This is a genomic window from Streptomyces sp. NPDC005483 (genome assembly GCF_040606035.1).
Classification (GTDB): domain Bacteria; phylum Actinomycetota; class Actinomycetes; order Streptomycetales; family Streptomycetaceae; genus Streptomyces.
This window is the reverse complement of record NZ_JBEXEA010000054.1, coordinates 1-40,598: the sequence shown is the minus strand read 5'-3', so window position 1 is coordinate 40,598 and position 40,598 is coordinate 1. Positions and strand designations below refer to the sequence as shown.

Here is a 40,598-nt window from a genome sequence, read left to right as displayed (position 1 = left end):
TAGCCGTCCCACGCGAACCAGCCCAGGCCCTCCACATGCCGGAACTGGTCACGGTACAGCCGCACGAAGAGCCGGGCATTGCCCCGATCGGACAGCGAGGGCGGCAGCGGAGCGGCGGATTCCGCCAGGCCAAAGGTACTACCGGCAAGAACAGGACCGGCAGCATGAGGATCTGGGCCAGTTGCGGCGGACACCAGAGGCGTGGCCAGACCAGTCAGACACGCTTGAGCGGGCAGCCGGAACGGCTCCTGGACTGACTCTTCGACAAAGTGCAGATCGAGCATCTGCTGAGCGGCAACCCGCGGATCAAAGCGCGGCGAATCTTGGGCGCTGCTGCTCATGGACGTCCTTTGAGGTGCAGAAGGCGGACGGACCCTACGGCAAGGGCGTCATCAACGGTCTTTTCATTGCGCACTGGTTGCCAGGGGCGAGCGTGGTTGGCGACTCGAACGACCCGGTCACGAATCGCGGCGTAGTCGAGATGTCGTCCCGCAGCGGCCGGTCCACCAGCCGCGGACGCGGCACGGTCGAGCTTCTCCGAGAAAGCGGTCCCTACCGATGCCGAAGCACACTCCGCGACGAGTGCGATCGACGGGTTGGTGAGGCGATCAGCGTCGGCCTCCCGCCTACGTCCCTGTCGTGACGACGTACTCCCCCTGCGGGGAAACGACCCGACGGGAACTTGGATGACAGGGCGGCCTTCCGGACCAGCGGGGGGCGCCGGCGGGGCACTTGTCTCCGGGCACTTGGCTGCCTCGACCCGGTGCCCTGTGCGACGGAGCTCATCCGGCCGCCACGAGGGCGTTTCAGCTGGGTGTCGAGCGCTTCCCGCCGCCCGATGGACGTCGACCTGCAAGGCGAGGGCGATGGGACGGGCAGACCCCTTTGAACACCTGTAACGCGCAGACAGGTGTGGCTTGCGGCACCAAGCACGTCGGCCACCTGGCGGGGTACGTACTCGCAACGTATCTCGGCCTTCAACGGGAGCGCACTCTCCGCGGTAGGCCGACAGCAGCCCTGACGTATCGAAGCCTGAGGTAAGTACTCCTGAGCGCGGAGTTTCAGCCCACCAGCCCTCGATGAGAGCGTACTCGGTCGTGGCAGCTCGGAAACCGTGGCAAGGGGCGCCCCGCCTGGTGGCACTGTCACGGCTCTCACCTTCGCGCGGCACGGGAATCGTCCTTGTCACTCTGTTCGCCTGCACACATCACACACCGGCACGAGCGTCGTCCACATCAGGGACCGAAGGGACTCGATGCGAAATGAGTGCAGAGCGCACCTTCGGAAAAAGAAGCCTGTCCGACCCGTGTGCCGTTTCTATCAGGTCGGTGGGTCCCTTGGGTCCCTCACACGTGATGTGTCTCAGCCTAGGGGCTGCAGAGGACCGGACAGAACAGGGCGGCGGACGGAAGGGGGGCACCCCAGGGGACCAAGGAGTTCCGGGCAGTGCCCCAGCGCCTCGCGGCGGCCGGCGAAGGAGGCACAGTCCGCGGGCAATTGGGACGGGCTGCCAGTCCACAGTGAACACGGGCCTTGACCCTGCGCGATGTCGGCGGTCTCTCGCTGGAACAGGTGTTGTGGGGCGGCGCGCAGTTCCGGACCCGGCTCGACTCCGAGGTCCTCGGCCAGCCGCCGACGTATGGTCTTGCATTGCTCAAGGTCTTCGGTCAGGGCCGGAGCCGCCGTGAGTACGGTGTCAGCCGTCCCCGCCATGAAGTTCTCTGCGGCCCGGCCGGTGAGGCCGCCGCTGAGCGCACACCGCGCTCTTGCCCCAGATCCCGGCACAGCAGCAGGTTGGAGGCTGAGGCATCGGTCAGGAGCCGGTACCCGTCGGCGGCACGCACCAGGTGCTCGGCGTGAGCCCTGCCGCGCAGCTGGGACTCAAGCGCTCCGCGGAGCGCGCCGATGTGCCGGCGCACCCCGCTGAAGGCGCTGTCCGGCGGTCCCTTGTTCCAGAGAACGTCCGCCGCCTCGCTCAGGGTTGGCGGGCCCGGAACGCGCAGGGCGAACAGGGCGAGCCGTTTCGGGGGCCGAGGTCGATCTCAGCGGCATCACGAGTCACCCGCGCGGGACCGCGGATCGAATGGGGCACCGTCGCGTCCATCCCTGGCAGACCTCAACATTCTCACTCCTGCGGTCGATCATTTGTCGCTTCGGGCCGCCAGTCCGGCCCATGGGGTCTGCCGCGAGTCCGAGCCCTGGGCGGTGCGGACCGCACGAGCGGTGCGGACATGCCGCGGCCTCCGCCATCACGCTCGTTGCAGGAGCTCTCGACTCACGTGCGCCGATGGCCGAGTTCCCGGCCCGGGGTGCCAGACGATGAGGCCTGGAAACGTACGGGGAACCACATAACCGGACCAAAAGGTCCGTTTCTGGGTAACCGTACTACGTGCCCGCCGGACAGCCACCAGCAGGCTGCGGTGACCCCTGCCTGCGGTGACCGCAATCGCCACGGGAGCCCCATTCGTCCAGCGTCTTCGTCGCGCCAGGTACGGCCGACACACGTCACCCTTCGAGTGAACCTTTCGCCACTCACACTCGTTTCCTGAGTACGAGGTTCCGCCGTTCAGACACGCGCACGGCGGACCTGGACAGCTGGCAGGAGCTCAGTCCCCTCGTATAACTGTCAGCCGTCCCATGAGTCGGCGGCCCCGTTCTGCCTTCGGGGTCGCCGACTTGCACCCTCTGTGAACCCGGGGAGGGCTCTGGCCCGTTCTCGAAGTGACCGGGTCCTCGCAGACGGATCGTTCGAGGCCGGCCGTCGGACCGTGTCATCCCCCGAGGACCTGCTCCGGCACGGCCCGCTTCCTTACTCTGCGAAAAAGGAAGCGGGCCGTATCCGTGTCGATCACTCGTTTTGACAACCAGGTATGACGTTCACTTGCTGTGTGTTTCCCGCTTGCTGATGAGGCTCCTCGGGGTGGGAACCCGAGCATCACCCTCTCGGTCTTGCCGTGTGACACGACACCGCTGGAAACGGGAGCGAATGAGAACGGCTGGGGAACAGGGGCCGGCCTTCGAGGAGCTCGTGGCGGCACGACGACCCCGGCTTCTCCGGATGGCATGGCTGCTCACTGGTGACTCCCACCTCGCCGAGGACCTCCTCCAGACGGTCCTCACGAAAGTGTGGCCCCAGTGGCAACGGATAGCCCGGCAGAATCCGGAGGCATACGTGCGCAAAGCCCTGGTCAACACCCACGCGTCCTGGTGGCAAAGACGTTGGCGTGGTGAGATCCCGCACGAGCACGAATGGCTCCCCGAAGTAACCGATACCCGAGACCCTTTCGCCTCGGTGGACCTGGAGCGGTCCCTGTCGGTCGTGGTCCGTCGGCTACCGCCCCGCCAGCGCGCGGTGCTGGTCCTGCGCTATTTTGAAGAGCTGAGCGTGCAGGAGACCGCGCGCATCATGGGCTGTCGACCAGGGACCGTGAAGAGCCAGGCCGCCAAGGCTCTGACGGCATTACGCGGGGAGCTCGCGACGGTGCCTGGCGACTGGGATGTCTGACAACCAAGTGGTGTAGGGACCAGCCAGGAACGCGTGCAAACCGGCCACGGCCGAAGCGTACTCGGGGTGGTTCACCTGGAAGGCGAGGGTCGTCCAACGGCGGAAGTCCTGGTGGTGGGCCTCGGGAATGCCGAGCAGTTCGGCGATCACCCTGACCGGCAGCGGCGCGGTGAACGCCTCCACCAGGTCGAGCTCACCGGACGGCGGCAGGGCTTGGAGGAGTTCCTCCGCGATCTCGGTGATGCGCGGCTCCAGTTCGGCGGACCGTTCGGGGAGAAGGCGCCGGAGACCAGCCTCCGCAACCGGGTGTGTTCGGGCGGGTCCGCCTCCAGCATCTGGCCGCCGAACCCGGTGCCGCGCTTTGTGCCCCAGAAAGCCCGCCGCCTCCAGCATCCCCGCGGCCGGCCGGGGGTCCTTGAGCAGCGCCGGGTGGGTCAGTGCCTCGCGGGCGAGATCGTGGTCGACGACGATCCGTGATACCGGGGAAGAACTGGGCCTGGTGCAGAGGGCCCTTGGCGCGCAGGGGTGCATACCGCCGGTGTGCGTCTGCCTTGAACTCCGCGTCCATGACGATCAGTTCATCCCGGTCGCCGGCCACCCCGGGCTGCTGGTTCGTGTCCATCCGCGTCCGTGTTCTCTCGATCCGTACGATGCCGCCGTTCCGACGGCGGTCACCGTGCAGACGAGGCGGGCCCGCCGACGGTTTCATTCGCCCATCGGCTCCGGGCGGGACCTCCACCTGGGGTAAACATGTGTGTCGCGGGGCGGTCGCTCCGCCACACACCTGACGGGTAGTAGGGTGCCCGCCGATCTTCCTCGCACGTGTTTCCACACTCGGGCCTGGCGGTCCCACGAACCGGCAGTACCACGCGGCAGCAGACCGACGTGCCCACCTTGCTGTGATACCACGAGCACGGACGGCCGCCGGGCCCCGCCGGAACGGCAACGAGTCACACCCTCAGGGCTTTGCCCGACGGGTCGCCGGCCGCTCCTCCACCACACCTCTGCCGCGATTCCGACTCCGCTGAAAGGAACCCATGAAGCCTCCACACACGCCCCGTTCGCCGGGAGACCTCCCCAGGCGGGTCCCGGGCAGCGCGCGGCCCGTCGGTTCCGGGACCGCCCGGGCCGGCGATGGGGAGCAGGCTCCGCCCGAGGAACCCGGCCGTGCGTCAGGAGCGGGCGGGGCAGGCGCCGCCCTGCCCCGGCTCGCCCAGATCTCCTCCCTCGGTTCACGGGGCAACACCGGCCGCGATGTCGAAGCACCGACGAGCGGCGCCGCTCCGGACACACCTGCCCGCGTCTTCGTACGCACCGGTGGCAGGCCACGCTCCGAGGGATTCCGGGGCGCGCTCGGCGTCGTCAGCATCGTCGGTCTGCTCGCGGTGGGCGGCGTCCTGGTGACTCTGGGGCTGATCGGCGGTCACGACGAAGGACGCGAGAGGACGACGGCGACCATGGACTCCGGTGGCTACGGCGCCGACGTGGCCGCCGGTTTCGGGGGTGTGCCGGTGCCCTCGGCGAGCGCGTCGGGTACGGCGGTTGGCAAGCGGCCCGACGGTTCGGCGGGGCCGACGTCCGCCTCGCCCACAAGCAGTGCGTCGCCCGGGGACTCCCCCGCGGGGCGGCGGACCACGGCCCCGGCGAAAGGGGGCGCGGGGGTCGGACAGACCGCCCCGGCCGCAGTGCCGGGTGTGAGCGTGTTCAGCCACGCCTCGCAGTGCTGCATCGACGTCGTGGGCGGCAAGGCCGTGGCGGGCGCGGGGCTGATGATCTGGGACTGCTCGGGGTCCGCCTCGCAGCACTGGACGTTCACGGGCGGGGCCATACGGGCGCTCGGCATGTGCGTGCAACTGGTGGATGGCTCGACGGCTGACGGCACCGATCTGGAACTGGCCGCCTGCGACGGCGGTGCGGCGCAGCGGTCCCTGCTCAACTCCAGCCACGACCTGGTCCACACTCCGACCGGCAAGTGCACGGACGTACGCGACAACCAGACGGCGAACGGCAGTCGACTCCAACTGTGGTCCTGCTCCGGCGGGGACAACCAGAAGTGGTCGACGTCCTGAGCGGAGGCGGGAGTTGGGGCGAGGTGACGGCCGTCTTGACGCCGTCCGGCTGTGACCCGGCCTGCCCCTTCACGTCCCCGAAGGGAAACGTCAGCCGTCCGCGTTCCCGTCCTCGTCCTCCGCGTCAGCCAGCCGGTCGAGCCACTCCCTGAGCAGGGTGCGCTCGCCGGGGCTGAGCGCCGCGGTGTCGCCGCGGTCGAGGGCGGCTCGCAGGGCGATGGCGCGGCCGGCGACGGGAGCGCCGCGGTCGGCGTCGTCGCCCTCCTGCGGCGGGAGGGTGATGGTGCTGATCACCATCTCGCGGGCGGTGTGCGAGGTCCGCAGATCCCGGACATCCTCCGGCAGGCTCATCAGCGTGATGACCGTGCCCACCCCGGCGCCGTGCATGACCTCGGTCGCGCGCTCGACGTTCATCCGCAGCCGCCCGGCAGCCGCGACCTGGGTGATCATGTGCCGCAGGCCGTCGATGGCCCGCAACCCGGCCTGCGACAGGTGGCCGGAGCGGACCCGGCCGTAGACGAGCCCGTAGTACGCGGGGTGTTCGAGGCCGAAGCGGATGTGCTCGTCCCACGCGTCGCGCAGCACCTGGACCGGGTCGTCTCCGGTGAGCAGCTCGGCCTTGGCCTCCAGGTAGCGCTTGAAGCCGTACTCCGCGACCTCTTCGAGGAGGCCGTCCTTGTCGCCGAAGAGCCGGAAGATCGACGGCGTGGGCACCCCGGCGGCAGCGGCGACGGCGCGGGTCGACACCGCTTCCAGGCCCTTCTCCTCCAGCAGTCCCGCGGCGGCCAGGACGATCCTCCGCCGCAGCGTCGGGGCCGGCTGTTCCGTGTGCGTCTCCGTGGCCATGAATCGAAGATATCAGTCTTACGAATCATTGATACGGACACCGATATCATCCGGAGCGAATCACTGGTTCACCGCTGAGGAGTGCTCCGTCATGTCCCGTCCGCAGTACGCGAGTTCGACGTCGTCCACCAGCCCGGAGCCGACCGACGGCCAGGTCTACGACGTGATCGTCGTCGGCGGTGGTTCGGCGGGCTGTGTCCTCGCCGCGCGCCTCACGGAGGACCCCGACCTCCGCGTCCTGCTCCTGGAGGCCGGCCCCGGCACGGCCGGGATGCCGGAGTTCACGGCGCATCCGCCGGCCTGGCCCGCCCTGGGCGAGACAGCGGCCAACTGGGGCGACACGACGGTCCCCCAGCACTCCCGGTCCACCGACACGGCGTTCGGCCCCCGCATAGCGCTGCCGCGCGGAAAGGGCCTGGGCGGCTCATCGGCCATCAACGCCATGGTGTTCGCCCGCGGCCACCACACCGGTTACGACGACTGGAGCGACCACGGCGCCAAGGGCTGGAGCTTCGACGACCTCCTCCCCTGGTTCCAGCGCACCGAGACCACCCGTGCCGGTGCCCCCGGCCGCGGCACCTCGGGCCCGCTGACCGTCGCGCCCGCGACCGAGCCCAACGAGGTGCTGCTTGCCTGTCTGGACGCGGCGATCGAGACCGGGCAGCGCCGGGCCCACGACATCAGCGGCGGCCTGGAGGAGGGCTTCGCCCCCGTCGACCTCAACATCGTCGACGGGCACCGCCAGAGCGCCGCCGACGCCTACCTCACCCCGGCCCTGAACCGCCCCAACCTCACCGTGATCACCGGGGCGACGGCCCATCGGCTGCTCTTCGACGGCTACCGCTGCACCGGGGTCGAGTACGGCGTCGACGGCCGGGTGTCCACCCTGCGGGCCGCGCGCGAGGTCGTGCTGACGGCCGGCACCGTCGGCTCGGCGCAGCTCCTGCTGCGCTCCGGAGTGGGCCCCGCGTGGGAGCTGCGCAAGGCCGGGGTGGAGGTCTTCCACGCGCTGCCCGGCGTGGGCCGCAACCTGCACGACCACCCACTGGTGAACCTCGTCCACCGCGCCGCACGCAGGGTGCCCACGGCCCGCGCCAACCACGGCGAGATCATCGGGCTGCTGCGCAGCGCGCCCGGACTCTACGGCCCCGACCTGCAGATCATCTTCGTCGACGTCCCGTTCCCGAACCCGGTCGCCCCAGTGGAGAACGGCTTCACCATCGGCGTCTCCCCCATGCGGCCCTTCAGCCGCGGCACCCTGCGGATCACCTCGTCCGACCCCTACGCGCCGCCGGTGCTCGACCCGGGCTACTTCACCGACGAGCGTGATGTGCGTGCCGTCCTGTCCGGCATCGAGCAGGCCCGCGCGATCGCCCGCGCCTCGGCGCTGGCCCCCTGGGCAGCCGAGGAGGTGGCCCCGGGACCGGACGTCACGGACGCGGAGTCGCTCGCCGCGTACGCCCGTACCGCCTTCCAGTCGTACTGCCACCCCGTGGGCACCTGCGCCATGGGCGAGGACGAGGTGTCCGTGGTGGACTCCTCGCTGCGGGTGCACGGGCTGGAGGGGCTGCGGGTGGCCGACGGCTCCGTCATCCCGGCCATCCCGTCGAACAACACCAACGCGACCGTCTACGCCCTCGCGGAGCGCGCCGCCGAGCTGGTGCGCGAGTCGCTCTGACACCTGTTTCGAGCACGGGGTACCCCGGGCGGGCGATAGCGACGAGCGGGCGTCAGCGAAGAGCGAGCAGTCCGGTCGCGGCGACGTGCACCATGCGTCCGAGCCGGGCGGCGAAGTCGACCTTCGTGGCGGCGAGTTCGGGGTCCCGCTGGGCCTCGCTCACGGCGGGCGAGGGATGGGCGAACGGCCAGAGTCCGGCCGTGCACACGACGGTCAGGGAGACCAGCTCGCGGGCCGCGGCGGGGGTCAGCGCTGTGATGCGGCCGCGCAGCAGCTCGGCCAGCTCGGCAAGGAGCCGGACGTTGACGAGCTTGAACTCGCGGACCGACTCCGCGGAGATGTTCCGTTCCAGCTCGGTTCCCAGGGCGCTCAGCAGGTCGCACAGCAGCGACCTGCGGGCCAGGGACCGGGCCAGGGCGAGGGCCACGGCTTCGGTCTCGACCCCGGGCTCGGTCTCCGGCGGGTCGGTTCCCTCCGGCCGGGCGGGCGGGAGTTCGGCGGGCAGCTCCTCGATCCACTGTGCCAGGGACCGGTTGAGGAGTTCGAAGAAGACCGCTTCCCGGGTCTCGAAGTACCGCACGACGTTGGTCTTGGACAGTCCCACCCGGCGGCTCAGCTCCCGCAGGCTGATCTCGGCGACCGGCAGCTCGGTCAGCAACTGTGTCGCCGCGTCGAGGATGGCCTGCCTGCGGATCTCGCGCTGTTCGGCGCTGCGCGCACGCTGGAACTGCGTGGGCCGTTCGTCAGTCATCGTCGCTTCCCCGGAAGTCCTTCTCGCGGCCCGCACCCGGCGCCGCCTGCGGCAACCCTAAGCCCCGGACCCGTGTGCCGGGTCCGGGGCCGCGGGGCGCGTGTCAAGCGGCCTCGCTCACCGTGCGCCACCGGGCGTCCTCGGCGGCGAGCCGGTCGGCCATGTCCTGTGCCACGGCGACGGCGTCCTTGCCGAGCAGCAGCCGCAGCGGCGGTTCCTCGGCCTCCACCACGTCCAGCAGGATGCGGGAGATGCGGTCCGGGTGGCCGGGCTGCTTGCCGTCCGCGTCGCGGATGGCCGCGATGGCGCCGCCCACGACCTCCTCGTACGGAGCGCTGACCGGCGGGGTGGCCATGGAGGATCCGGCCCAGTCCGTGCGCATGCCGCCCGGCTCGGCGACGGTGACCTTGATGCCGAGGGGGGCCACTTCCTTGGCCAGGACCTCGGAGAAGCCGCCGACCGCCCACTTCGCCGCCTGGTAGGCACCGAGGCCCGGGACGCCGACCCGGCCGCCGACGGAAGAGATCTGGATGATGTGCCCGGCGCCCTGCTCGCGCAGCACGGGCAGGGCCGCCCGGGACACGTTCACCACGCCGAAGAGGTTGGCCTCGATCTGGTCGCGGAAAGCCTGCTCGGACATGTCCTCGATGGCGGCCATGTCGGCGCAGCCGGCGTTGTTCACGATGACGTCGAGCCGTCCGAACGCCTCGACGGCGGCCTGTACGGCGCTCCGGGCGGCGGCGGGGTCGGTGACGTCCAGGGGCACCAGGCGGACCCGATCGCCGTACTTGTCGGTGAGGTCCTGCAGGGTCTCGGTGCGCCGGGCGGTGGCCACCAGGCTGTGTCCGGCCTCCAGGACGGCCTCGGCGAGGGCGCGGCCCAGTCCGCGGGAGCTTCCGGTGATCAGCCAGGTCTTGTTCATGGGGTTGCCTCTGTCTCTCTTCGCGGTGGCGAGCGCATGTGCACACGTGGGGTCCGACCAGGGCATCCACTTTTAAGAGCCCACTGGAATCTTATGACTCGACCATAAGAGTCCACTGGCCTCTTGTCGACTCCGGAGGGCTTGCCGTGAGGAGGGTCACGTCACGACGGGGCTCCGGTCACCTCCCGGCGACGGGCGCGCAGGGCCGCCGACTTGACGCGGTTCCCACAGCTCCGCATCGCGCACCACTCCCGTCGGCGGCCGCGGGAGCGATCGAGGTAGATGTGTGTGCAGTCGGGGCGACCGCACTCACGCAGCAGGTCCGCCTCGGCGCCGGCGACGATCTCGACCGCCCCCCGGGCGAGTTCGGCGAGGGCTTGGGCAGTACTGCCGGAACGTCTGCTGCCCGACGAGCCCAGGCGCAGCACCACCGGCACGCCGGCGGCACGCCGGTTCACCGCGGTGACCGCCGCGACGGGCAGCGGGCGGGCGGTGAGCCGGGCCCTGACCAGTACGTAGATCGCCTCGCGCAGCTCCCGCGCCGCACACAGGTCCGCCCGGTCGGATCCGGGTCGCTCGTCGAGCAGTCCGGCCTCGACGAACCACGAGTCGAGCAGGCCCGGTGTGCCGATCCGCTCGATCGGCACCGCCGTCCGCCGCTCCTGCAGTGTGCCCACGAAGTCGAGCGCGGGCGTCCCGCACGGAAACACATGCCTCACGTGAACCTCCTGCCGGATGAATGGACACCCCTCCAGAGTAACCACCTTGACAGGTGACGTCACCGCATGGGAATCTCTCGTCACCAGTCAGAACGGTTACTTCTTCTCGGTGAGGACATCCCATGGCAGTCGTACGCTTCCACCTCGTCTCCCAGCTCGGCCCCAAGGACGTGCTGGGGGTACTCACCGACTTCGGACCCTCCCGTGCCCAGGTCTGGCCCACGATCGACGCCGAGCACTTCGAGGTCCACGACGTCGGTGACACGTGGGCCGAGGTCACCGAGGGCACCGCGGCCGCCTGGGAGCGGACGCGCTACGACTGGGAGCCCGCCGGTGACACGGTCACCATCACCACGCTGGACTCCAAGCTCTTCGGCGCGGGCGGCGGCTGGGTGTTCAGGATGACCCCCGAGGGCGACGGCACCAGGGTCGACGTCGAGCTGACGCGGGAGCCGAGCACGGTCAAGGGCAAGATGCTCGCCTCGCTCCTGCCGCTGGCCTCCGGGTCGCTGCGCAAGTCCCTCGCGGGGCCGCTCCAGGCGAAGTGAGCCGTCCACACATGCGGGAGGGGCCGACAGCACACGCTGTCGGCCCCTCCCGCATATGTTCCCGTCCGTGCCCTCAGCGGGTCACTTGTCGAGGTGGGCGGTGAAGTAGTCGGTGAGCTTGTCGACGGCCTGGTCGATGTACTCGCGCTTGTCGTAGAGGTCGACGTGGCTGGCGCCGGGGATGCGGTGGAGTTCCTTGGGGCCGGTGGCGGCCTGGTGGGCCTCGGTCGCCATCCAGGCGGTCACGGCGCGTTCGCCGATGATCTGCAGGATGGGGCGGGGGCCGATGAGGGGCACGGAGCGGAAGACGTCGCTGGAAGCCATCTTGTCGATGCTGTCCCAGGTGAGGAACTTCGCGGAGCGCTCGTGGTAGCCGCGGGCGCCGCAGTAGTACTCCCAGCCCTCGATGCCGTGCTCGCCGCCCAGCGCGCCGGCCTCCTCGGCCGTGTCGGGGAACATCGTCAGCACGCCCGGGTCCTCGCCACGGGCCGCGCGGGTGCGGGCCTGGGCGGCAGCGTCCAGGAGGGCCTGGAAGACGGCCGGATCCTGGGAGCCGTCGGCGCCGAAGCGGAACTGACGGGCGGGCTCGGCGGTGCTCACGGTCGCGACGGCCTTGACGCGGTGGTCGCCGCCCGTGGCGGCCAGCGAGTAGCCGCCGGAGGCGCAGATGCCCAGCAGACCGATGCGCTCGGGATCCACCTCCTCGCGGGTCGTGAGGTAGGAGACGGCGGCCTTGAAGTCCTCGACGCGCTGGGCGGGATCCTCCAGGCCCCGGGGCAGGCCCCCCGACTCGCCCTGGTGGGCGGCGTCGAAGGCGAGGGTGACGAAGCCGCGCTCGGCCATCAGCGCCGCGTAGGTACCGGAGGTCTGTTCCTTCACCCCGGTCCCGGGGTGGCCGACCACCAGCGCGGGACGGGGGCCGGTGGCCGGGGAGTCGGGGAGGTAGAGATGGGCGGCGATGTCGATGCCGGCGCTGTCGAAGCTGACGCGGGTGAAGGACATGAGAACACTCCTGAAAGACGTGAGGGACGAAGTCCGGAAGCACCCGGTCTCCGCCGGGCACACATCCACCATCCGCCGTCCGTCCCGTCCGCGGGAGAGGCAGGTTTCTGCCTGGGAAGGATCCTGCCCCCTCACACCTGTGTCGCACCGGGTACGGCCGCATGACACTGGAGAGCATGAAACCCACACCCGAATCCCACCTCGGTGCCTTTCTGCGGGCCCGCCGGGCACAACTGGACCCCGAGGAGTGCGGCCTGCCCGCAACGGGCTCCGCCCGCCGGGTCACCGGCCTGCGCCGCGAAGAAGTCGCCGCACTCGCCGCCATCAGCGTCGACTACTACACCCGCCTCGAACAGGGCCGCGTCCGCGCCTCCACCCCCGTCCTGACCACCCTCGCCCAAGCCCTCCACCTCGACGACGACCAACAGCACTACCTCTACCAACTCGCCGGACGCACCGACGACCGACCCCGCCGCCGCAGACAACCCCAACGCCTACGACCCGCCATGCGCCGCCTCCTCGACCAACTCACCCACACCCCCGCCCTCGTCCTCGGCAAACGCCTCGACATCCTCGCCTGGAACCCCACCGCCACCGCCCTCTACACCGACTTCGCCGCCGTACCGGCCCACCAGCGCAACTACCTGCGCCTCCTGTTCACCGACCCCGCGATCCGAGGGCTGCACAAGGAGTGGGCCCACGATGCCCGGGACGCGGTGGCCGCCCTGCGGATGGAGGCCGGTGCCGATTCCGACGACCCGGAGCTCGCCCGCCTGGTCGGCGACCTGACCATCCAGGACGCCGACTTCCGCACCTGGTGGGCCCAGCAGCGCGTCAACAGCGCGACGTACGGCACCAAGCACTACCGCCACCCCCTGGTCGGCGACCTCACCCTCGACTGCGACACCTGGTCCGGAGGCGACGGCTCAGGGCAACGCCTGATGGTCCTCACCGCCGAACCCGGCAGCCCCTCCCACGACGCCCTGCGCATCCTCACCTCCTGGACCGCGAGGCAGACGGAACCGAGGACCTGAACCGATGACCACCTGGACCCCGGAGGACCGGACCCTCCTCTCCGAGACCTACTCCCTCGTCCTGGCAGCCGGGGACACGGGTCACCCGGGCGTGGAGATCGGCATGGTCGTCGTCGACGGCGCACTGTACGTCCGCGCCTACCGGGGAGTGGACTCCCGCTGGTACCGGGCGGCCCGGGAGCACGGCTACGGGACGATCCGAGTGGGCGCCGTCCGCCGTGACGTCCTGCTCACGACCGGCGGTATCGAACCGTCCGAGGGGCTCGACGCCGCCTTTCGCGCCAAGTACGGCCCGGTCGCCGAGGCCCTCGTCGCGAGCCCGGAGGCCAGGGCCGCAACCATCCGCATCGACCCGGCGTCCGTTCCGGCCTCCTGAGCCGCCCGCCGCGCGCCGGAGCCTCAGGCGCCTTCGGTGCGCAGCACTGGTTCGTCGTCGTACACCTTGGTCAACTCGACGTCTCGGACGGTGGCGATGCGTCCGAACGACCGGTAGTAGCCAGGCCACTTGCAGCACCTCGACCAGTTCGCGGTCGCTGAGGACGTGGCACGCCTCGGCGAACACTTCGTTGGAGAGGTTCCTGGCGAACTCGACGAACGGCTTCACGGTGCCTGCCGACAGGCACATCATCTTGACCCTCGGGTCGGGCGGCAGCAGGCCGAGGAACGCGGCGACGTCGTCCGAGAAGGAGGGGCCCGGGTCGTGCATGCGGGGCACTGGGATTCTCCGTTCGTGGGTGGGGTGGGGGTGCGCCCGTGTCGGGGGGCGGCTCACGCGCTCGGAAGGGCCGCCCTCCGTCGCTGCGGCGGGTGCAGTCCGGGGCGCAGGAAGCCGTCGAGGACCTGGTCCAGCTCCAACGTGGGGTCGGGTTCGAAGACCAGGGCACGCAGGGCGTCGGAGATACGGAGGTGACTCATCGGGGGTGTTCTCGGAGCGGAGGAACGGAACACGTAACGGACTCACGGATCCGTTTGCTGTACGACCTCATGGGCCGTGGATCCGGACGGTGTGCCACCTCTGACGCACACCCCCGTCCGCAGCCGCTCGCCCCGACCGCAGGCGCCGGTTCTCGTTGCCGGGAGCGATGACTTACGTCACCGCGGCCCCCTGAGCGGTCCTCCGCAGCAGTTCAGTGGCCGCCGCGGTCCCACCGCGTCCTCACCGGCGAGAAACGCCGACCGTCAACTGACCGATGTGCGGGTGCCGTTCCCGGCGAAGAGTGGGACACACAGACTTCGTCCCACGGAGGGAACTCCCGTCATGCACCGCGATCAGTCATCCCTGAAGACGCCTTCGGCGGCCCGGCAGCCCGTGCCCCCGCTGTTCCTGGACCTCAATCAGATGCTCGACGAGTTCACCCCGCTGCCGATACGTGCGGAGTTCCACTTCGACGCGGACATGCCCGCGGTGATCACGGTGGAGTTCCTGGCGGAGCGCGGGCCGAGCCTCGTCTGGCATCTCGGCCGCGAGCTCCTGCACCGCGGTCTGACGGCGATGAGCGGCCGCGGCGACGTACGGATGTGGCCCGCGCTGCCCCGGGAGCGGCCCTCTTCCTGGCTGCTCCTCGAATCGCAGGAGGTGGAGGCGCTGTTCGAGATCCCCGCGGTGCCGCTGACGCAGTGGCTGGACGCGACGTACCGGATCGTTCCAGCCGAGACGGAGATGGCCGATCTGAACTGGGACGGCTTTCTCAGGCAGCTTCTCGACGGGCCGGCGGCACCCACCGCCGAATGACCGAAGCCCCGCTCGATGACCGCGGCCGGACGAGCCAGGGATGACTTGCCTCCTCTCGCGTCACCTGCCAGAGTGGTGACGTATAGGGTTGCCGCCCGGTCGTCGTCGCCCCCTGCCACACGTATGCCGTCCCGGGCACCCCGATGACAACGCTTTGCCGCAGGCCGCGAGTGTGCGGCGAACGAGGAGGAATGACATGAGGACCAGCAACCCGATCTTTTCCCGCTGGGGCGCCGCCCGTGACGCGGGCCCGTCCGACGCCTACGCACGGCGCCCGGTGGGCGCGGCGGTCGGAGGCGCGCCGGCGACCGATCCCGCGACCACCAACCCTTACGCCCCCGGCGCGGGTACCGCGCAGCGGACCGCTGGTACCGCGGTAACCATGGACGACGTCGTCGTCCGCACCGCGACGACGCTCGGCACCGTGGCCCTGACGGCCGTGCTGTCCTGGCTCCTGCTCCCCGTCGACGAGGCGAACCTGGGCCGTTCGTACGGCATCGCGGTGGGCGCGGCCCTCGTCGCCTTCGTACTGTCGCTGGTCCAGTCCTTCAAAAGGACCCCGTCCCCGGCGCTGATCCTCGGGTACGCGGCGCTCGAGGGTGTCTCCCTCGGGGTGTTCTCCAGCACGATCTCCACCTACGTCGCGCCGGGTGTGGTGGTCCAGGCGGTGCTCGGCACCTTCGCGGTGTCCGCGGGGGTGCTCGTCGCCTACCGGATGCGCTGGATACGCGTGACCCAGCGGTTCACCGGGTTCGTCGCCGCCGCCGCGACCGGCTTCGTCCTGCTGCTCGTCGCCGACCTTCTCTTCTCCGCCTTCGGCGCGGGCAACGGCCTCGGCTTCCACAGCGGCGGCCTCGGCATCGTCTTCGGTCTCGTCGGCATCCTGCTCGGCGCGGCCTTCCTCACCATGGACTTCAAGCAGGTCGAGGACGCCGTCGCCTACGGCGCTCCCCGCGAGGAGGCATGGCTGGCGGCCTTCGGCCTCACCCTGACGCTGGTGTGGATCTACCTGGAGGTGCTCCGGGTGCTGACCATCTTCAACAGCGACAACTGAGTCCATCTACGACTGGGGCCCGCGTCGGGCTACGGCCCGCGCCAAGTCACCCTGAGGCCAGCCGTGTTGCCGGCCGCCGCCACGAGATGCGGCCCTTCGCCGTCCCACGCCCGCACCACCGAGTGGGCCGGCAAGGTGCGCTGTCGAGCGGCCCACCCGCACCGTCCGCGACACCTACGAGCGGCCGCCGGGCGCCCGGCGGCCCGAGAACGGGCCGCTGAGCTCGCTCGGCCTGGCGCACGAGGCGGATCGGGACAAGCCGGTCGGCCACCCGTCCGTGAGCCGGCGCCGGCACCTCGCGCCGGCCCTCCTGGTCGACCGCCCGCAGCTCCTTCTCCCAGGCGAGCCCACCAACCATCTCTCGGCCGCCCTGCGCGACGAACTGGAGGCGGCCCTGGGCCCGGCCCCGGCGCGATCGTCGTCGCCGGCCACGACCGCTGACTCCGCCGCCGCAGGCAGGGCCGTGAACTACTCCTGACTCTGGCAGCCGATCAGCGCAAGGAGTCAGGACCTGCCCTCGCCGAACACCGCACTCCCCCCTCCGACCAGGGCAATCGCATCCGATGTCGCACGATCGCGGCCGCGCCGCCGCCGTCAGGAACCGGTTGAAGAGGTGGCGGTTCTTGCATTCGACCTGAGTCACCTGTCAAAATGGTGATGTGAATCTTGACCATGTCTTCGTATGCGGACACCCGGCTCTCGACTTCGCGGCCACGCTCCGGGCCCGGCGCTCGACCCGGTTCGAGATGTTCGTGACGCCGGAGCGGCTGAACGCCTGGTACCTGGAGTCCGGGCTCGTGGACACCCTCACTCCCGCGAAGGAGGAGGATGTCCGAGAGGCCACGACCGTACGCGAGGCCGTCTACCGGCTGGTCACCGACCGCCGGCTCGGCGAGGAGTTCGACCGGGAGGCGCTCGCCGTGCTCAACACGGCCGCGCGCAAGGCTCCGGCGACCCCGCAGCTCACCCTGTCGGGCCGACACACCGACGCAACGCCCGAGCAGGCTCTCGCCGCTGTCGCCCGGCAGGCCGTCGAGCTGCTCAGCGGCCCGGACGTGCCGCTGATGAAGGAGTGCGGCAACCCCGAGTGCACCCGCGTCTACATCGACCGCTCCCGGGGCATGCGGCGCCAGTGGTGCGGCATGGAGTCCTGCGGCAACAAGATCAAGGCCGCCGCCTACCGCGCCCGCAAGAAGTCCGCACCAGCCGTGTCCGCCCACTGACCTTCCCGCAACACAGTCACTTGAGTCCAGCGCACCGGCGGTGCGCTGGACTCAAGGCTGTTCAGGGGCCGAGGCCGAGGTACGGCCAACTCGTCGGCACGCGAGACACGTGTCAGGCGATGACCCTTCACAGCCCGATCAACTTGGGGCAGCCGCTTCTCCAGCACCGCAGCGCCGCCGCGCTCGCCCGCCGCCTACCGCAGCGCCCTGGACGGGCTTCGGCTGCTGCTCGTCCAAGACGACGCCGAGGACTGCGAGCAGGCGCGCCCCTGCTTCCCGCCACACCCGGGTGTCTCGCGATCGTCACCACCGACGGCGCCTGGAGGGCCTGGCCGTCACAGACGACGCCCGAATCGTCATGCTGGGCCCCATGCCCCACGCGGAGGGCCTCGAACTCCCCGACCGGCGCCTGGGCACCCACCGGACGCAGTCCGAGCACTCCGCGGCGGACGAGATCATGGAACTGCGCGACGGACTGCCCCTGGCGCTGGCTGTCCCCGCCGCCCGGGCCCTGGCCCAGCCGCGGTTCCCGCTGACCGCGCTCGCGGCCCGGCTGCGGGACCCCGACGGCTGTCTCGACGCCCTCGCCGGCCGTGACGCCCGCACCGACCTGCGCAGTTCGTTCCACCCCTCCTACGAGGCGCTCAGCAGCGGCGGCGCCCGGCTGTTTCAGCCGCTCGGCCTGCACCCCACCCGCGACATCACCCTGCCGGCCGCCTGGTCGGCACCGATCCGCGCCGCACCCGCCAGGTCATGGCCGAGCCGACGGATCACCATCAGCTCGTCGAACTCGCCGCCGGCCGCTACACCTGCCCGAGCTGCCCCCCGTACGCTCGCGAATCGAGCGCGCTCTTGGACTCCTCGGCCGCGCGGCCGAGGCGCCCTCCCGGATGTTCGAGCCCTGTCTCCACAGCGCCACGGCCGCCACCACGCCGCTCGCCCCGCACTGCGGACCGGTGACCCTGCCGCCGCCGCGACCGGGCGTACGGCCGCTGGAGTTCGGTGACCGCGCGGACGCCGTCGGGTGGATCCTCGCCGAACGCCATCTGGTGCCGGAACTCGTGCGTGCCCTCGGCCAGGACCCCCGCGGCGAGTCGTTCCGACGGCTGTTGACCTCGGCGCCGGAGACGTGCCTCGACTCGCCCCGCTTCTAGGCTGCCACCGCCTCCGGCCGTACGACGCTCCGCAACTTGCGCAGGGCGTGGTGGTGCCGGCTCTTGACCGTGCCGACCGGGACGCCGAGGATGCCGGCGGTCTCCTGGATGCTGCGGTCGCACAGGTAGATGTGGACCAGAACGGCCCGGTGATCGGGCGACAGCCGGCCCAGAACGGGGCGGACCGCCATGGCGTCGTGCACCGCCTCGGTGGGGTCGGTGCCCCCTATGGGGTCGTTGTACGCGACCCCGACGACCTCCCTGCGGGCATGCGGCTTGCGCACCCAGTCGATGACCAGGTGCCGGGTGACGGTGAACAGCCAGCCGCGCACCGCCCCCTCCATCCCGAGCAGCCGGTCGATGTTCCGCCAGGCGCGGATGACGGTCTCCTGGACGATGTCCTCGGCGGGTCCGTGGTCCCCGAGCATCTTCTCCGCGTACGCGACGAGGCTGTCTCGGTGTTCCCGAACGATGGTGCCGAGCAGGTCCGATCGGGACGTGGCCGTGAGCGGCGTAGCCATAGCGTGCTGAACCATCCTGGTTCTCTGTCGTGCGGCGACCGGGAGCCGGATGTAACCCCCGCGCCCGCACTGTAGGCAGCCGTATGTGCCACGGACGTGCCGCATTTGTGTCGTCGCAGTGCCGTGCTCACCGACCGGACAACACATGGGCTCCCGGCGGACCTCGCCCGATCCGGGAAGGTGCCTTCGCATGGGGGAATCACCGTTCCTCGGCAGCGATTCCCCTGCGGCACGCACACCAACCCCGAGCGACACATGAGTTGGGTGTCACACGTGTCCATGGGTCACAGCCTGTGGCGCACCAGCTTTGCAAACCTGCCCGCCGAGTCCACACGTGTGAAACTGCGGACCGCGGAGCCGCCCGTACAAAACGACCACCATGCGCGGACAACCGCCTCGGCCGGGAGTCATCGCGGCCGTCACCGGCCTGTCCCTCGGCGCCGCGCCCAGCTCACCCTTCCGCCAGGCCAGAGCACGGGCCGGCACCACCACGACGGGAGCCGCCACGGGCTCGTCCAGCAGGCCACGCTCAGCCACTTAGACTCCGGCTGCGCGTCCGACGGTGTCCACGCCACCGGCAGCACCGTCACCGAGCCGTCCGGCGCGGGCCACGTGCACATCGGCCGCAACCTCAGCACGACCGACGTCGTCCTCGACGTCCCGTATGTCCTGCCGCAAGCCCACACCCGCTCCGAGGGCCCCTCTGCCAAGGGGTGACACACGGTAGCGGGGCTTGTTCGCATGTCCCCCTCTCGGCGCGACCCGGGTGAATGCCCCACATGTCGTCACAGGTCTTGACAGGGACGTGTCCGCCGCCACAGCCTATGGCAACGTTGTCAGAGCGAGGGGCGACCCCCGCCGTCGACGACCCGCACCATCCTCTCTCACCCGTTGTGATTGGACGACTACCCATGGTCGAACAGGTGTGTCCGCGACACCCCTCCCGACGCACTCTCGTCGCGACCGGCTCGACGCTGCTGGCCGGGTTCGGCCTCGGCATGGTCTTCGCACCGGCTGCCGAAGCCGCCTCCCGAACCGCCGACGCCACCGGTACCACCGCCTCCGCCGCGCCGGGTGAGCTCGCCGCCTACCGCCCGGTCCGGGTCTCCTCGCAGGCCTACGCACCCACGCCCGCCGAGTTCGCGGTGGACGCGCTCCCCGGACCCGGGGTGCGCGGCACCGGCTGGCGGGCCGAGGCGGGCGACCCGCAGTGGATCGAGGTCGATCTGCAGGCGGACTGCCGCGTCGACCGCGTACGGCTGACCTTCGAAGCCGACGCGAGCGACCCGGTGTTCACCCCGCCGACCGAGGGCAACCCCCGGTCGGGCACCACCGGCAAGGAGATCCTCTCCAGCTACGGCAGGGAGTTCGTCGTCGAGACGTCCCGCGACCACGACTCCTGGAGCAGCGTCTACCGCACCACGGCCGGTACCGGCGGCGTGGTGGACATCCCGCTGTCGGTCCCCGTCACGGCGCGTTGGGTACGGATGACGGCCCGCCGGCGTTCCAGCGACAACCCGCTCGGCCTCAACGGCTTCGCGGTGTACGGCACCTCCCCGGGCCACCGTCCCAAGGCCACCGGCTGGACCGACTGGGGCACCCACCACCACGACACGCCCCGGCTCACGGTCGCCGCCGACGGAACGGTGCCGCTCGAGTCGGGCTGGACGCTCACCCTGGACGACTGGGCGGACGGCGACGGCCCTGCCCTGTCGAAGTCCGGCGTGGACACCAGCCGCTGGCTGCCCGCGACCGTACCCGGCACCGTCCTCGGCACCCTGGTCGACCAGGGCCACCTGCCCGACCCGGTCGCCGGCCTGAACAACCTGCACATCCCCGAGGCGCTGTCCCGCCACTCCTGGTGGTACCGGCGGGACTTCGACCTGCCCCGCGGCCTGCGCACCGGCAGCGGACGGCACGTCTGGCTGGAGTTCGACGGCGTCAACCATAAGGCCGAGATCTGGCTCAACGGACACGGAGTGGGCGAGGTGACCTTCCCCTTCGCCCGCTCCGCCCACGACATCACCGGCATGCTGGCCGCCGAGGGCGGCAACGCGCTCGCGGTCCGCATCACCCCCATGCCGGTGCCCGGCAGCCCCGGCGACAAGGGCCCGGCGGGCGAGGCCTGGGTGGACGCCGGAGCCAACACGATGAACCTCAACTCGCCGACGTACCTCGCCTCGTCGGGATGGGACTGGATGCCGGCGGTGCGTGACCGGGCGGCCGGCATCTGGAACCACGTACGGCTGCGATCGACCGGGCACATCGTCATCGGTGACACGCGTGTGGACACCGTGCTGCCCGGGTTGCCGGACCTGTCGGTCGCCGAGCTCACCCTCACGGTGCCGGTGCGCAACGCCGACACGACCGACCACGAGGCCACCGTCTCCGCCGCCTTCGGCGACGTCCGCGTCTCGCGCACGGTCACCGTCCCGGCAGGGAAAGACATCGATGTCATCTTCACTCCCGACGCGTTCGGCGCGCTGCGGGTGAAGAACCCCGACCTGTGGTGGCCCAACGGTCTGGGCGAGCCCACCCTGCACGAGCTCACCCTGGTCGCCCGCAGCGGCGGCACCGAGAGCGACCGCCGCACCACCCGCTTCGGCATACGGCAGTTCGGCTACGAGTTCGACACCCCGCTGAAGTTCACCCCGTCCTCCGACGCCTACACACAGACCGTCCAGCTCGGCGACCAGCGCGCCCGGCACGTCCGCGTGCGCTGCCTGACCCGGGCCACCAACTGGGGCAGTTCGCTGTGGACCCTGTCGGTGTTCGACAGCGCGCGCCCCGGCAGCGACCTCGCGCTGCACGCCCACGCCGAGGCCTCCACCACCGACGAGGACGGCCACGGCGCCGCCAACGCCACCGACGGCGACCCGGGCACCCGCTGGTCCTCCGCCTTCGCCGACGACCAGTGGATCCGTGTCGACCTCGGCTCGGTGCAGTCCTTCGACCGGGTCGACCTGGTCTGGGAGCAGGCCTACGCGCGGACCTTCGTCGTGCAGGTCTCCACGGACGGCGACCAGTGGACGGACGCCGCGTCCGTGGACAACACGGCCGTGCCGCTGCCCTTCAACAGCGGTGACGCCAGCCTGCGGGTGACCGACTTCGAGGCCCGTACGGCCCGTTACGTCCGGCTGTCCTGCGGCGTGCGCAACACGAGCTGGGGCAACTCCCTGTGGTCCCTCGCCATCATCGACAGCGCGGAGCCGGGCACCGACCTGGCACTGCACCGGGACGCGAGGGCCTCCAGCGAGGCGGACGGCCACCTGGCGGCCCACGCCACCGACGGCGACCCCGGCACCCGCTGGTCCTCCGCCTACGAGGACAACCAGTGGCTCCAGGTCGACCTGGGCGCCGGCCGGCGTTTCGACCGGGTGGCGGTCGTCTGGGAGCAGGCGTACCCGAAGACGTACACCGTCCAGGTCTCCGACGACGGCGGCACCTGGACCGATGTCACCACCGTCACCAACACCCCCGACCCGCTGAAGATCAGCGTCAACGGTGTCCTGGTGCTGGTGCGCGGCGGCAACTGGGGCTGGGACGAGCTGCTGCGCCGGATGCCCGCCGAGCGGATGGACGCGGCGGTGCGCATGCACCGGGCCATGAACTTCACGATGATCCGCAACTGGGTCGGCAGCAGCAACCGCGAGGAGTTCTACGCCGCCTGCGACGCGCACGGCATCCTGGTGTGGAACGACTTCCCCAACGCCTGGAGCATGGACCCGCCGGACCACGAGGCGTTCGTGTCCACGGCCCGCGACACCGTGCTGCGCTACCGCATCCACCCGAGCGTGGCGGTGTGGTGCGGCGCCAACGAGGGCAACCCGCCGGCCGCGGTGGACGACGGCATGCGCGAGGCGGTCGAGAGCCAGGTGCCCGGCGTGCTCTACCAGAACAACTCCGCGGGCGGCATCGTCACCGGCGGCGGCCCCTACGGCTGGGTCGAGCCGGAGCGCTACTTCGACCCGTCGACGTACGGCAGCAAGGACTTCGGGTTCCACACCGAGATCGGCATGCCCGTCGTGTCCACCGCCGCCAGCACCCGCGCCATGGTCGGCGAGGACGGGCCCGAGTGGCCCATCGGGGGTGCCTGGTACCTCCACGACTGGAGCGAGCGCGGCAACCAGGCGCCGCAGAACTACAAGGCGGCCATCGAGAAGCGCCTCGGCACCGCCCGCGACCTGGAGGACTTCACGCGCAAGGCGCAGTTCGTCAACTACGAGAACTTCCGCGCCATGTTCGAGGCGTGGAACGCCAACCTGTGGGACAACGCCAGCGGCCTGATGCTGTGGATGTCCCACCCGGCCTGGCACAGCACGGTCTGGCAGACGTACGACTACGACTTCGACGTCAACGGCGCCTACTTCGGCTGCCGCACCGCCTGCGAGCCCCTGCATGTCCAGGCCGACCCGGTGAAGTGGCAGGTCATCGCGGTCAACCACACCCGCAAGGCACTCAAGGGGGCGACTGTCAGGGCGGAGACGTACGACCTGTCCGGCCGCCGGATCGCCGATGCGCGGACCGCACGGGTGGACGTGGAGCCCGCCGCCTCGGTCCCGGCGTTCACAGCGGCACCCGCTGCGGACCTGCCGGATCTGCACCTGCTGCGGCTGACCCTCACGGACGCGGACGGCAAGGTCCGCTCGCGCAACACATACTGGCGTTGCCGCACCCCCGAGGCCCTGCGCGCCCTCAACACGGTCCAGCAGGCCAAGCTGTCCGCGTCCCTCACGAAGGTGTCGCGTGACGGGGAGAGGAGTACGGCGACCGTGACGGTCCGCAACCGCGGGTCCATGGTCGCGGCGATGGTCCGGCTCTCCCTGCTGGACGAGGACGGCGCCCGGGTACTGCCGACGCTCTACGACGACAACTACCTGTGGCTGCTGCCCGGTGAGTCCCGGACGGTCACGCTGTCGTGGCCCGCGTCCGCTCTGCCGTCGAACCGGCCGAGGCTGCGGGCGGAGGGGTACAACACGCCCCCCGTGACGGTACGCGGCTGAGCCGTCGGGAGGGTCCTGCCCTCCCACCCCTCCACGCGGGCGCCCTTCACCGGGGCACCCGCGCTCGTTTTCCCGTCGACCGGTGGGCTGCGGTCGCCCTGTCCGGCGGCCGCCGAAAACACATGCGGTCACATGTGAACCGGATGTACGGTCCGTTCGTGTCCCTCATGTGTCGAGAGTCCGGACCGGTTCCCCTCCCGGCACACCTGGCCCCCTCCCCTCTCGAGGGCGGGCGACGAGGATGTGTGTGTCACCCACGGGTGGCCGTACCGGCGAAGGAGGACGATGGAGAGGTCACGGGCAGGCCGTCTGGAGAACGTCCTCGCCGACTTCGCCGAGCGCTACGCCACCCGGGAACAGCTCAGGGCGCTGTCGGTGACGACGACGTCGAGGGACGGCGTCGTGGAGGTCACCCTGAGCGCCCGCGGTCGGCCGACACGGGTCCGCTTCGTCGACCGGCGGTTCCGCGAGATGCCCGCCGCACAGCTCGCCGACAGCGTCCTGGAGGCGCTGGCGACGGGCCGGGCCGAGATCGCGGCCCGCGCTGCCGCCGTGACGGCGGCCGCGCACCTCCTGCCCGCGCTGCCGGCGCAACCAGGACCGAGGAGCGAGCCCGCCGGGTCAAGGCCGCAGGAGCCGCTGTGGGGCCGGGGATCCCCGCCCCGCACACTCCTGCCGCCGGAACCCCACGGGGCCGCCCCGCAGACACACCTGTCCGCCTGTTCGGAACCTGTGGACCAGGACGCCTCCTGACGGGACGCGCCGGTCTCCCCCGAACGGAGGGCGGGCGGGCGGCCCCTTGCCGGGCCCGCTCCCCGAACAGCGCAAGACGGCCCCCACACGTAGATCGGTTCCAGGGATCGCCATGGCGGCGGTTCTGCGACACACTTACCGAGCAGTACATACGAAGGGCACCGCGTGCGCGTGCGTCAGCGCCTGTCGTGAGAGGTGGGCATGCCGGACGAACCAACTGGCGGTGACACTTGTCCGCACGGGCCCCTGGAGCGTGGGTACCATGCGCAACGTCATTCATATCGAGGGAGTGAACGGTTGTGACCAGCCAATCAGCCGCCACGCTCCGATCGCGGTACGTAGCACAAGCCGCGTCGGACCTGGAGGAGAACCGTCGGCGACAGCAGGAGCTGGCGGAGAGGATCACCGTCCTGAAGCAGGAGGAGGCTCTCCTCGCGGACATTCTCAACCTCGCCGAGCGGTACGAGGGTTTCGCGGACGCGTCCCGACTGCCCGAGCAGGTGCAGGACGAGCCGGCCGTCGCAAAGGCGAACAAGGAGCGGGCCACGGCCTCCGCACGACGCTCCGCGCCGGCCAAGTCCACTACGGCCACCACCACGGCGAAGGCCGGTGCGAAGGGGAAGTCGCACCAGCCGCTGCTCGGTGACCTGTTGAGGGAGCTGCTCGGCCAGTACGACGAACCGCGTCTGGCGAAGGAGTTGCGGGACGAACTCCTGGAGAAGCACCCGGACCGCAACCCCACCCCGCAGGTGGTGCGCAACACCCTGGAGTCCTTGGTCGCCAAGGGCCGTATCCGGCGCCACAAGCAGCAGCGGTCCGTGATGTACACCCTGGTCGAGAGGGACTCCGACTGACACCGACATCGGTCGATCGGGCGACCGGGTGCCCTGGAAGTCTCACCAAAGGGTGGACTTCCAGGGCACCTGGGTACACGTGTGCGATAGGCGGCCGTGACGTCCATCGGTCACGTCCGTCGGTGCGCTCGCTGGCGGGTTGCCTACGCCCGCCATACGTTGTCGAACGCCGCGTTCTCCACGTCCCGCGCAGCCGTACGGCCTCCAACTGTGTGACCGCGTCACCGACCGCGGCCAGCACGGTGGTGACCGCGTCACCGGTGAGGTTTCCGGCGGTCGCGTCCGGCTCCTCTTCGATGCCCACGGCCGCCAGCAGCGCCGCGAGCACCGGCTCGCGGTCCGCTCTGCGTTCCTCCGCCGCGCGGCGGGCCGGTGAGTCGACCAGAACGGTGTGGGCGGACCGGAACCCGAAGTGCCCCCGCAGGTGGACGACGAGCCCGTCCCGCTCCAGGTCGCCGGCGTAGGCCGCGGCGAGTTCGGCGCCGCGCCACCACAGCCGCTCGCCGACCGTGTCGTACGGCTCCCGCCGGATGAGCGAGCTGGACGCCTCGTCCAGCAGACGGTCACCGGTCGCCGTCGCCGGGCCCGGGACCATGTGGTCGCCGTCGGTCCGGCACCGGATCACAGGAAGTCGAGGGCGGACGGGCCGTAGCCCGAGAGGGTCACGCTCCCGGCCCGGTTCCACACCTGTGTGTCCGTCGGCCGGTCCTGGTCCCCGGGTGTCGCCGCGTCTCGGGGCTGCCGTTCGCCGGTGGCACCCTCGCGATCCGAGCGGGGTCGGGCGGCGATCCGTACGTGGGGGTGCGTCGTGGCGGCCATGTCCTGCCCTCGCTCTTCGATCGTGGTGGGGTTCGGAAGGGGGGTGCGGGTCCCGTGCAGGGGACACGGGACCCGCGGTCAGGGGGTCGCTCAGGCGGCGGAGGCGTTGATGGTGACGGGGATGTTGCCGCGCGTGGCCTTGGAGTACGGGCAGATCTGGTGCGCGGCCTCGGCGAGCTCCTGCGCGGTGGCCTGGTCGGCGCCGCCGAGGACGGGGCTGAGGATCGCGGAGAGGGAGAACTCGCCGTCGGAGGAGCGGACGTGACCGCCGTTGCGGCCCTCTCCGTCGACGTCGACAACGGCGGTGTAGCTGACTGCCATGACTGATGCTCCCCATCTGGGCCGAAAGGTCGTGAACGCCTCCGACCCGCACTCTCCGTGTCACCGGTTGAGGCGGTGACGCAATCATGGCGGTCATTGCATCACCCGTCAAGGCAGTGACGGACGACGACCGCACACCGAGGCACATGTCGACTATCGACATATTCAATGAAGGCACACTTCATCGAATGTTCTATGCTCCTCACATGCGTATCCTCTTCTCCAGCACTCCGCAGCACGGACACCTGCTGCCGGAGCTGCCCCTCGCCCGCGCCTTCCGGGACCGCGGCGACGACGTCGCCGTGATCACCTCGGCGTCCTTCGGGCCCCTGTTCGCCGCCGAAGGCATCACCCTGCTCCCCGTCGGCCCGGAGATCCCCGAACTCCTCGTGGAGGCGGCGCGGTTGGCCGGTGTGGACGACCCGACGGTGCCCGACCCCGCCGTGGCCGCCGAACTGTTCGCCGGGGCGCGGATCGACCTCACCGCGGACGCGGCCATCGCAGCGGCGCGCGAGTTCGGCCCGGATCTGATCGTCGCCGAGGCCACCGACTACGTGGGCCCGCTCGTCGCGGCCGCTCTCCAAGTCCCTTACGCCAAGCTCGCGTTCGGCCCGCTGATCCCCGCCCGGTTCACCGACGTCTTCGACGCCGTGGCCGAGCGCCGCTACAAGGAACGGGGCCTGACCGCCCCTCAGCCCACCTGGTACCTGGACCCGTGCCCCGAAGCGCTCCGCGGCCCGGACTGGCAGGCGCCCGAGGGCCGTCTTCCGCTCCGGCCGGAGGCCCACCACGGCCCCGACACACCGGACACGGCCGCCACAGCGTCCGCCGGCGGCGGCATCCGGCCCAAGGTGTTGCTCTCCTTCGGCACGCACTTCGCCGCACCCGATGTCCTGCGCCCGATCGTGGACGCACTGTCCGCCAAGGCGGACCTGGTGGTGACCCTCGGTCTGACCGCCGCGGCCGCGGACTACGGCGACGGCTTCGACCAGGTCGAGTTCGTCGGCTTCACCCCGCTGGCCGAACTGCTCGGCGGCATCGACCTGGTGGTCACCCACGGCGGAGCGGGCACCACGCTGGGCACCCTCTCGCGCGGCCTGCCGATGGTGGTCGTACCGCAGGGTGCCGACCAGTTCCTCCAGGCGGGTGCCGTCGCCGGATCGCGCACCGGCGTCGCCGTCATGCCGCCCGCCGGGGCGGAGGCCGTCGTGGCAGCGGCGGACGAGGTGCTCGGCAACGCGGAGTACCGGGACAACGCCCGACGCGCGGCCGAGCAGATCGCGGCGATGCCCTCCCCGGGCGAGGTCGCCGAGCAACTGGTCAGCCTTCTCGGCTGACCTCTGTCTCTGGCTCTGGCTCCGGCTCTGCGGTCAGTCAGCCCGACACGGCGGGCGAAGAACCCGCCGTGTCGTGGTCTTGCCGCAGCCGCCCTCTCGCGGCGCGGTTCTGGCGCCTCGTTCCGGCACCTCCTGTTTCGTGACGCGGTCGCGGCACCATGCGCACCGCGGGCGGCGCCGGGACCGCTCCGGGAGGTCGCCGTCAGCGGCTGTCCGGCCCTGCCAGGAGGGCGGCGGCGGCCTGCTCCGCGAGCCAGCGCTCGGTCTCGTCCCAGGACCACTTGCGCTCCGCCACGAACAGGCGCCAGGACGGCAGCCCGAACAGGAACCACAGCATGTCGGTGGCCCGCTCGTGACTCAGTCCGGGGCGCAGCTCCCCCAGCTCCGCCAGACGCTCCGCGAGCACCCCGAGGGCCTGCCGGTAGGCGGCGGCTACCTTGTGGAGCTCCTCCTCGACTGCCCGCTCCACGGCGGCCCCGGTGATCATGACCTGGACGATGTCCAGATGACGTTCGTTGTCCAGGCGCACTCCGTGGGCCATGGCCTCGATCGCCGCCTTGGCGTCGGACGCGGAGCGGACCTCGTCCAGCGTCTGTTCGACGACCGGGTCGTCCACCCCCTGGTTCATCAGGACGGTCAGGATGGCGGCCTTGCCACCGGTGCTGGCGTACACGGTGGGCACGGCGGTGCCGGCCTTTCTCGCGATGTCGCTGATCGTGACCTTCGCGTACCCGTGCTCGACGAAGAGGGTCAGTGCCGCGTCGAGAATGGCGGCCCGTGTGCCCGCGGCGGCCTCCGCCCGTCTGTCGTTGCGGTACGGCCGCCGGCCGCTGGTCCGTGCGCTCATGCTGTCCTCTCCGGCACCGACGGACGCGTGCTTCCGGACACGTTCTCCGCTGTCCGTCCTGTCCGTCCTGTCCATCCTGCCCATGATGCCCTGCCGGACCGGACCCGGATCGCGGGTGGAGATACCCTCCCCCTGCCCGCGGCCCGCGACTCGCCGCCAGTCAGGTCCAGTTGCCGGTTCGCCGGCAAAACTGGCATGTGACCCACGCCACGTGTTCGGAGCGCATAGCAGCGGGGGGCCCAGTGCCTTTGATGGAGAGGAAGAGCACATGTGCGGCACGAGACAGGGGGGGCGGCTCCGATGGGGCGGTTGCGGACCGATGAGTTCGACCGGTTCGTGGCGGCCCGGTGGTCGGCGCTGCATCATCTGGCGCGGCTGCTCACGGGTGGCGACCGGCACCGGGCGGAGGACCTGCTCCAGGAGGCGCTGGTCAAGCTGTGGTTCGCCTGGCCGAGGGTGGCGGAGCAGGCACCCGAGGCGTATGTGCGGCGGGTGCTGGTCCGTGCCGCGGCACGTTCCGCACGGCGGCGCTGGTGGGGCGAGCAGCCGGTGGACGAGCTGCCCGACCCGCCTGGGGTGGGCGACGAGTCGGCCGTAGTGGATGAACGGACCCGCCTGGAGGCTGTGTTGGCGCTGTTGCCGACCCGGCAGCGGGCCGCGGTGGTGCTGCGGTACTACCAGGACCTGCCCGAGCAGCAGGTGGCACGGGTGCTGGGGTGCCCGTTGGGGACGGCCCGTTCGCTCACGTCCCGGGGTGTCGCACGGCTGCGGCGGCTGATGGCCGAGGCGGAGCCGGCCGAGTCGGTCGCAGCGGTCGAGTCGGTCGCAGCGGCAAGCCGGTCGCGGCGGTCGAGCCGGTCCTGTCGGTGGGCCCGGTCGACCCCGTCGAATCGGTGAACCCGGTCGAGCCGGTCGAGTGAAGGAGGAGCCATGGATCACTTCGAACAGGAACTGGCACGCATGATGCGTGACGGTCACCGGGACACCCCCTACGAGGAACGGCACCGGGCCCGGCTGCGGGCCGGAGTCCGTGCCCGGCAGCGGATACGGAAGGCCTGGATGGCCACCGCATCGCTGTTGACGCTCGCCGGCGCCGGTGTCGGACTCATGTTTCTGACGGGGGCGTTCGCGCAGGGCGTGTCCAACAGCCCGCAACCCCGCCCGGTCACCTCCGCCGAGTCGGTACCGACACCGTCGACGGTCTCGTCCGGCGCCACGGCCGAGGGGGTCCCGGTACCGACACGTATGTCCGACACGCCCTATGTGGCCACCTGGTCGGGTTCGACGCGCTGATGCCCGTGATACGTGAGGACACGTCCCCGTCCGTCGACGGGCCCGAGGTGCTCGCGAGTGCAGAGCCGGGCTCCTGGGAGCGACGGCTGCGGCGCTTCGGTCACGTCGAAGGTCCCCGCGCGTCCGTGCGCGACCGCCTGGTGGTGCCGTTCCCCGAACCCGGGCTCCGGCCGTGGCGGATCCTCGGCCTGTCCCCGGGGACGGCGGCTCGCCTGGCCCGCTGGTCGGGGTGGGGCGGACCGCTGCTGGTGGCCCTCTTCGCCGGGGTGTTGCGCTTCTGGCGGCTGGGCGACCCACGGGCCGTGGTGTTCGACGAGACGTACTACGCCAAGGACGCCTGGGCCATGCTGCGGCTCGGCTACGAGGGCACCTGGCCGGACCGGAAGATCGCCGACCCGCAGATACTGGCCCACCCCCAGGTGATCCCCCTCTCGGACGGCGGGGCCTTCGTCGCACACCCGCCGACGGGCAAGTGGGTGATCGCCGCGGGTGAGTGGATGTTCGGCCTCACACCGTTCGGCTGGCGCTTCATGACGGCGGCTCTCGGCACGCTGTCGGTGCTCATGCTGTGCCGCACCGGACGCCGGCTGTTCCGTTCCACGCTGCTGGGCTGTCTGGCCGGGATGTTGCTGGCGATGGACGGACTGCAGTTGGTGATGAGCCGGGTCGCTCTGCTCGATCTCGTCGTGTCGTTCTTCGTGCTGGCGGCGTTCGGGTGTCTGCTCATCGACCGGGACGCCGCCCGGGCCAGGCTAGCCGCGGCCCTTCCGGTGGGCGAGGACGGCCGGGTGCGCCCGCACGGGCCCACCGGCGACCAGGCGGGAACGGGACTGCGCCCCTGGCGGCTCGCGGCCGGCGTCTGCCTCGGGCTCGCGGCCTCGACCAAGTGGAACGGCCTGTACTTCCTCGCCTTCTTCGTGGTGCTGACGCTGTTGTGGGACATCGGTGCCCGGCGCGTCGCGGGGGCGTACCGGCCCTTTCACGCGGTGCTGCGCCGGGACGCCGGCTGGTCGGTGCTGTCCCTCGTCCCGGTCGCCGTCGTGACGTATGTGGCGACCTGGACGGGCTGGTTCCTGTCCGACGACGGCTACGGGCGGCACTGGGCGGAAGGCCGCGGTGGTCCGTGGGCATGGATCCCGGCGCCGCTGCGGAGCCTGTGGCACTACGAGCACGCGGTGTACGTCTTCAACGTGGGGCTGCACTCACCCCACAAGTACCAGTCCAACCCCTGGAGTTGGCTGATTCTGGGCCGCCCGGTGCTGTTCCACTACGAGTCACCCAAGCCAGGGGTGGACGGGTGCGGTACGACCGTCGACTGTTCGCAGACGATCCTCGCGCTGGGCACGCCGGCGCTGTGGTGGTCGGCGTGCGGCGCGCTCGGCTATCTGCTCTACCGGTGGGCCCTGCGCCGCGACTGGCGTGCCGGAGCCGTCCTGTGCGGAGTGGGGGCCGGATACCTGCCCTGGTTCCTCTACCAGGACCGGACGATCTTCTCCTTCTACGCCGTCGTGTTCGTGCCCTACCTGTGTCTGGCCGTGGCGATGACGCTGGGCGCCCTTTGGGGTCCGCCGGGAGCGACGGGCAGACGACGGGTCCAGGGTGCGGTGGCCGTGGGCGCGGTGGTGCTGCTGATCGCCTGGAACTTCATCTATTTCTTCCCGATCTACACCGGGCAGACGATCCCGTACGCCGACTGGCACGCCAGAATGTGGTTCGACACCTGGATATGAGGACCGCCGACCCATCGAAGGCGGTTTCATCACCGGTCGGGGCCGAATGTCAGAAACGTGTTGGTGTCCTGCCGCCGTACGATGCCCTCTTGCCGGGTTTCGCGACGGCGGCGGTGCGGGGGCCGGCGTGGTTCCTACGATCACCGCATGTGGGTCTTCCCCCGGCGGCTGCCCCGCCGGGGGCCCGGGAGTTCCCCGACGGGCCCGGCTCCCGGCGCTCCCGCGGGGGGACGCCGGTTCCCGGACGCCCGCCCGCCGTGACGGTCAGCCGGCGTGCTGCGCGGCCTCGTAGAGCGGGCGGGTGATGGCCGAGGTGAACTGCGGGCCGACGAGGTGACGGCTGCAGGTGGGGGTGTCCGCGTCGGCGCACACCTCGCCTTCGGGTGTGAGCAAGGCGCTGTGGGTGTTCGCCCCGACGACCGTGCCGAGACCGGTCGCCGGATCGAAGCCGGCCATGCGGGGCCCGCCGCTGGCGCCACCGCCCATCACACAGGCGTTGCCCCATTCGCCCCGCGGCTCGGGGAAGTCGGGGGTGCCGGGGTCCTCGCGGGTCGGGCCCACGCAGTAGGCGAGTCGGGCGCCGGTGTACTCGGGCAGGCCCTCCCGCTCAGGATCGGACGTGGAGCGCGGGTAGCCGAACTCGTAGGCGCTCCGGTCGCCCGGCCGGTCGAAGGCGATGTGCTGGGCGGCGCCGACCGCGTCCTGCACGTCACGGCCCCCGCTGTCGGTGTTGAGGACGACGAACGCCTGGTCGTAGCCGTCGAACTTGAGTGAGTCGACCGCGTCGTACCGCAGCCAGGTGGCGTCGGCCACGCCCAGCCTGCCGACGAACTCCCCGTAGGGGGCGCTGCCGTCGCGGTAGCCGGGGACGAACATGACGTTCGTCGTCCACTGGTTGTCCTCGCCGAGGAGGTCCGAGCTGTTCACGCAGTGCCCGGCCGTGACGACGGTGCTGCGGTTGGCGCTCGTGACGACGGTGGCGGTGCAACTGGCGTCCTCCCCGTGGTCGGTGAAGAACAGCCTGCCCACGGTCCGGCTCAGGGTGTCGGACCCGGTCCAGGGCGCCCCGTCCGGGCCGCTCTTCGGCGGGCGGCCGGAGGACGGCTCGGTGAGGGCCGCGATGCGTTCGGCGGTCCAGTACTTCAGCACGGCTCGCTGCTGGGCCGCGGTGACCGCCTGCGGGTGGACCGCTGTGCCGCCGCCGTGTGGCGCCGCGGCGGCGGGCACCGACAGGGCGAGTCCCGCGGCCAGCGTCGCCGCGGTGAGTGCGAGCCCGCGCCGCGTGTTCCCGCCTGTCCGGTTCCGGAAGCCGTCTGTACGGCTGGAGTTCTTCGACATGGGCGGGAGCCTAGGGAGCCGAGGTCGGAAACCTGTCAGCGATCGATGCGCAATCTGTGGTGCCCGCGCCTCCGACAACTGACAGGGCGCGAAGTCCCGATCAGACCCGCAACGGATGCCGGCGGCGTCCCGACACTCGGCACGCACCGAGGCTTTCCACCCACCCCACGATTCCCACCGCGGCCACGCACTCGGCGCGACCGTCCTTCTGCCAGGCGCCCGCCGGCTCGCCGGTTGCGGCACCCCGGGCGGCGGGCCGTTGCGGCAGGACGTGGCGTCCCAGCAGAGCAACGCCCCCACCGGAGTGATGCGTACGTGCACGGCGCCCGATGCCGAGGACGGTCACACTGTTTCCGGACACCGCGAGGACACCCCTGCCCTGGCACAGGTGTGTCCACTCCCCGTCGGTGACGGTCCGGGTCAGTACGGCAGTCACAGCCGATGAGTTGACGCGAGCCTGCCCAAGGGCCCGTATGCTCGTCGTCATGAGTGCCGCACATCCCGTTCGCCGACGCGACGGCGCCGCGACCCGTGAGGCGATCCTCGCTGCCGCGGTCGTGGAGTTCACCGAGCACGGTTACGCGCGGGCCGGCGTCCGGCAGATCGCCGAGCGAGCGGGTGTCACGGCGATGATGATCAACCGCTACTTCGGTTCGAAGGAACTTCTGTTCGCTCAGGCCGTCGACCGTGCCTTCGGTCCGCCGACCGTCGTCGGTGACGAAGCCGCCGGGCTCGCGCGCTCCATCGCGCAGACTCTTGCCGAGCGCACGGCGCCTGACGCCGAACGGCTCGACCCGTTCCTCCTGTTGCTCCGGTCGGCGGCGGACCCGGAGGCGGTGGACATCGTCCGGCGGGGCGTCGAGACACATGTGGGGGCGCGGCTCGCCGGGCAGCTCGACGGTCCCGATGCGGAGGTCCGCGCCCAACTGGGACTCGCGGTGATCGCCGGTACGTGGTTGCTGCGCAGCGTCCTCGGCACCACCGCGCTCGTCGCGGCCGACAACGAACGTCTCGCGGGCCTCCTGGCCGACATGCTCGGGTCCGTCACCCGGCCGCCCGGCCTCCCTCACCCGTCCGAGGCCGGCCCGGACCGCACCCACGGGTAGCCGCCGACGTCCATTGCCGCGGTCGGCTCAGAACGCGGAGCGGATCAGACCGCCGTCCACCCGGATCGTGGCTCCGCTGACGTACTGGGCGTAGTCGCTGCACAGATACGCCACCGCCGCGGCGATCTCGTCGGGTTCACCGAAGCGTTCCTGGTCGTTGGGGATCAGGGCGTTGACGGCGTTCGGCTGGATCTCCTCCCAGGCCTCGCCCCACCCGCGCGCGGGGCCGATCTCCGTGACGAGTTCCTTCGTGGCCTCGACGAGGATCGCTCCGGGCGACACCACGTTCGAGGTGACGCCGGTGCCCTTCAGTTCGCGGGCCAGGGACACGGCGAGGTTGTGCCGGGCGGCCAGGGTGGCGTTGTACTGCGGGTGGGTGTTCATCGGTTGGGAGGCGAGACCGCCACCGATGGTGACGATCCGGCCCCAGCCACGCTCGCGCATCGCCGGGACCAGGTGCTGGATCATCCGTACACCGGAGACGACGTTGACGTTGTAGGTGTTCTGCCATTCGTCGGGGCTCGCCTCGGTCCACGACAGGTGGCGGTAGAAACCCGCGTTGTTGACGAGGATGTCGACGGCGCCGTCGGCGTAGGCCGCCCGGGCGACCTCGGCGGCCGCGTCGTCGTCGGCGAGGTCGCCCACGACCGTGGTGGCGGTCCCGCCGGCCTCCCGGATCTCGGCCGCGACCTTGTCCGCACGCTCCTTGTCCCGGCCGTGCACCACGATCGTCGCGCCCTCCGCCGCCAGCAGCTTCGCGGTGGCCTCACCGAGCCCTGCGCTCGAACCGGTGACGAGCGCGCGTTTGCCGGTCAGATTGAGGTTCATGTCTGTTCTCCTCGGGGATTTCCGTGCCATGACGGCCGGGGCCCGTGTGTCGTGATGCCGTAAGTCTACATCGGTAGACTTAATCCGCGCCGGACCGCCTTGCGGTCGCCGTACGGCGGCCCCGATGCCGGAATCCCGGGGGCAGAGAACGCCGGATCGCCCGGTCGGCACCATGGCGAACATGGCCGACCGGGCGATCCGGGTCGTTCATTCGGTTGTGTCGGGCCGACAACCCCGCTGGATACGGCCGGCGCCTACAGCCCCAGGTCGAGGGCGAGGCAGGAGTAGTACTTCCACGAGCCTTCGGGGTCGTACGATCCGTTCGCCCCGCCGGCCGGAGCGGCTTCGACCGCTTCGGTCATGCTCTCGAAATGTATGCGCTCGGGAAGCTTGCCGAACCGCGCGTGCCGTACCGCCGCCTCGGCGTCTTCCTTGCTGAGTCCCTTGTTCATGACCGTGCTCCACTTCGTCGATCGTGGACGGCGTCCTGATTGTCGCCCGGACGGTTCTCAGCATGTCCCCTCGCGCGTCACCTGTCAAGCCGGTGACGGACGACGGGTGTGAACCTCATTACATGGCGTCCACTTCGAGCACCGCGGCAGCGAAGGCGTCGGGCCGCTCCTGCGGGAGGTTGTGGCCGGCTCCCGGGACGATGTGGTGCTTCCAGGGGCCCGTGAAGTGGGCGGCGTAGCCGCTGCCGTCGGTCGGCGGGATGACGCCGTCGTCCTGTCCGTCCAGGGTGACGGCGGGAACGGTGATCTTCGGTTGCCCCAGCAGCCGCGCCTCCAGATCCGCGTACCGGGGATCGCCGGGGGCCGCGCCGAGCCGGTGCCGATAGTTGTGGATCACGACATCGACGTAGTCCGGGTTGGTCCACAGTGGCGCCGTCTGGGCGAACTCGGCCTCGGTGAACTGCCATTGAGGCGAGTTGCGGTGCCAGACGACCCGGGCAAGGTCCTCCCGGTTGCGCTGGAGCCCCTTCCGACCGCGCTCGGTGAGGAAGTAGAAGAAGTACCAGTAACCCTCCTCCAGCTCGGCGGCCAGGGGCTCCTGGGCGACGGCGAGGTTCTGGACGAGGTAGCCGTTGACGCTGACCACGCCGGTGCAGCGCTCCGGCCACAGCGCCGCGGCGACGTCACCGGCCCGGCCGCCCCAGTCGTATCCGGCGAACAGGGCCCGGGGCAGGCGCAGCGCGTCCATGAAGGCGATCAGGTCGGCGCCCAGGGCCGCCTGTTCGCCGGAGCGGGGGGTGTCGTCCCGGAGGAAGCGGGTCTCTCCGTGGCCGCGCAGGTAGGGGATGAAGCAGCGGTGGCCGCGGCGGGCGAGCACGGGTGCCACCTCCGCGTAGGAGCCGACCGGGCTGAAGGGCCAGCCGTGCAGGAGGATCACGGGCTTGCCGTGGGCCGGCCCCACGTCGTGGTAGGCGATGTCCAGGACGTCCGTGCGGACATGGCGGACCGGTCCCAGGCCGTGCGGACTCCGGCCGGCCGGAGTCGCGTTCGTACGTGCCGACGCCTGCCGTGCTCCGGCGAGACCGGCGGCCCCGGTCGCCGCCGCCGTGGTCACGGCCTGGGTCAGTCTCCGTCTGCTGATCATGTCGGTCCCTTGTGTTCGATCCGGAGCCGGTGAGACACGTGTGCACACCTGCGCGTCCATCACCGCTCTAACAGGTAACGAGGATCTACGTGCCGGGTGCCTCTGTCAAGGACGGCGTGAGCCGTGCGCGGGGAATCCGGCGAACCGGGCGAACCAGTCCAATGACTTACATGTCACGGACCTGCCGGTGACCGAGGCGTGAGAACCGACAGCCAATCGACGGAGGACGCGCGTCGCCACCGCGGCGAGAGTGGAGACACCTCACCCCCTCTCACCCCATCGCTGATGGGCAACGGAAAGCAGGACAACGTCATGGCTCGTACGTGGTTGATCACCGGCGCGTCCCGAGGGTTCGGGCGCGCCCTCGCAGAAGCGGTGCTGGAGAGCGGCGACCGGCTCGTGGCGACCGCCCGGCGCCCGGAGCAGCTCGCGGACCTGGTCTCCCGCCACGGTGACCAGGTGCGGGCGGTGGCCCTGGACGTCACCGACACCGCCGCCGCCCGGGACGCGGTCCAGGAGGCCGTCGACGCCTTCGGCCGACTGGACGTGGTCGTGAACAACGCCGGGTACGCCAACAGCGCCCCGATCGAGGAGATGGCGGAGGACGACTTCCGCGGCCAGTTCGAGGCCAACTTCTTCGGCGTCGCCAACGTCACCCGCGCCGCCCTTCCGGTGCTGCGCGCGCAGCGCTCGGGCATGTTCGTGCAGTTCTCCTCTCTGGGTGGCCGGGTGGGCGGCACGGCCGGGATGGGGGCGTACCAGAGCGCGAAGTTCGCCGTGGAGGGCTTCTCCGAGGTGCTGGCCACCGAGGTCGCGCCCTTCGGGGTCAAGGTCGTCATCGTCGAGCCGGGCGCCTTCCGGACCGACTGGCAGGGCTCGTCGATGGAGCTGCACGCGGTGGGTGCCGACTACGAGGAGACCGTCGGCGCCATGAACACGTACCGGGCGGAGAACAACGGCACGCAGCCCGGCGACCCGGTCCGCGCGGCCCAGGTCCTCATCGACGTCGTTCGGCACGACGACCCGCCGCGCCGGCTGCTGCTCGGGGCGCAGGCCGTGGCCATGGCCCTGGAGGCGGGCGAGGCGCGGGCCGCGGAGACCCGCAAGTGGGCCGAGGCCAGCGGCGCCGCGGACTTCCCGGTCGGGGAGTAGCCCTTCCCCTCCCCCGTCACACCTGTCCCTCCTCCGTCACCCCTATCCCTTCCTCATCACCCCTATCCCTTCCTCATCACACCTATCCCTCCCCCGTCACCCCTATCCCTTCCCCGTCACACCTACCTCCTCAACCTCACTCTCATCCGCGACCGCATCTGAAGGAGATCACTCCACGTCTCGTAAGACCTGGCTCATCACCGGCGCCTCCAGTGGCCTGGGCAAGGCACTCGCCGAACACGTCCTCGCCCACGGCGACCAGGTGGTGGCGACGGCGAGTTCGACACGGGCCACCACCGAACTGGCCGCGCGCTATCCGCAGACCGCGCTGGCGGTCAAGCTCGACGTCACCGACGCCGGGGACCGGATCGCCGCCGTGCGGGCCGCCGAGGAGCGCTTCGGGAGCATCGACATCCTCGTCAACAACGCCGCCATCGACTTCGTGGGCGCCCTGGAGGAACAGGAGGAGGACGACTATCGCAGGCTGTTCGAGGTCAACTTCTTCGGCGCGGTCGCCCTCACCCGGGCGGTGCTGCCCGGTATGCGAGCGCGGCGCAACGGCATCATCGTCAACGTGTCCTCCATGGACGGACTGGCGAGTCTGCCCGCCAACGGCTACTACTCCGCCAGCAAGTTCGCGCTGGAGGGGTTCACCGAGGCCCTGTGGCAGGAGATCGAGCCCATCGGCCTGCACGCGATGATCATCCAGCCGGGCTCCTTCCGGACCGGTATCGAGAACCGGACGAAGGTCTCCGGTGAGGGCATCGACGACTACGCCGCCACCGCCGGGACCTTCCGGGCCATGATGGGCGGTCTCACGCCGGAGATGTTCCCCGGTGACCCGGAGCGAGCCGCCGAGGTGATCCGCCAGGCCGTGTACGCCGAGAAGCTGGCCCACTGGGTGGTGCTGGGCAGTGACGCCCAGCGGCGCATCGGCGTCAAGCTCGACCAACTGCGGGCCGAGTTCGAGGCGGGCCGGGAGCTGGCGTTCAGCACGGACTTCCCGGGGGCCGCGGACAACGCGGTGCTCTGAACGCGAGAAGTTACGCCGACGGCGGCGGGTGCTTCGGCCACCTGCCGCCGTCGGCGTTCGTCGTGGCCCGTGCGGTGCGCACGGGCGGGTCAGACGGTGGTGGTCGTGTACTCGGTGTAGGTGCCGAGGCCGATCGCGCCCTACTCGCGTCCTCGGCTCAGGCAACCGCACCGAGCGCCCGTATCACCCGACGTGCCGGCCGGTGATCGACGCTCCGGCCAAGTGGGAGGGCGAGCACAGCGTCTGAGCGGCGAGGAGTGCTCCCCTCAGTCGAATGACTGACCGGGCGGTGCTCCGCACACCTGTGCCGACCGGACGGATCCGACCGTCACATGACTGATGTGTCCGGTTTCGTTACGGGAGAGAGTATGGGCATCAACCCCGCTCGTCACCTGTTTGACAGGTGACGAGCGTTGTGCGAGGGTCGTCGCGCCACGGGCTCGGCGAGCACGGGCCGGTCATCTCGAACGCACCACGGAGGACTTGTCATGATCAACAGGCGTACCTTCAGCAAGGCCGTCGGCCTGGGCACCGGCGCCGCCGCGGTCTCCCTGGCCGGCCTGCAGACCCAGGCGTCCGCCGCCACCGGCTCGCAGCAGTCGAGCGGCGCCGCCGTTCCCACGGTGCCGACCATCACGCCCGGCACCCACACCGAGTTCAGCAAGCTGAAGCACGTCAAGGCCGGAGTCCTGGACATCGGTTACGCCGAGGCGGGTCCCGCGCACGGCCCGGTCGTCGTGCTCCTGCACGGGTGGCCGTACGACATCCACAGCTTCGTCGACGTCGCCCCGCTCCTGGCCGACCTCGGCTACCGGGTCCTCGTCCCGTACCTGCGCGGCCACGGCAGCACCCGCTTCCTGTCCCGCCACACGCCCCGCACCGCCGAGCAGTCCGCGATCGCGCTGGACATCATCGCGTTCATGGACGCCCTGAAGATCGAGAAGGCGGTCCTGGCCGGCTTCGACTGGGGGTCGCGGACCGCCGACATCATCGCCGCCCTGTGGCCCGAGCGCGTCAAGTCCCTGGTGTCGACCAGCGGTTACCTCATCACCGACCGCAAGGCGCAGTTGGCGCCCGCGATCCCGGCCGTGGAGCACAACTGGTGGTACCAGTGGTACTTCGCCACCGACCGCGGCAAGGCGGCCATGGAGAACGTCGACGACCGCCTCGCGCTGTGCCGCTATGTGTGGACGCTCGTCTCCCCGAACTGGAACTTCTCCGACGCCACCTTCGCGCGCACCGCGGAGGCCTTCAAGAACCCCGACTACGCCGAGATCGTCCTCTACAACTACCGCTGGCGCATCAGCCTGATCGAGGGCGACCACCGCTACGACCGCTACGAGCGCCTACTGGCCGCCCAGCCCTCCATCGCCGTCCCCACCGTCACCCTCGACGCGGCCCTGGACCCGTTCACGGCACCGGGCGACGGCACCTCGTACCGCAACCACTTCACGGGCCCCTACCTGCACCGGACGATCGAGAACATCGGTCACGACCTGCCGCAGGAGGCACCCACCGCCTTCGCCCAGGCCGTGGTGGACGCCGACCACCTCTGAGTCCCGGCCACCGCCGGGCAACGGCCACCTGCGCGCACCGGACGCCTGCCCACCCCGGACGCGAGCACGGACCGTACACGGCCATCGTCCGGACCCCGCGCACTCGTCCGCGCCCGTCCACCCCCCACCACCCACCAGGCGTCCCGCACACCGTGCCAGGACGCCCAGGAGGAGTCCCCGATGAGTGAAGTCCTGTGGAACCGGCTGACCGCCGCCGAGCTGCGTGCCCTGGCGGCACGGGACGCGGTGGTACTGCTGCCCATTGGGGCCACCG

General features: G+C 70.8%; 37 protein-coding genes and 3 pseudogenes. 25 read left to right on the top strand and 15 right to left on the bottom strand.

What is annotated here, in order from left to right:
- A pseudogene (locus tag ABZT06_RS46340) lies at window positions 1-341 on the bottom strand (hypothetical protein); the annotation flags it as partial.
- Between the two features lie 2,645 nt (window positions 342-2,986).
- Between ABZT06_RS46340 and ABZT06_RS46335 the strand changes: the two are divergent.
- From ABZT06_RS46335 to ABZT06_RS46325, 3 genes are all read left to right on the top strand, one after another.
- Window positions 2,987-3,505, top strand: coding sequence for a SigE family RNA polymerase sigma factor (locus ABZT06_RS46335; RefSeq protein WP_355755016.1), 519 nt, complete (start codon window positions 2,987-2,989; stop codon window positions 3,503-3,505).
- Window positions 3,506-3,538: 33 nt separating this feature from the next.
- Complete coding sequence (locus ABZT06_RS46330) at window positions 3,539-3,982, top strand: hypothetical protein (RefSeq protein WP_355755013.1); 444 nt, start codon at window positions 3,539-3,541, stop codon at window positions 3,980-3,982.
- 560 nt (window positions 3,983-4,542) lie between these two features.
- On the top strand, window positions 4,543-5,574 hold the full coding sequence (locus ABZT06_RS46325; RefSeq protein WP_355755011.1) for an RICIN domain-containing protein: 1,032 nt from the start codon (window positions 4,543-4,545) through the stop codon (window positions 5,572-5,574).
- Window positions 5,575-5,664: 90 nt separating this feature from the next.
- Here the strand turns inward: ABZT06_RS46325 and ABZT06_RS46320 are convergent, their stop codons facing one another.
- Window positions 5,665-6,420 carry a TetR/AcrR family transcriptional regulator gene (locus tag ABZT06_RS46320; RefSeq protein ID WP_355755008.1) on the bottom strand — a complete coding sequence of 252 codons (756 nt, stop codon included), beginning with the start codon at window positions 6,418-6,420 and terminating at the stop codon, window positions 5,665-5,667.
- 91 nt (window positions 6,421-6,511) lie between these two features.
- Between ABZT06_RS46320 and ABZT06_RS46315 the strand changes: the two genes are divergently transcribed.
- A complete protein-coding gene (locus ABZT06_RS46315) occupies window positions 6,512-8,098 on the top strand; it encodes a GMC family oxidoreductase N-terminal domain-containing protein (RefSeq protein WP_355755006.1) in 1,587 nt (528 codons plus the stop codon).
- Window positions 8,099-8,150: 52 nt separating this feature from the next.
- Here the strand turns inward: ABZT06_RS46315 and ABZT06_RS46310 are convergent, their stop codons facing one another.
- From ABZT06_RS46310 to ABZT06_RS46300, 3 genes are all read right to left on the bottom strand, one after another.
- A complete protein-coding gene (locus ABZT06_RS46310; protein ID WP_355755003.1) occupies window positions 8,151-8,849 on the bottom strand; it encodes a TetR/AcrR family transcriptional regulator in 699 nt (232 codons plus the stop codon).
- Between the two features lie 103 nt (window positions 8,850-8,952).
- Window positions 8,953-9,771 (bottom strand): oxidoreductase, encoded by an 819-nt coding sequence (locus tag ABZT06_RS46305; protein ID WP_355755000.1) that lies wholly within the window; start codon window positions 9,769-9,771, stop codon window positions 8,953-8,955.
- 161 nt (window positions 9,772-9,932) lie between these two features.
- Window positions 9,933-10,490, bottom strand: a complete 558-nt coding sequence (locus tag ABZT06_RS46300) for an ABATE domain-containing protein (RefSeq protein ID WP_355754998.1) — start codon at window positions 10,488-10,490, stop codon at window positions 9,933-9,935.
- A 122-nt stretch (window positions 10,491-10,612) separates the two neighbouring features.
- Here ABZT06_RS46300 and ABZT06_RS46295 point away from each other — a divergent pair, with 122 nt between their 5' ends.
- Complete coding sequence (locus tag ABZT06_RS46295; protein WP_355754996.1) at window positions 10,613-11,038, top strand: hypothetical protein; 426 nt, start codon at window positions 10,613-10,615, stop codon at window positions 11,036-11,038.
- Between the two features lie 81 nt (window positions 11,039-11,119).
- Here the strand turns inward: ABZT06_RS46295 and ABZT06_RS46290 are convergent, their stop codons facing one another.
- Window positions 11,120-12,040, bottom strand: a complete 921-nt coding sequence (locus ABZT06_RS46290; protein ID WP_355754994.1) for an alpha/beta hydrolase — start codon at window positions 12,038-12,040, stop codon at window positions 11,120-11,122.
- 176 nt (window positions 12,041-12,216) lie between these two features.
- Between ABZT06_RS46290 and ABZT06_RS46285 the strand changes: the two genes are divergently transcribed.
- Together ABZT06_RS46285 and ABZT06_RS46280 are read left to right on the top strand one after the other, a co-directional pair.
- Complete coding sequence (locus tag ABZT06_RS46285) at window positions 12,217-13,074, top strand: helix-turn-helix transcriptional regulator (RefSeq protein WP_355754992.1); 858 nt, start codon at window positions 12,217-12,219, stop codon at window positions 13,072-13,074.
- 4 nt (window positions 13,075-13,078) lie between these two features.
- The gene (locus ABZT06_RS46280; RefSeq protein ID WP_355754989.1) at window positions 13,079-13,450 is read left to right on the top strand and encodes a DUF2255 family protein; all 372 of its coding nucleotides are present in this window, start codon (window positions 13,079-13,081) and stop codon (window positions 13,448-13,450) included.
- Window positions 13,451-13,842: 392 nt separating this feature from the next.
- Here the strand turns inward: ABZT06_RS46280 and ABZT06_RS46275 are convergent, their stop codons facing one another.
- Complete coding sequence (locus tag ABZT06_RS46275) at window positions 13,843-13,989, bottom strand: hypothetical protein (RefSeq protein ID WP_355754987.1); 147 nt, start codon at window positions 13,987-13,989, stop codon at window positions 13,843-13,845.
- A gap of 343 nt (window positions 13,990-14,332) precedes the next feature.
- Between ABZT06_RS46275 and ABZT06_RS46270 the strand changes: the two genes are divergently transcribed.
- From ABZT06_RS46270 to ABZT06_RS46245, 6 genes and pseudogenes are all read left to right on the top strand, one after another.
- On the top strand, window positions 14,333-14,806 hold the full coding sequence (locus ABZT06_RS46270; RefSeq protein ID WP_355754985.1) for an SsgA family sporulation/cell division regulator: 474 nt from the start codon (window positions 14,333-14,335) through the stop codon (window positions 14,804-14,806).
- 196 nt (window positions 14,807-15,002) lie between these two features.
- The gene (locus tag ABZT06_RS46265) at window positions 15,003-15,860 is read left to right on the top strand and encodes a Bax inhibitor-1/YccA family protein (RefSeq protein ID WP_355754983.1); all 858 of its coding nucleotides are present in this window, start codon (window positions 15,003-15,005) and stop codon (window positions 15,858-15,860) included.
- A 145-nt stretch (window positions 15,861-16,005) separates the two neighbouring features.
- Window positions 16,006-16,301: pseudogene (locus ABZT06_RS46260) on the top strand (ABC transporter ATP-binding protein); the annotation flags it as partial.
- A 218-nt stretch (window positions 16,302-16,519) separates the two neighbouring features.
- Window positions 16,520-17,083: a CGNR zinc finger domain-containing protein gene (locus tag ABZT06_RS46255; protein ID WP_355754980.1), complete on the top strand. Its 564-nt coding sequence runs from the start codon at window positions 16,520-16,522 to the stop codon at window positions 17,081-17,083.
- A gap of 370 nt (window positions 17,084-17,453) precedes the next feature.
- Entirely contained in the window at window positions 17,454-18,089 is a 636-nt protein-coding gene (locus tag ABZT06_RS46250) for a hypothetical protein (protein ID WP_355754977.1), read from the top strand.
- Window positions 18,040-18,237 carry a hypothetical protein gene (locus ABZT06_RS46245; RefSeq protein ID WP_355754974.1) on the top strand — a complete coding sequence of 66 codons (198 nt, stop codon included), beginning with the start codon at window positions 18,040-18,042 and terminating at the stop codon, window positions 18,235-18,237. Before ABZT06_RS46250 ends, ABZT06_RS46245 begins: the two co-directional genes overlap by 50 nt.
- Here the strand turns inward: ABZT06_RS46245 and ABZT06_RS46240 are convergent.
- Window positions 18,234-18,758: a sigma-70 family RNA polymerase sigma factor gene (locus ABZT06_RS46240; protein WP_355754972.1), complete on the bottom strand. Its 525-nt coding sequence runs from the start codon at window positions 18,756-18,758 to the stop codon at window positions 18,234-18,236. The genes ABZT06_RS46245 and ABZT06_RS46240 overlap by 4 nt on opposite strands.
- 279 nt (window positions 18,759-19,037) lie before the next feature.
- Between ABZT06_RS46240 and ABZT06_RS46235 the strand changes: the two genes are divergently transcribed.
- The 4 genes from ABZT06_RS46235 (at window position 19,038) to ABZT06_RS46220 (ending at window position 25,368) form a co-directional block, all read left to right on the top strand.
- Window positions 19,038-19,475, top strand: a complete 438-nt coding sequence (locus ABZT06_RS46235) for a hypothetical protein (protein ID WP_355754969.1) — start codon at window positions 19,038-19,040, stop codon at window positions 19,473-19,475.
- A gap of 194 nt (window positions 19,476-19,669) precedes the next feature.
- Window positions 19,670-23,761 (top strand): discoidin domain-containing protein, encoded by a 4,092-nt coding sequence (locus tag ABZT06_RS46230; protein ID WP_355754966.1) that lies wholly within the window; start codon window positions 19,670-19,672, stop codon window positions 23,759-23,761.
- 285 nt (window positions 23,762-24,046) lie between these two features.
- Window positions 24,047-24,514 (top strand): YbaB/EbfC family nucleoid-associated protein, encoded by a 468-nt coding sequence (locus tag ABZT06_RS46225; protein WP_355754964.1) that lies wholly within the window; start codon window positions 24,047-24,049, stop codon window positions 24,512-24,514.
- Window positions 24,515-24,813: 299 nt separating this feature from the next.
- The gene (locus ABZT06_RS46220) at window positions 24,814-25,368 is read left to right on the top strand and encodes a hypothetical protein (RefSeq protein ID WP_355754962.1); all 555 of its coding nucleotides are present in this window, start codon (window positions 24,814-24,816) and stop codon (window positions 25,366-25,368) included.
- A 621-nt stretch (window positions 25,369-25,989) separates the two neighbouring features.
- Here ABZT06_RS46220 and ABZT06_RS46215 read toward each other — a convergent pair.
- A complete protein-coding gene (locus ABZT06_RS46215) occupies window positions 25,990-26,187 on the bottom strand; it encodes a hypothetical protein (protein WP_355754960.1) in 198 nt (65 codons plus the stop codon).
- A 90-nt stretch (window positions 26,188-26,277) separates the two neighbouring features.
- Window positions 26,278-26,508: a hypothetical protein gene (locus ABZT06_RS46210; protein ID WP_355754957.1), complete on the bottom strand. Its 231-nt coding sequence runs from the start codon at window positions 26,506-26,508 to the stop codon at window positions 26,278-26,280.
- A gap of 206 nt (window positions 26,509-26,714) precedes the next feature.
- On the opposite strand from ABZT06_RS46210, the gene ABZT06_RS46205 reads away from it, so the two are divergent.
- Window positions 26,715-27,845, top strand: coding sequence for a glycosyltransferase (locus ABZT06_RS46205; RefSeq protein ID WP_355754955.1), 1,131 nt, complete (start codon window positions 26,715-26,717; stop codon window positions 27,843-27,845).
- Window positions 27,846-28,047: 202 nt separating this feature from the next.
- Here the strand turns inward: ABZT06_RS46205 and ABZT06_RS46200 are convergent, their stop codons facing one another.
- Window positions 28,048-28,692, bottom strand: coding sequence for a helix-turn-helix domain-containing protein (locus tag ABZT06_RS46200; RefSeq protein WP_355754952.1), 645 nt, complete (start codon window positions 28,690-28,692; stop codon window positions 28,048-28,050).
- A gap of 300 nt (window positions 28,693-28,992) precedes the next feature.
- Here ABZT06_RS46200 and ABZT06_RS46195 point away from each other — a divergent pair.
- The 3 genes and pseudogenes from ABZT06_RS46195 to ABZT06_RS46185 form a co-directional block, all read left to right on the top strand.
- Window positions 28,993-29,493, top strand: a pseudogene (locus ABZT06_RS46195) (SigE family RNA polymerase sigma factor); the annotation flags it as partial.
- 129 nt (window positions 29,494-29,622) lie between these two features.
- Entirely contained in the window at window positions 29,623-29,985 is a 363-nt protein-coding gene (locus ABZT06_RS46190; protein WP_355754949.1) for a hypothetical protein, read from the top strand.
- Window positions 29,985-31,715 (top strand): phospholipid carrier-dependent glycosyltransferase, encoded by a 1,731-nt coding sequence (locus ABZT06_RS46185; protein WP_355754947.1) that lies wholly within the window; start codon window positions 29,985-29,987, stop codon window positions 31,713-31,715. Before ABZT06_RS46190 ends, ABZT06_RS46185 begins: the two co-directional genes overlap by 1 nt.
- A 264-nt stretch (window positions 31,716-31,979) precedes the next feature.
- Here ABZT06_RS46185 and ABZT06_RS46180 read toward each other — a convergent pair whose 3' ends face one another.
- Complete coding sequence (locus tag ABZT06_RS46180) at window positions 31,980-33,053, bottom strand: hypothetical protein (RefSeq protein WP_355754945.1); 1,074 nt, start codon at window positions 33,051-33,053, stop codon at window positions 31,980-31,982.
- 485 nt (window positions 33,054-33,538) lie between these two features.
- On the opposite strand from ABZT06_RS46180, the gene ABZT06_RS46175 reads away from it, so the two are divergent.
- Entirely contained in the window at window positions 33,539-34,159 is a 621-nt protein-coding gene (locus tag ABZT06_RS46175; protein ID WP_355754943.1) for a TetR family transcriptional regulator, read from the top strand.
- 27 nt (window positions 34,160-34,186) lie between these two features.
- On the opposite strand, the gene ABZT06_RS46170 is transcribed toward ABZT06_RS46175, so the two are convergent.
- The 3 genes from ABZT06_RS46170 to ABZT06_RS46160 form a co-directional block, all read right to left on the bottom strand.
- Window positions 34,187-34,987, bottom strand: a complete 801-nt coding sequence (locus tag ABZT06_RS46170) for an SDR family NAD(P)-dependent oxidoreductase (RefSeq protein WP_355754940.1) — start codon at window positions 34,985-34,987, stop codon at window positions 34,187-34,189.
- Between the two features lie 254 nt (window positions 34,988-35,241).
- Window positions 35,242-35,439 carry a hypothetical protein gene (locus tag ABZT06_RS46165; RefSeq protein WP_355754937.1) on the bottom strand — a complete coding sequence of 66 codons (198 nt, stop codon included), beginning with the start codon at window positions 35,437-35,439 and terminating at the stop codon, window positions 35,242-35,244.
- A gap of 118 nt (window positions 35,440-35,557) precedes the next feature.
- Window positions 35,558-36,583: an alpha/beta hydrolase gene (locus tag ABZT06_RS46160; RefSeq protein ID WP_355754934.1), complete on the bottom strand. Its 1,026-nt coding sequence runs from the start codon at window positions 36,581-36,583 to the stop codon at window positions 35,558-35,560.
- A gap of 312 nt (window positions 36,584-36,895) precedes the next feature.
- On the opposite strand from ABZT06_RS46160, the gene ABZT06_RS46155 reads away from it, so the two are divergent.
- From ABZT06_RS46155 to ABZT06_RS46145, 3 genes are all read left to right on the top strand, one after another.
- Window positions 36,896-37,735 carry an oxidoreductase gene (locus tag ABZT06_RS46155; RefSeq protein WP_355755021.1) on the top strand — a complete coding sequence of 280 codons (840 nt, stop codon included), beginning with the start codon at window positions 36,896-36,898 and terminating at the stop codon, window positions 37,733-37,735.
- A gap of 196 nt (window positions 37,736-37,931) precedes the next feature.
- Complete coding sequence (locus ABZT06_RS46150) at window positions 37,932-38,768, top strand: SDR family NAD(P)-dependent oxidoreductase (protein ID WP_355755019.1); 837 nt, start codon at window positions 37,932-37,934, stop codon at window positions 38,766-38,768.
- Between the two features lie 488 nt (window positions 38,769-39,256).
- Complete coding sequence (locus tag ABZT06_RS46145) at window positions 39,257-40,324, top strand: alpha/beta hydrolase (RefSeq protein ID WP_355754931.1); 1,068 nt, start codon at window positions 39,257-39,259, stop codon at window positions 40,322-40,324.
- Window positions 40,325-40,598 lie beyond the last annotated feature (274 nt).

Coding starts and splice junctions, on each gene's coding strand:
- ABZT06_RS46335 (WP_355755016.1), top strand. CDS start 2,987: ATGAGAACGGCTGGGGAACAGGGGCCGGCCTTCGAGGAGCTCGTGGCG.
- ABZT06_RS46325 (WP_355755011.1), top strand. CDS start 4,543: ATGAAGCCTCCACACACGCCCCGTTCGCCGGGAGACCTCCCCAGGCGG.
- ABZT06_RS46320 (WP_355755008.1), bottom strand. CDS start 6,420: ATGGCCACGGAGACGCACACGGAACAGCCGGCCCCGACGCTGCGGCGG.
- ABZT06_RS46315 (WP_355755006.1), top strand. CDS start 6,512: ATGTCCCGTCCGCAGTACGCGAGTTCGACGTCGTCCACCAGCCCGGAG.
- ABZT06_RS46310 (WP_355755003.1), bottom strand. CDS start 8,849: ATGACTGACGAACGGCCCACGCAGTTCCAGCGTGCGCGCAGCGCCGAA.
- ABZT06_RS46305 (WP_355755000.1), bottom strand. CDS start 9,771: ATGAACAAGACCTGGCTGATCACCGGAAGCTCCCGCGGACTGGGCCGC.
- ABZT06_RS46295 (WP_355754996.1), top strand. CDS start 10,613: ATGGCAGTCGTACGCTTCCACCTCGTCTCCCAGCTCGGCCCCAAGGAC.
- ABZT06_RS46290 (WP_355754994.1), bottom strand. CDS start 12,040: ATGTCCTTCACCCGCGTCAGCTTCGACAGCGCCGGCATCGACATCGCC.
- ABZT06_RS46285 (WP_355754992.1), top strand. CDS start 12,217: ATGAAACCCACACCCGAATCCCACCTCGGTGCCTTTCTGCGGGCCCGC.
- ABZT06_RS46280 (WP_355754989.1), top strand. CDS start 13,079: ATGACCACCTGGACCCCGGAGGACCGGACCCTCCTCTCCGAGACCTAC.
- ABZT06_RS46275 (WP_355754987.1), bottom strand. CDS start 13,989: ATGAGTCACCTCCGTATCTCCGACGCCCTGCGTGCCCTGGTCTTCGAA.
- ABZT06_RS46270 (WP_355754985.1), top strand. CDS start 14,333: ATGCACCGCGATCAGTCATCCCTGAAGACGCCTTCGGCGGCCCGGCAG.
- ABZT06_RS46265 (WP_355754983.1), top strand. CDS start 15,003: ATGAGGACCAGCAACCCGATCTTTTCCCGCTGGGGCGCCGCCCGTGAC.
- ABZT06_RS46250 (WP_355754977.1), top strand. CDS start 17,454: ATGCCCCACGCGGAGGGCCTCGAACTCCCCGACCGGCGCCTGGGCACC.
- ABZT06_RS46240 (WP_355754972.1), bottom strand. CDS start 18,758: ATGGCTACGCCGCTCACGGCCACGTCCCGATCGGACCTGCTCGGCACC.
- ABZT06_RS46235 (WP_355754969.1), top strand. CDS start 19,038: ATGGGTCACAGCCTGTGGCGCACCAGCTTTGCAAACCTGCCCGCCGAG.
- ABZT06_RS46230 (WP_355754966.1), top strand. CDS start 19,670: ATGGTCGAACAGGTGTGTCCGCGACACCCCTCCCGACGCACTCTCGTC.
- ABZT06_RS46225 (WP_355754964.1), top strand. CDS start 24,047: ATGGAGAGGTCACGGGCAGGCCGTCTGGAGAACGTCCTCGCCGACTTC.
- ABZT06_RS46215 (WP_355754960.1), bottom strand. CDS start 26,187: ATGGCCGCCACGACGCACCCCCACGTACGGATCGCCGCCCGACCCCGC.
- ABZT06_RS46210 (WP_355754957.1), bottom strand. CDS start 26,508: ATGGCAGTCAGCTACACCGCCGTTGTCGACGTCGACGGAGAGGGCCGC.
- ABZT06_RS46205 (WP_355754955.1), top strand. CDS start 26,715: ATGCGTATCCTCTTCTCCAGCACTCCGCAGCACGGACACCTGCTGCCG.
- ABZT06_RS46200 (WP_355754952.1), bottom strand. CDS start 28,692: ATGAGCGCACGGACCAGCGGCCGGCGGCCGTACCGCAACGACAGACGG.
- ABZT06_RS46190 (WP_355754949.1), top strand. CDS start 29,623: ATGGATCACTTCGAACAGGAACTGGCACGCATGATGCGTGACGGTCAC.
- ABZT06_RS46185 (WP_355754947.1), top strand. CDS start 29,985: ATGCCCGTGATACGTGAGGACACGTCCCCGTCCGTCGACGGGCCCGAG.
- ABZT06_RS46180 (WP_355754945.1), bottom strand. CDS start 33,053: ATGTCGAAGAACTCCAGCCGTACAGACGGCTTCCGGAACCGGACAGGC.
- ABZT06_RS46175 (WP_355754943.1), top strand. CDS start 33,539: ATGAGTGCCGCACATCCCGTTCGCCGACGCGACGGCGCCGCGACCCGT.
- ABZT06_RS46170 (WP_355754940.1), bottom strand. CDS start 34,987: ATGAACCTCAATCTGACCGGCAAACGCGCGCTCGTCACCGGTTCGAGC.
- ABZT06_RS46165 (WP_355754937.1), bottom strand. CDS start 35,439: ATGAACAAGGGACTCAGCAAGGAAGACGCCGAGGCGGCGGTACGGCAC.
- ABZT06_RS46160 (WP_355754934.1), bottom strand. CDS start 36,583: ATGATCAGCAGACGGAGACTGACCCAGGCCGTGACCACGGCGGCGGCG.
- ABZT06_RS46155 (WP_355755021.1), top strand. CDS start 36,896: ATGGCTCGTACGTGGTTGATCACCGGCGCGTCCCGAGGGTTCGGGCGC.
- ABZT06_RS46145 (WP_355754931.1), top strand. CDS start 39,257: ATGATCAACAGGCGTACCTTCAGCAAGGCCGTCGGCCTGGGCACCGGC.